Source organism: Methylobacterium cerastii (genome assembly GCF_022179125.1).
Taxonomy (GTDB): Bacteria; Pseudomonadota; Alphaproteobacteria; order Rhizobiales; family Beijerinckiaceae; genus Methylobacterium; species Methylobacterium cerastii.
In genome coordinates this window covers 1-53,071 of the sequence record NZ_BPQG01000054.1, presented here as the reverse complement: position 1 = coordinate 53,071, position 53,071 = coordinate 1, and the positions used below count along the sequence as shown (strand labels likewise).

General features: G+C 71.2%; 60 protein-coding genes and 2 pseudogenes (1 of these 62 cut by a window edge). 38 read left to right on the top strand and 24 right to left on the bottom strand.

What is annotated here, in order from left to right; genetic code table 11:
- Both MFF13_RS18345 and MFF13_RS18340 read right to left on the bottom strand, forming a co-directional pair.
- Positions 1–906 carry the 5' portion of an extracellular catalytic domain type 1 short-chain-length polyhydroxyalkanoate depolymerase gene (locus tag MFF13_RS18345; RefSeq protein WP_187273688.1) on the bottom strand. 408 nt of this gene lie to the left of the window's left edge, so 906 of the gene's 1,314 nt are visible here — the first part of the coding sequence; the start codon lies at positions 904–906; its stop codon lies off the left edge, out of view.
- Between the two features lie 47 nt (positions 907–953).
- The gene (locus MFF13_RS18340; protein ID WP_238272668.1) at positions 954–1,388 is read right to left on the bottom strand and encodes a ribbon-helix-helix domain-containing protein; all 435 of its coding nucleotides are present in this window, start codon (positions 1,386–1,388) and stop codon (positions 954–956) included.
- On the opposite strand from MFF13_RS18340, the gene MFF13_RS18335 reads away from it, so the two are divergent.
- Both MFF13_RS18335 and MFF13_RS18330 read left to right on the top strand, forming a co-directional pair.
- Positions 1,287–1,751, top strand: a complete 465-nt coding sequence (locus tag MFF13_RS18335) for a BrnT family toxin (protein WP_238272669.1) — start codon at positions 1,287–1,289, stop codon at positions 1,749–1,751. The genes MFF13_RS18340 and MFF13_RS18335 overlap by 102 nt on opposite strands.
- A complete protein-coding gene (locus MFF13_RS18330; RefSeq protein WP_238272662.1) occupies positions 1,748–2,113 on the top strand; it encodes a helix-turn-helix domain-containing protein in 366 nt (121 codons plus the stop codon). The genes MFF13_RS18335 and MFF13_RS18330 overlap by 4 nt, the downstream gene beginning before the upstream one ends.
- A 32-nt stretch (positions 2,114–2,145) precedes the next feature.
- Here the strand turns inward: MFF13_RS18330 and dnaQ are convergent, their stop codons facing one another.
- From dnaQ to MFF13_RS18310, 4 genes are all read right to left on the bottom strand, one after another.
- On the bottom strand, positions 2,146–2,874 hold the full coding sequence (dnaQ, locus tag MFF13_RS18325; RefSeq protein ID WP_147829932.1) for a DNA polymerase III subunit epsilon: 729 nt from the start codon (positions 2,872–2,874) through the stop codon (positions 2,146–2,148).
- Positions 2,875–2,941: 67 nt separating this feature from the next.
- Positions 2,942–3,628 carry a Smr/MutS family protein gene (locus MFF13_RS18320; RefSeq protein ID WP_147829934.1) on the bottom strand — a complete coding sequence of 229 codons (687 nt, stop codon included), beginning with the start codon at positions 3,626–3,628 and terminating at the stop codon, positions 2,942–2,944.
- 337 nt (positions 3,629–3,965) lie between these two features.
- Complete coding sequence (gene mltA, locus MFF13_RS18315) at positions 3,966–5,153, bottom strand: murein transglycosylase A (RefSeq protein WP_147829936.1); 1,188 nt, start codon at positions 5,151–5,153, stop codon at positions 3,966–3,968.
- A 31-nt stretch (positions 5,154–5,184) separates the two neighbouring features.
- The gene (locus MFF13_RS18310) at positions 5,185–5,901 is read right to left on the bottom strand and encodes a Tim44/TimA family putative adaptor protein (protein WP_147829938.1); all 717 of its coding nucleotides are present in this window, start codon (positions 5,899–5,901) and stop codon (positions 5,185–5,187) included.
- A gap of 456 nt (positions 5,902–6,357) precedes the next feature.
- On the opposite strand from MFF13_RS18310, the gene secB reads away from it, so the two are divergent.
- From secB to MFF13_RS18295, 3 genes are all read left to right on the top strand, one after another.
- Positions 6,358–6,858 (top strand): protein-export chaperone SecB, encoded by a 501-nt coding sequence (secB, locus tag MFF13_RS18305; RefSeq protein ID WP_147754730.1) that lies wholly within the window; start codon positions 6,358–6,360, stop codon positions 6,856–6,858.
- Between the two features lie 130 nt (positions 6,859–6,988).
- On the top strand, positions 6,989–7,231 hold the full coding sequence (locus MFF13_RS18300) for a DUF433 domain-containing protein (RefSeq protein ID WP_147829940.1): 243 nt from the start codon (positions 6,989–6,991) through the stop codon (positions 7,229–7,231).
- The gene (locus MFF13_RS18295) at positions 7,228–7,629 is read left to right on the top strand and encodes a hypothetical protein (RefSeq protein ID WP_147754732.1); all 402 of its coding nucleotides are present in this window, start codon (positions 7,228–7,230) and stop codon (positions 7,627–7,629) included. Before MFF13_RS18300 ends, MFF13_RS18295 begins: the two co-directional genes overlap by 4 nt.
- Before the next feature lie 4 nt (positions 7,630–7,633).
- Here MFF13_RS18295 and MFF13_RS18290 read toward each other — a convergent pair whose 3' ends face one another.
- Positions 7,634–8,494 (bottom strand): LysR family transcriptional regulator, encoded by an 861-nt coding sequence (locus tag MFF13_RS18290; protein WP_147829942.1) that lies wholly within the window; start codon positions 8,492–8,494, stop codon positions 7,634–7,636.
- Between the two features lie 95 nt (positions 8,495–8,589).
- Between MFF13_RS18290 and MFF13_RS18285 the strand changes: the two genes are divergently transcribed.
- On the top strand, positions 8,590–8,979 hold the full coding sequence (locus MFF13_RS18285; protein WP_147753979.1) for a tautomerase family protein: 390 nt from the start codon (positions 8,590–8,592) through the stop codon (positions 8,977–8,979).
- A gap of 108 nt (positions 8,980–9,087) precedes the next feature.
- Entirely contained in the window at positions 9,088–9,972 is an 885-nt protein-coding gene (locus MFF13_RS18280) for an SDR family oxidoreductase (RefSeq protein WP_147829944.1), read from the top strand.
- Between the two features lie 430 nt (positions 9,973–10,402).
- Here MFF13_RS18280 and MFF13_RS26635 read toward each other — a convergent pair.
- Positions 10,403–10,564, bottom strand: a pseudogene (locus MFF13_RS26635) (methyl-accepting chemotaxis protein); the annotation flags it as partial.
- A 106-nt stretch (positions 10,565–10,670) separates the two neighbouring features.
- Positions 10,671–11,381: pseudogene (locus MFF13_RS18270) on the bottom strand (MCP four helix bundle domain-containing protein); the annotation flags it as partial.
- 472 nt (positions 11,382–11,853) lie between these two features.
- On the opposite strand from MFF13_RS18270, the gene MFF13_RS18265 reads away from it, so the two are divergent.
- From MFF13_RS18265 to hisS, 3 genes are all read left to right on the top strand, one after another.
- Positions 11,854–13,116 carry an MFS transporter gene (locus tag MFF13_RS18265; protein WP_147829946.1) on the top strand — a complete coding sequence of 421 codons (1,263 nt, stop codon included), beginning with the start codon at positions 11,854–11,856 and terminating at the stop codon, positions 13,114–13,116.
- 157 nt (positions 13,117–13,273) lie between these two features.
- Positions 13,274–13,777 carry a DUF3429 domain-containing protein gene (locus tag MFF13_RS18260; RefSeq protein WP_147762173.1) on the top strand — a complete coding sequence of 168 codons (504 nt, stop codon included), beginning with the start codon at positions 13,274–13,276 and terminating at the stop codon, positions 13,775–13,777.
- Between the two features lie 336 nt (positions 13,778–14,113).
- Complete coding sequence (hisS, locus tag MFF13_RS18255; protein ID WP_147829948.1) at positions 14,114–15,649, top strand: histidine--tRNA ligase; 1,536 nt, start codon at positions 14,114–14,116, stop codon at positions 15,647–15,649.
- Positions 15,650–15,703: 54 nt separating this feature from the next.
- Here hisS and MFF13_RS18250 read toward each other — a convergent pair whose 3' ends face one another.
- Positions 15,704–15,976: a YARHG domain-containing protein gene (locus tag MFF13_RS18250; RefSeq protein WP_147829950.1), complete on the bottom strand. Its 273-nt coding sequence runs from the start codon at positions 15,974–15,976 to the stop codon at positions 15,704–15,706.
- Between the two features lie 179 nt (positions 15,977–16,155).
- Here MFF13_RS18250 and MFF13_RS18245 point away from each other — a divergent pair, with 179 nt between their 5' ends.
- A complete protein-coding gene (locus MFF13_RS18245) occupies positions 16,156–17,301 on the top strand; it encodes an ATP phosphoribosyltransferase regulatory subunit (protein ID WP_147829952.1) in 1,146 nt (381 codons plus the stop codon).
- Positions 17,298–18,290, top strand: coding sequence for an ATP phosphoribosyltransferase (hisG, locus tag MFF13_RS18240; RefSeq protein ID WP_238272660.1), 993 nt, complete (start codon positions 17,298–17,300; stop codon positions 18,288–18,290). The genes MFF13_RS18245 and hisG overlap by 4 nt, the downstream gene beginning before the upstream one ends.
- 31 nt (positions 18,291–18,321) lie before the next feature.
- Here hisG and MFF13_RS18235 read toward each other — a convergent pair whose 3' ends face one another.
- From MFF13_RS18235 to MFF13_RS18225, 3 genes are all read right to left on the bottom strand, one after another.
- On the bottom strand, positions 18,322–18,672 hold the full coding sequence (locus tag MFF13_RS18235; RefSeq protein WP_147829954.1) for a lysozyme inhibitor LprI family protein: 351 nt from the start codon (positions 18,670–18,672) through the stop codon (positions 18,322–18,324).
- A gap of 350 nt (positions 18,673–19,022) precedes the next feature.
- A complete protein-coding gene (gene hemJ, locus MFF13_RS18230) occupies positions 19,023–19,469 on the bottom strand; it encodes a protoporphyrinogen oxidase HemJ (RefSeq protein WP_147762178.1) in 447 nt (148 codons plus the stop codon).
- 292 nt (positions 19,470–19,761) lie between these two features.
- The gene (locus MFF13_RS18225; RefSeq protein WP_147829984.1) at positions 19,762–20,919 is read right to left on the bottom strand and encodes a uroporphyrinogen decarboxylase; all 1,158 of its coding nucleotides are present in this window, start codon (positions 20,917–20,919) and stop codon (positions 19,762–19,764) included.
- Positions 20,920–21,417: 498 nt separating this feature from the next.
- On the opposite strand from MFF13_RS18225, the gene MFF13_RS18220 reads away from it, so the two are divergent.
- The 10 genes from MFF13_RS18220 (at position 21,418) to MFF13_RS18175 (ending at position 27,704) form a co-directional block, all read left to right on the top strand.
- Positions 21,418–22,248: a pyruvate, water dikinase regulatory protein gene (locus tag MFF13_RS18220; protein WP_147753725.1), complete on the top strand. Its 831-nt coding sequence runs from the start codon at positions 21,418–21,420 to the stop codon at positions 22,246–22,248.
- A 49-nt stretch (positions 22,249–22,297) separates the two neighbouring features.
- Complete coding sequence (locus MFF13_RS18215) at positions 22,298–22,621, top strand: BrnT family toxin (protein WP_238272659.1); 324 nt, start codon at positions 22,298–22,300, stop codon at positions 22,619–22,621.
- A gap of 14 nt (positions 22,622–22,635) precedes the next feature.
- On the top strand, positions 22,636–23,055 hold the full coding sequence (locus tag MFF13_RS18210) for a helix-turn-helix domain-containing protein (RefSeq protein ID WP_238272658.1): 420 nt from the start codon (positions 22,636–22,638) through the stop codon (positions 23,053–23,055).
- A 216-nt stretch (positions 23,056–23,271) separates the two neighbouring features.
- On the top strand, positions 23,272–23,916 hold the full coding sequence (locus MFF13_RS18205) for a Maf family protein (RefSeq protein WP_147829958.1): 645 nt from the start codon (positions 23,272–23,274) through the stop codon (positions 23,914–23,916).
- Positions 23,917–23,925: 9 nt separating this feature from the next.
- Positions 23,926–24,909: a cation diffusion facilitator family transporter gene (locus MFF13_RS18200; RefSeq protein WP_147829960.1), complete on the top strand. Its 984-nt coding sequence runs from the start codon at positions 23,926–23,928 to the stop codon at positions 24,907–24,909.
- On the top strand, positions 24,906–25,739 hold the full coding sequence (locus MFF13_RS18195) for a shikimate dehydrogenase (protein WP_373322574.1): 834 nt from the start codon (positions 24,906–24,908) through the stop codon (positions 25,737–25,739). The genes MFF13_RS18200 and MFF13_RS18195 overlap by 4 nt, the downstream gene beginning before the upstream one ends.
- Positions 25,740–25,749: 10 nt before the next feature.
- Complete coding sequence (gene coaE / locus MFF13_RS18190; protein WP_147829964.1) at positions 25,750–26,439, top strand: dephospho-CoA kinase; 690 nt, start codon at positions 25,750–25,752, stop codon at positions 26,437–26,439.
- Positions 26,440–26,485: 46 nt separating this feature from the next.
- The gene (locus MFF13_RS18185) at positions 26,486–26,728 is read left to right on the top strand and encodes a type II toxin-antitoxin system HicA family toxin (RefSeq protein ID WP_147753719.1); all 243 of its coding nucleotides are present in this window, start codon (positions 26,486–26,488) and stop codon (positions 26,726–26,728) included.
- On the top strand, positions 26,725–26,952 hold the full coding sequence (locus MFF13_RS18180) for a type II toxin-antitoxin system HicB family antitoxin (protein ID WP_147762186.1): 228 nt from the start codon (positions 26,725–26,727) through the stop codon (positions 26,950–26,952). The genes MFF13_RS18185 and MFF13_RS18180 overlap by 4 nt, the downstream gene beginning before the upstream one ends.
- 209 nt (positions 26,953–27,161) lie before the next feature.
- Positions 27,162–27,704 (top strand): YciE/YciF ferroxidase family protein, encoded by a 543-nt coding sequence (locus MFF13_RS18175; protein WP_147829968.1) that lies wholly within the window; start codon positions 27,162–27,164, stop codon positions 27,702–27,704.
- Between the two features lie 97 nt (positions 27,705–27,801).
- Here MFF13_RS18175 and MFF13_RS18170 read toward each other — a convergent pair whose 3' ends face one another.
- Entirely contained in the window at positions 27,802–28,074 is a 273-nt protein-coding gene (locus tag MFF13_RS18170) for a hypothetical protein (protein ID WP_238272656.1), read from the bottom strand.
- Between the two features lie 242 nt (positions 28,075–28,316).
- On the opposite strand from MFF13_RS18170, the gene rho reads away from it, so the two are divergent.
- Positions 28,317–29,675 (top strand): transcription termination factor Rho, encoded by a 1,359-nt coding sequence (gene rho, locus MFF13_RS18165; RefSeq protein WP_187273690.1) that lies wholly within the window; start codon positions 28,317–28,319, stop codon positions 29,673–29,675.
- Positions 29,676–29,909: 234 nt separating this feature from the next.
- Here the strand turns inward: rho and MFF13_RS18160 are convergent, their stop codons facing one another.
- The 3 genes from MFF13_RS18160 to MFF13_RS18150 all read right to left on the bottom strand — a co-directional run bounded on the left by MFF13_RS18160 (position 29,910) and on the right by MFF13_RS18150 (position 31,850).
- Positions 29,910–30,134, bottom strand: a complete 225-nt coding sequence (locus MFF13_RS18160; protein ID WP_147762190.1) for an AbrB/MazE/SpoVT family DNA-binding domain-containing protein — start codon at positions 30,132–30,134, stop codon at positions 29,910–29,912.
- An 86-nt stretch (positions 30,135–30,220) separates the two neighbouring features.
- Positions 30,221–30,940: a TerC family protein gene (locus MFF13_RS18155; RefSeq protein ID WP_147829974.1), complete on the bottom strand. Its 720-nt coding sequence runs from the start codon at positions 30,938–30,940 to the stop codon at positions 30,221–30,223.
- Between the two features lie 13 nt (positions 30,941–30,953).
- Entirely contained in the window at positions 30,954–31,850 is an 897-nt protein-coding gene (locus MFF13_RS18150) for a lipid kinase (protein ID WP_238272667.1), read from the bottom strand.
- Between the two features lie 428 nt (positions 31,851–32,278).
- Between MFF13_RS18150 and MFF13_RS18145 the strand changes: the two genes are divergently transcribed.
- From MFF13_RS18145 to MFF13_RS18130, 4 genes are all read left to right on the top strand, one after another.
- Positions 32,279–33,163 carry a hypothetical protein gene (locus MFF13_RS18145; RefSeq protein ID WP_238272655.1) on the top strand — a complete coding sequence of 295 codons (885 nt, stop codon included), beginning with the start codon at positions 32,279–32,281 and terminating at the stop codon, positions 33,161–33,163.
- Positions 33,164–33,173: 10 nt separating this feature from the next.
- On the top strand, positions 33,174–34,460 hold the full coding sequence (locus MFF13_RS18140; protein ID WP_238272654.1) for a nuclease: 1,287 nt from the start codon (positions 33,174–33,176) through the stop codon (positions 34,458–34,460).
- 157 nt (positions 34,461–34,617) lie between these two features.
- The gene (locus tag MFF13_RS18135) at positions 34,618–35,601 is read left to right on the top strand and encodes an SPFH domain-containing protein (RefSeq protein WP_147829978.1); all 984 of its coding nucleotides are present in this window, start codon (positions 34,618–34,620) and stop codon (positions 35,599–35,601) included.
- A gap of 5 nt (positions 35,602–35,606) precedes the next feature.
- The gene (locus tag MFF13_RS18130) at positions 35,607–36,056 is read left to right on the top strand and encodes an NfeD family protein (RefSeq protein ID WP_147829990.1); all 450 of its coding nucleotides are present in this window, start codon (positions 35,607–35,609) and stop codon (positions 36,054–36,056) included.
- 126 nt (positions 36,057–36,182) lie between these two features.
- On the opposite strand, the gene MFF13_RS18125 is transcribed toward MFF13_RS18130, so the two are convergent.
- Positions 36,183–39,059: a phosphoenolpyruvate carboxylase gene (locus tag MFF13_RS18125; RefSeq protein ID WP_147829980.1), complete on the bottom strand. Its 2,877-nt coding sequence runs from the start codon at positions 39,057–39,059 to the stop codon at positions 36,183–36,185.
- Positions 39,060–39,257: 198 nt separating this feature from the next.
- Between MFF13_RS18125 and MFF13_RS18120 the strand changes: the two genes are divergently transcribed.
- The 3 genes from MFF13_RS18120 (at position 39,258) to MFF13_RS18110 (ending at position 40,753) form a co-directional block, all read left to right on the top strand.
- Complete coding sequence (locus tag MFF13_RS18120; protein WP_187273783.1) at positions 39,258–39,530, top strand: hypothetical protein; 273 nt, start codon at positions 39,258–39,260, stop codon at positions 39,528–39,530.
- The gene (locus tag MFF13_RS18115; protein ID WP_187273782.1) at positions 39,527–40,252 is read left to right on the top strand and encodes a hypothetical protein; all 726 of its coding nucleotides are present in this window, start codon (positions 39,527–39,529) and stop codon (positions 40,250–40,252) included. The genes MFF13_RS18120 and MFF13_RS18115 overlap by 4 nt, the downstream gene beginning before the upstream one ends.
- A gap of 66 nt (positions 40,253–40,318) precedes the next feature.
- On the top strand, positions 40,319–40,753 hold the full coding sequence (locus MFF13_RS18110; protein ID WP_147831942.1) for a cupin domain-containing protein: 435 nt from the start codon (positions 40,319–40,321) through the stop codon (positions 40,751–40,753).
- A gap of 99 nt (positions 40,754–40,852) precedes the next feature.
- Here the strand turns inward: MFF13_RS18110 and yddG are convergent, their stop codons facing one another.
- Both yddG and MFF13_RS18100 read right to left on the bottom strand, forming a co-directional pair.
- Positions 40,853–41,740: an aromatic amino acid exporter YddG gene (gene yddG / locus MFF13_RS18105; RefSeq protein WP_373322573.1), complete on the bottom strand. Its 888-nt coding sequence runs from the start codon at positions 41,738–41,740 to the stop codon at positions 40,853–40,855.
- 330 nt (positions 41,741–42,070) lie between these two features.
- Entirely contained in the window at positions 42,071–42,964 is an 894-nt protein-coding gene (locus tag MFF13_RS18100; RefSeq protein WP_147831940.1) for a LysR family transcriptional regulator, read from the bottom strand.
- A gap of 104 nt (positions 42,965–43,068) precedes the next feature.
- Here MFF13_RS18100 and MFF13_RS18095 point away from each other — a divergent pair, with 104 nt between their 5' ends.
- On the top strand, positions 43,069–43,926 hold the full coding sequence (locus MFF13_RS18095) for a DMT family transporter (RefSeq protein ID WP_147754195.1): 858 nt from the start codon (positions 43,069–43,071) through the stop codon (positions 43,924–43,926).
- Entirely contained in the window at positions 43,919–44,356 is a 438-nt protein-coding gene (locus tag MFF13_RS18090; protein WP_147831938.1) for a DMT family transporter, read from the top strand. Before MFF13_RS18095 ends, MFF13_RS18090 begins: the two co-directional genes overlap by 8 nt.
- Positions 44,357–44,381: 25 nt before the next feature.
- Here the strand turns inward: MFF13_RS18090 and MFF13_RS18085 are convergent, their stop codons facing one another.
- The 3 genes from MFF13_RS18085 to MFF13_RS18075 all read right to left on the bottom strand — a co-directional run bounded on the left by MFF13_RS18085 (position 44,382) and on the right by MFF13_RS18075 (position 47,813).
- Positions 44,382–45,464: an HD-GYP domain-containing protein gene (locus MFF13_RS18085; RefSeq protein ID WP_147754194.1), complete on the bottom strand. Its 1,083-nt coding sequence runs from the start codon at positions 45,462–45,464 to the stop codon at positions 44,382–44,384.
- A 250-nt stretch (positions 45,465–45,714) separates the two neighbouring features.
- A complete protein-coding gene (gene phbB, locus MFF13_RS18080) occupies positions 45,715–46,443 on the bottom strand; it encodes an acetoacetyl-CoA reductase (RefSeq protein WP_147831936.1) in 729 nt (242 codons plus the stop codon).
- Positions 46,444–46,631: 188 nt separating this feature from the next.
- Positions 46,632–47,813 carry an acetyl-CoA C-acetyltransferase gene (locus MFF13_RS18075; RefSeq protein ID WP_147754192.1) on the bottom strand — a complete coding sequence of 394 codons (1,182 nt, stop codon included), beginning with the start codon at positions 47,811–47,813 and terminating at the stop codon, positions 46,632–46,634.
- A gap of 315 nt (positions 47,814–48,128) precedes the next feature.
- Here MFF13_RS18075 and phaR point away from each other — a divergent pair, with 315 nt between their 5' ends.
- Together phaR and MFF13_RS18065 are read left to right on the top strand one after the other, a co-directional pair.
- Positions 48,129–48,749, top strand: a complete 621-nt coding sequence (phaR, locus tag MFF13_RS18070; protein WP_238272653.1) for a polyhydroxyalkanoate synthesis repressor PhaR — start codon at positions 48,129–48,131, stop codon at positions 48,747–48,749.
- Between the two features lie 367 nt (positions 48,750–49,116).
- On the top strand, positions 49,117–49,335 hold the full coding sequence (locus tag MFF13_RS18065) for a hypothetical protein (RefSeq protein ID WP_147831931.1): 219 nt from the start codon (positions 49,117–49,119) through the stop codon (positions 49,333–49,335).
- A gap of 13 nt (positions 49,336–49,348) precedes the next feature.
- On the opposite strand, the gene rpmF is transcribed toward MFF13_RS18065, so the two are convergent.
- Positions 49,349–49,537, bottom strand: coding sequence for a 50S ribosomal protein L32 (gene rpmF / locus MFF13_RS18060; RefSeq protein WP_147754699.1), 189 nt, complete (start codon positions 49,535–49,537; stop codon positions 49,349–49,351).
- Positions 49,538–50,042: 505 nt separating this feature from the next.
- On the opposite strand from rpmF, the gene MFF13_RS18055 reads away from it, so the two are divergent.
- The 4 genes from MFF13_RS18055 to MFF13_RS18040 form a co-directional block, all read left to right on the top strand.
- Entirely contained in the window at positions 50,043–51,164 is a 1,122-nt protein-coding gene (locus MFF13_RS18055) for a PAS domain-containing protein (protein ID WP_147831929.1), read from the top strand.
- Complete coding sequence (locus MFF13_RS18050) at positions 51,161–51,610, top strand: response regulator (protein ID WP_147754701.1); 450 nt, start codon at positions 51,161–51,163, stop codon at positions 51,608–51,610. Before MFF13_RS18055 ends, MFF13_RS18050 begins: the two co-directional genes overlap by 4 nt.
- 188 nt (positions 51,611–51,798) lie before the next feature.
- Positions 51,799–52,167 (top strand): ComEA family DNA-binding protein, encoded by a 369-nt coding sequence (locus MFF13_RS18045; RefSeq protein WP_238272651.1) that lies wholly within the window; start codon positions 51,799–51,801, stop codon positions 52,165–52,167.
- Positions 52,168–52,778: 611 nt separating this feature from the next.
- Positions 52,779–53,071, top strand: a 293-nt coding sequence (locus tag MFF13_RS18040; protein ID WP_505744299.1) for a 3'-5' exonuclease family protein, incomplete at its 3' end; no start/stop codon positions are given.

Here is a 53,071-nt window from a genome sequence, read left to right as displayed (position 1 = left end):
GCCGACCGCGGCGTAGAGGTCGGGGAAGGCTCGGGCGATGTTGGCCGCCGCCGCCCCGCCTGCCGAGAGCCCGGCGATGAAGACGCGGCTCGGGTCGATCGCATGACCGGCCATGACCGCGCGGGTGAGGCCGGCGATGATGGCGGCCTCGCCGGTCTCGCGGCCCTGGTCGCGCGGCTCGAACCAGTTCCAGCAGCGCTGCGCGTTGGCGCGGCCGGTCTGGACCGGGTAGGCGACGAACAGGCCGTCACGCTCCGCCAGCCGGTTCATGCCGGTGCCGACGGCGAAGTCGTCCGCGGTCTGGTTGCAGCCGTGCAGCATCACCACGAGGGCCGCCGGAACCTGCGGCCGGCTCGGGACGAACAGGCGATACTCGCGCGTCCCCGCCGGTCCGGCAAAGCTCTTGGTGACGACCGAACCTGCGCCCGCGGCGGTCTCGACCGACCGGTCAGGCGTCTGCGGCTTGGCGAAGCCGAAGCCCGGAGCCTGCGGGGCCAAGCCCTTGGGCGTCAGCCCCTTGGCCGCCAACCCCTTCAGCACCGGCGCCAGCCCGCGCACGACGCCGTCCACGGCGGCACGCAGCTTCTCGGGGATCGGGCCGGCGAGCCCGGCTTCGGTCTTCGTCGTAGTCTCGCTTTTCGGCGCGCTCTCGGTCCTGGTGGAGGCCTGGGGCTGCGCCGTCGCCTGCGTCCAGGACGCGGCACGGGGGGGGTCGTCGACGCGCTCGGCGGTCAGGTCGAGGGTCGGCGGCTCGATCGCCTTCGGGGCGTCCCGCGGCGTCGCGAGGCCGCCGAGGCTGCGCTGGATCAGGTCGGTCGCCTCGGCGAGGCGTCCCGCACCGGTGAGCCGGGTCGCCTCCATCATGTCGGCGAAGCGGTCGCGCATCTGCTCGGAAGGATCGGTCATGGGATGTCCTCGGATCGCCGGGGGCGGATCGGAAAGGGCGGGGCAGCTCAGCGCAGCCGGTCGGCCAGGGCGGCGCGGACGGCGGGGCTGGCCTGGAGGCTGCCGAGCACGTCGAGGGAGGCGATCGCCGCACGGGCGAGTTCGGGGGTCACGTCGGCGGCGATGGTGGCGAGGCCGAGCACGCGGATGTCGAGCATCCGCCCCTCGGCCCGTGCCGCCTCGAGGCTCGCCCGGTCGATGTGGCGCAGGCCGAGCTCGACGCTGCGCCGCGCCACCGACTGGCGCGTCACGTCGGCATGCCGCTCGATCTGGTTGCGGATCGCGGTGCGGATGAAGTCGCTGCGGTTCGAGAACAGCCCTTCCGCGACGAGGAGATCGACATGCCCGAGATCGACATGCCCGAGGTTGATCGTGATCTTCTCGCTGTCGGGCTGCCGGGCCGGCACCTTCGCGGTTCTGGGCCGCACCATCGCTTCCATCATCGCGACCATCCCGTCACCATCCGTGTGGATGGCATATGGGAAGCGGTTTTTGCATTGCAATACGATCTTGCGGCGGCGCAGCAAGACGTGATGCGGCGGATCGGTCATGGGGCGGAGGGCCAGCCCCGCAAGGAGCGAGCGCGCGGCTGCGGCTTCGCGGATGCGACCGGGATCTTCCTCGATCGGGTGGTCGCGTGGCAGGACACCCGGACGGACGACGGTGAGATCCGGATGGTCGCGGTCGGCGTCCGGGACGGCACGTTCTACATGGTGGTCTATGGCGACCGGACGACCGAAGCAGGCGCGCCGATCCGTTGGATCATCACCGCATGGCCGTCGCATCGGAAGGAGCGTGCCTTGTGACGAAGATCAGTCTGAGCGAACTCCGCACGCATGCGCCGACGGTCGATCGAGCCAAGCTGGACGCAACCACCGAGGCACAGATCGAGGCGTACCGAAGCGAAGACGGCTACGGCGACCTTCCCGTGCCGGATGTCGCCCGCGTGGTCGAGTCGCCCCAGGCGCTTCGCGTGCGTCTGGGGCTGACGCAGAAGGAAATCGCCGCGGCGTTGCGCATTCCCCTCGGCACCTGGCGCAACTGGGAACAGGGACGCGTCACCCTGGAACCGGCGGCGGCGGCTCTCCTCGTCGTCGTCTCGCGGATGCCCGAAGCCGCCATGGACGCTTTGGGCGGACAATCGGACAGGTCCACCGGGACCTCGTGATCCCCGCGGGCGTGTAAATCGATCGACCATCGTCAGACCGCAGAATCCTCGCCGATGTACTCGGCCCAGATCGCGTTGACGCCGAGGCTTGCGCGGAAGGCGGCGTGGCGCGCGCGCTCGGCGTCGGTGAGGCGGGCGCGGGTGGTGCGGGCAGTGCGGACGACGCTCTCGGCGCCGAAGTCGGCGACCGCTTCGGCCACAGCGCCGGCGCCGAGGTCGAACCCGGTCTGCTTGCCGCCCAGCAGCTCGATGTAGACCTCCGCCAGGATCTGCGCGTCGAGCAAGGCGCCATGCTTGGTGCGGCGGCTGGTATCGATGCCGTAGCGACTGCAGAGGGCGTCGAGGTTTGCCGGCGCGCCGGGATGCTTGCGGCGCGCCATTGGCAGGGTGTCGACCACGCTCTCGAGCACGATCGGCGGCGGCGCCTTCGCCCCGAGCCGGGCGTATTCCATGTTGAGGAAGCCGACGTCGAACGGCGCGTTGTGGATCACCAGGCGGGCGTCGCCGCAGAATGCGACGAGCGCGTCGGCGATCTCCGAGAACAGCGGCTTGTCGGATAGGAACGTGTCGGACAGGCCGTGCACCTTGAAGGCGCCCTCGGAGACCGCCCGTTGCGGGTTGCAGTACTTGTGGAAGGTCCGGCCGGTGGGAATGTGGTTCAGGAGCTCGACCGCGCCGACCTCGATCAGCCGGTCGCCGGTCTTGGGATCGATGCCGGTGGTCTCGGTGTCGAGGACGATCTCGCGTACGACGTCGTGCATGATGTCCGGTCCCGAACGCTTCCCCGCTTCGCCTACCCAATTAGCCTGCGCCGGTTAACCCGCGCCTTCAACGCCGCCGCAGGCGGACGTAGAGCGCGCCGGCGCCGCCGTGGTGGCGGGCGGCCTCCTCGAAGCCGAGCACGATCGGGCGCAGGTCCGCGCCGCGCAACCAGTGCGGCACCGAGCGGCGCAGCACGCCGCGCTCCGCGTAGGCGTCTTCGCCGCCTTTGCCGGTCACGACCAGCACCCGCGCGTGGCCGGCGGCCCGCGCCCGCATCAGGAAGCCGACCAACGCCGCATGGGCCTCGGCCTGGTAGAGCCCGTGCAGGTCGATCCGACCCTCGATCGCCAGCAGGCCGCGGCTGATCCGCTGCCGCTCGCGACGCTCCAGCCCGGGCGGGGCGGGGGCTGGGACGAAGGCCGGGCGGACCGGCGCGGCCGGGGCCGGCGGCGCGCCCGCGCCGAGCCGGACCACGCGCTTCACCGGCTTCGCCGGCGCGACCACGGCGACCGGGCCGGGGATGGCAACCGGCATCGCCGGCACGGGCTTCGGTGCAGGCGCCGGCTTCCTGGCGATGCCCTTAGCCGGCGAATTCTTCGCCGTGGCCTTCGCGGCGGGCGTGGCGTCCACGGCGGCTAGCTTGGGCTTGCGCAGCGTCACGCGGGCACGCAGCGGGGTGATCAGCTTGGCGATCTCCCCCCACAGATGCGCATCCTCGCGGGACAGCGCCCGCGGCCGACGCGGCGGTTTCATGCCGGAACTCTGCGAAGGAGTTGGGACATGCAGCCGCCGAGGAGCCTGCGCGATCCTGTCTCGCGAGGTCCCGTCGTCCAGGTCACCGTGATCGGAGCCGAAGGGGTCGATCCTGATCCAACCCCCTCCCCGTCATCCCGGGGCTGCGCAGCAGAGCCCGGGATCCAGAGCCGCCGACGTGCCAGGCTGGACAACGACCTGGGGTTCTGGATTCCGGGCTCGCCTTCGGCGCCCCGGAATGACGGGGAGGGGCCGAAAACCGGATTTGCGCGGTCGGTCAGCGGGAGCGGGCCGAGGCGCGCATCGGTGGGTGCCTGCGAACCATCGATAAGCCCGCTCATGGCGCGGCCGGCTTCGGCAGCAGCACGATGAATCCGGGCTTGGTGTGGAGGTCGCCTGCCGCGACGCCGGCGGCCGCGCCGGTGCCGACGTAGAGGTCGCCGCGGGCCGGGCCGAGGATGGCCGAGCCGGTGTCGGCCGCGATCACGAGGTGCCCGCTGCCTGGCTGTCCCGGCAGCTTGCCGTCCAGCCAGAACGGCAGCCCGTAGCGCCACAGGCCGCTGTCGACAGCCATGCTGCGGCCGGGGCTCAAGGGTGCGCCGGCCGCACCCGGCGGACCCAGGGCCGCATCGACGACGGGCTCGATGCGGAAGAAGATGTAGGAGGCGTTCATCCGCATCAGGCGGCGGGCGTGGTCCGGGTGCGTGCGCAGCCACGCGGTCCAGCGGGCGAGGCTGAGGTCGTTCAACGCCAAGTGCCCCTCCCCCACCAGCAGCTTGCCGATGGAGGTGTAGGGCCGGCCGTTCTTGCCGTCGTAGAGCACGCGGATCGCCGTGCCGTCGGGCAGGCGGACGCGGCCCGAGCCCTGCACCTGCAGCACGAACAGGTCGACGGCGTCGCGCAGCCACAGCAGCGGATGGGTGCGGGCGGCGATCGCCCCATCCTCGATCGCGGCGCGGTCGGGATAGGGCTCGAACCCGGCCTCCCCCTGCCGCCCGGCGCGAAGAGCCGGATCGAGGCCGGGACGGGTCTCGCCGGGGCCGAGGGTCACGAGGTCGTCGGGACGGGCGAGCACGGCTGCCGTGTAGCCGGGGCCGGGGGTCAGCGATCCGTCGAGCTGCGGCTCGAAGTAGCCGGTGAGGAACCCGGCCCTGCGCTCGGGCTCGGTGCCGTCTGCCGGGCGCACGACCCGGTAGGCGGAGAACCGCTCGCGGAAGAAGCCCTTCGCCTGATCCGGTGCGAGGGCGGCGGCGGCCGTGCAGGCGGCGGCGAGGTCGGCAGGATAGCCCGCGACGCCGGCGGCCTGCGGCGGGTTGGGGCCGGGCGCGGCGCAGGTCCGCCGGAAGGCCTCGAACGCGGCCCGCGTCTCGTCCGCCTGCCAGCCGGGCAGGGCGGCAAGCTCCACCGGCTCCAGCACGGCGTTGCCGACGCGCAGCGGCTCGGCGGTGGCCGGGGCGATCCCTGAAACGAGAGCGACCGCAGCGCGGAACGCTGCGGTCGGGCGGGGGAGGCGTCGGAGTGCCATAGGTCGGGAACGATCGGTTGCGTGGACGGCCTCAGGCGCCCGCCTCGGTGGCGACGAGCTGCCAGTTCGGGTCGCGGGTGCCGAGCGTGCGGGCGAAGGTCCAGACGTCGGGCACCTCGACCACTGCCTCGGCGCTGCCGTCCACCACGACGCCGTCGGCGTTGCGGGTGGCGGTGATGAGGTTCGAGAGGAACCGCACCGTCACCTGCGCGACGCGGTTCTTCACGTCGACGGCGACGATCTCGGCCTTGTCGATCGAGACGAAGGTGGTCTCCACCGTCTGGCGGTTCTTCTCGCGCTCGGCGATGGCGCGCTCGAACGCGTCGCCGACCTCGCGGGAGAGCAAGGACTTCAGGGTCTTCCGGTCGCCCTTGGCGAAGGCGATCATGATCGCCTCGTAGGCGCCCTTGGCCCCTTCGAGGAAGGCGCGCGGCTCGAAGCCGGGCTCGGCCTGGACGATCGCTTCCAGGCCGCGGGCCACCGCCGAGCCCGGCTCGGCGATGCCGCGCCAGTCGCGCGCCTGGGTCTCGGCGTTGCGCTCGGGGAGCGCCCGGTCGGCGCCCGGCAGGCGCACGACGTTGTCGCCCTCGCTGCGGCCGGGCTGGGGCTCGGTGCGGCTGCGGTCCACCGGCTTGAACGGTGCGCGCTCGGTGCCGGTCTTCTGCCCGAGGACCGAGCGCAGCCGCCAGATCACGAAGACGGCGAGCGCCAGGAAGATGATCGTCGTCACGTCGAAGCTGTCCTGCATCACCGATCCGATGGTGGCCGCCGTGGAGCCCGGACCGCGGCCGCAGCCTTGGCCCGTGCGCGCGGCTGACGGGAAATCCGAGAGGGGTCGCACGCGAGTCCGGTCATGCCGCACGAATCCGCCGCGGGCGTGGCCGGCCTCGCGGAGAACGCGCCGCGTCCCCCTTTGCATAGGGGGCAATGGGCATATGGGGCAATGCGCCGGCCGGTTCCAGGCGGCATCGCGGGGGATCGCACCGGCCGCGTCGTCGCGCCGGGCCGGGGCTCACCGGACGGCGACCGTCTACGGAGACCCCGCGCTGCATCCGCGGCTGCCGGCGCCTCGCTTGTCCACCGGGGGCGGGCATGTTAGCCGCCGGGCCTCTGCTGAACGACCGCGCGACCACACGGGCAAGGCGGTCACCCCTAGCCATCGGCCCGCGGCCGGTGTTCGATCTTTCGAGAAGGATGACCCGCCATGGCCGATTCCCCCGCACCGAACGGCAACGGTCAGGCCGACGAGGCCCCCGCGATCAACGCGCTCGCGCAGTACACCAAGGACCTGTCCTTCGAGAACCCGAACGCCCCGCGCTCGCTCCAGCCCCAGGACGGCCAGGGTCCGCAGATCAGCATCCAGGTCAACGTCAACGCGCAGCAGCTCGCCGAGGCCGACTTCGAGGTCGAGTTGACGCTGGAGGGCGACGCCAAGATCAACGGCGACGTGCTGTTCGCCTTCGACCTGAAGTATGCCGGCGTGTTCCGCATGCGCAACATCCCGCAGGACCAGGTCCACCCGGCGGTGATGATCGAGTGCCCGCGCCTGCTGTTCCCGTTCGCCCGCCAGATCGTGGCCGAGGCTGTGCGCAACGGCGGATTCCCGCCGCTCTACATCGATCCGATCGACTTCGTCGGCCTCTACCGCCAGAAGGCGATGGAAGCGCAGGGCGGCGCCGAGGCGACCGGCCCGCTCGCCTCCTGATTTCGATTCCACTCGGGGGCTTAAGCCCCCGCCCCGACGACAGCCCGGCCGTTCGCGCGGACGGGCTGTTTCGTTTTCACGGTAAACGCCGCATCCTGCGCCGACCGACAACCGAGCCGGACGACGATCGATGACGACCGAGTGCGAGGAACCGCTGTCGCTGGACGACCTGATCACCTCGGATCCCGGCATACTCGGTGGGCGCCGCGTCTTCCGGCGGACGCGCGTCCCCGTCGAGGTGGTGTTCGAGAACCTGGCGGACGGGTTGTCGATCGGAGACATCCTCGAGGACTATCCGACGCTCGACCGTGGCGACGTCGTGCAGGTCCTGCAGCTCGCATCGGCCGGTCTGGCGGCGCCGAAGGCCGCATGAAGGTCGTGCTGGACGAGGGCGTGCCGCGGAGCTTGGCCGGCGCGCTCCGTGCCCTCGGTCTCGACGCCGCCGCGTTCGATCCGACCTGGATCGGCCTGCGGAACGGCGTGCTCCTTCGCCGCGTGGAGGCGGCGGGCTATTCGGTGCTGCTCACCAACGACAAGAACATGGCCTTCCAACAGAGCCTGAAGGGCGCTGCCGTCGCCGTCGTCGCCCTGCCGTTGAACCGCAGAGGCGTCGTGCTGGCACGGGCCGCCGACATCGCCGAGACGATCCGCCGGGCCTCCCCGGGGCGGCACCTTCTGATGAACCTCGACGGCACGCGCACGGTGCGCGGCTTCGAAGGCGACACCCTCGTCGTGGCCGACCTGCCGCCGGTTCCGACCTTCAAGGGATGAGCCCTCAGCGCGCCGCGCCGCGATACGCCGCTGCCAGCGTCCGCAAGGCCGCGGCGGCGCGCGGGTCCGGCGCCCGGACGTGCAGCACGATCCGGGTGAGCGGCAGGGCCGGCAGCCCGAACGCGGCGCCGACGTCGCGGGCGCCGGCCGGCGCAACGCTCGGGGCTAGCGCCGCAACCGCGAGCCCGGCCCCGACCGCGGCGCCGACGGCGAGGACGCCGCCGCCGACGAAAGTCTCGCACCAGGGCAGGTCGGCCGCGTCGAGGGCGCGGAGCGCCGCCGCCCGGACGTTGCAGGGGCCGGCCAGCGTCGCCATCGGCAGGGGCGCGCCGGGCTCGAACCGGAAGCCGGGGGCGGCGAACCATGCGAGGTGCTCCTCGGCCAGCACCGTTCCGCCCGCATCGGTCGGGTCCTCGCTTCGGACGATCGCCGCGTCGAGCTCGCCCGCATCGAACAGGCGCATCAGGTCGCGCGAGGAGGCGATCCGCACCTCGACGACGAGGCCCGAACCGGCAAGCCCGAGCCGGTGCAGCAGCGCGGGCAGGTCCGGGCCGGCGACGTGGTCGCTGATCCCGAGGACCAGACGGGCAGGGGGCGCCGCGACGAGGTCGGCCATCGCCCGGTCGTGGGCGGCGAGCAGGCCGCGGGCCGCGGGCAGGAAGCACTCGCCTTGCGCCGAGGCCCGGACGTTGCGCGGCGTGCGATCGACGAGGCGGCAGCCGAGCCGGTCCTCCAGCCGCTTGAGCCGCAGGCTGATCCCGGCCTGCGAGGTCTCCAGCGCCTCGGCGGCGCGGGTGAAGCTCGCCAGGTCCACGGTGAGCACGAAGGCCTGAACGCTGTCTATGTCGAGCGGGCGGGGCGGCATCACAACGATCCGTTATGGCAGATATAGCAGAGCATATCTTTCCGTTATCACGACGCGACGCAATCCTGTCCTCGCTCCGAAACGAGGACCCTGCCATGCCCCTGACCCGCATCTCGATTCGCGCCGGCAAGAGCCCGGCCTTCCACGCGGCGCTCGCGGCCGGCCTCTATGCGGCGATGCGCGAGACCTTCGCGGTGCCCGAGGACGACCAGTTCACCGTGATCCATGAGCACGCCGCCTCGGCCTTCATCTACGATCCGAATTACCTCGGCATCGCGCGGGACGACGACCTCGTGATGATCCAGATCATCGCCAACGACACCCGCGACACCGCGCAGAAGCGGGCGCTCTACGCGGCCATCGCCCGCAACCTCGGGCGGGATCCGGGCGTGAAGCCCGGCAACGTGCTCGTGACCCTCGTCGAGGTCTCACGCGAAAACTGGTCGCTCGGCGACGGGCTGATGAGCTACGGCCCGCCGGCGTGACGATCCGGCGCGGCGACGCGGGGTGAGCCTGTGCGCGTCTCGGCGGGTTCACGAGGGGACGCCGCCCGCGCCCCGCCGACAGGTCGCGGCCCCACCGAAAGGACCACCATGCCCGACACGCCCTCGCCCAACGCTGCCTCCCAACGCCCCGAGCCGCCCTTCGAGGCCAAGCCGATCCCCTATCCCGGCCGCTCGTCCGAGATGCAGCCGCCGCCCGATCACGGCGAGCACAGCTACGTCGGCTCCGGTCAGCTCGCCGGCAAGGTCGCGCTGATCACCGGGGGCGATTCCGGCATCGGCCGCGCGGTGGCGATCGCCTACGCCCGCGAGGGCGCCGACGTGGCCTTGGCCTATCTCGACGAGCACGACGACGCCCAGGACACCGCCGCCTGGATCGAAAAGGCCGGCCGGCGCGCGCTGCTCCTGCCGGGCGACGTCTCGGATGCCGGCCACTGCGCGGCGCTGGTGGAGCGGACGGTCGCGGAATTCGGCAAGCTCGACGTGTTCGTCAACAACGCCGCGGTGCAGGTGCTGGCCGACGACATCGAGGGTATCGAGATCGCCGACTGGGACCGGCAATACGCCGTCAACGTCCACGCGATGTTCTACATCCTCAAGGCCGCCTCGCCGCACCTGAAGCCCGGCGCCTCGATCATCGCCACCGCGTCGGTGAACGCCAAGAACCCGGTCGAGCAGCAGCTCGCCTATTCCTCGACCAAGGCGGCGCTCTGCAACATGGTGGCGAACCTCGCCAAGATCCTGGGCAAGCGCGGCATCCGCGCCAACGCGGTGCTGCCCGGCCCGATCTGGACGCCGCTGATCCCGGCGACGATGTACACCAGCCAGGTCGAGAGCTTCGGCTCGATGACGCCGGCCGGGCGCCCCGGACAGCCGGCCGAGGTGGCGCCGCCCTACGTGATGCTGGCCTCGGACGCGGCCAGCTACATCAACGGCGCGATGATCGCGGTGACGGGCGGCATGGTCACCATCTGAGACCGTCTCCGAGCCGTCGCCGGGCGGCCGGTTTCGGCCTCGACCGAATGCCGGGCCGCTATCGGTCGGCCGCCTGCCCACGCGCTGCGGTATGCTCACATCTCATCTCGGCCTCGGACGACCTGCGGGTTCCCCCCTTTCCCCGCGGGCGGGGAGAGGCCCGCACGGACCTCGTCGTCCGTGCGAGGAGCGGAGGTGCAGCCGAAGCGGCGGTGAGGGGGTGCGAACGGATGAGCCTCCTTCGGATCAGCCCCCTCACCGTCGGCTGCCGCCTCGCTTTGCCGACGACGAGGTCGGCAAAGCCCTTTCCCCGCGCGCGGGGAAAGGGGATGCGCGTAGGGCGAACCGCCAGAAGCGGGGACGTGTGAATCCCGCAGCGCGATGCGGGGGGAGGGCGGCCGGCGCGGGCGTTCGGATCGTCAGGCGCGCCTCAGGCAGCCCGCACGGTGTCGAGGAAGCGCGCGACCTCGACGCCGAGGTGCTCGGATTGGCGCGACAGCTCGGAGGCGGCGCCCAGGACCTGCGTCGCCGCAGCCCCCGTCTCCTCGGAGGCCTGCGCCACGCCGGCGATGTTGCTGGTGACCTCCGCGCTTGATCTCGGCCTGCCCGGCGGTCTTCTGCGCCACCATCGCCTTGATGCCCTCCACCGCCTTGCCGACGGCACCGATCTCGTCGCCGTGACGCGCCTCGACGATCTCGGCCTCGGTATCGCCCTTGGCCATGCGCTGCAGCACGGCCACCAGGCTGCCCATCGGCCGCGTAAGGCCGAACACGACGATCAGGGAGGCCAGCGTCAGCGCGCCGAGCAGGCCGAAGGCGGCGGTGGCGACCAGCAGGGTGGAGGCTCGGGAGACGGCCTGCTCGGCGTCGTCGCGGGCTTGCCGGAGCTCGGCCGTCGGGCGATCGATGCGGGGCTGGGTGATTGCACGAACCTTCGCAAGGCCGACGGTCGCCTCGGTCAGGAGGATCTTGCTGGCGGTCTCGTTGTCGTTCTTCATGCCGTGCAGGTTCGCGCGATCCATGATCGCGAAGAACTCGGTCATGGTGTCCCGCAGCGTCTGGTTGACGGCCTTGCGCTCGGCGGTGTCGGACATTGCGATGAGCCGGTCGACGTTCTCGAAGGCGGACTTGATCGCCGCATCGTAGCGCGACTTGTACTGCGCCATCTCGGTCTCGCGCGTCTCGATCAGGATGTTGCGCGCCTGGATCGAGGCCTCGTTCACGTTGATCCGAACGTTGAGGACGCTTTCCAGCCGCGTCGCCTGCACGTCCACGATCTGCTGCGTCTGCGCGGCGAGGTCGCCTAGCGTCGCGCGCGAGTAGAGCCCGAGCCCAGCCGTGAGAATGGACAGGATCACAAGCGGAAGCGCGACCTTGAGGATGACTTTTGCGTTGCTGAGAAGTCGCATGATCGTAAGCCCGAAATCAGTCTTCCGTTTATAGCATACGAATATAAAATTCTTGTTCAGATATTAAAATAGGTCTTAAACCGATGGATTTGTATAAAATCTATATTCAAATTCGGCGTACCGTCTGCGGAGGGCCGCCCGATTGAGCGGGACAGCTTCGAATCCGGTCTCATTCGACAACCGAAGGGTGTATCCAGCACCCGTAAGATGTACTCGACGAAGCGTCAGCACGCGGACCTGCACGATGCGTGCGGATGGTCGCAGGAGGCCGACGAAGACGCCGACCGAGAGGCCGTCAAGGCGGTCGTCGCCCGGCCCGTTGTGCCGCCCGGAAGCGGAACGACGCGATTCCCTTCCGGCCGACCTCGCGACCGGCGTGAAGACCGGCCCCCCCGTCCGATCCGCCGCGGCTTGACCGCGGGACGGAGCCGGGCCACGCCCTGCGCCGCTCCCGCGGACACCCAAGGACGGCATGGCCCCGACCACCCACCTCGCCCTGATCAACGTCTTCATCGGCGACATCCAGGGCGGCCTGGGACCCTTCCTCGGCACCTGGCTCGCCGAGGCCGGATCGTGGAGCCCGGCCCGCGTCGGCCTCGTCACCACCCTTGTGGGGTTCGGCACGCTGCTGCTCTCCGGCCCGTTCGGCGCGCTGGTCGACCGGGTCGGGCGGCCGCGCTGGCTGATCGCCGCCGCCTGCGCCGCGATCCTCGCCGGAACCCTGCTGCTTCTGCCGGCCCGCGCCTTCGCCTTCGTGTTCACGGCGCAGCTGCTGGCGGCGGCCGGCGGCACCCTGCTGCTGCCGGCGGTGACGGCGCTGACCCTCGGGATCGTCGGCAAGGACCGGTTCCCGAGCCAGCAGGGTCGCAACCAGGCCTTCAACCACGTCGGCATCCTGATCGCCGCCGGCGCGATCACGCTCGGCACCGCGCGGTTCGGGCCGGCCATCGCCTTCTGGGTGCTCGGCCTGATGGCGGTGCTGGCGATCGCCGCCGCGCTGGCGACGCCGGCCTCCGCCTGGAGCCAGCGCCGGGCGGTCGGCTGGAAGGAGGACGAGGCGAAGGATGGGGCCAAGGATGGGAAGAAGGAGGAGGACGCGCCGCAGCGGGCCGGTATCCGCACCGTCCTCGGCGACCGCCGGCTCCTGGTGCTCGCCTGCGCGCTGACGCTGTTCAACCTCGGCAGCGGCGGCATGCTCTCGCTGCTCGGCCAGAAGCTCGTCGCCACCGCCGTCAGCGCGACGCACTGGACGGCGATCTACGTCATGGTGGCCCAGCTCACGATGGTGCCGGTGGCGTTGTTCGCCGGATCGCTCGCCGACCGGCGCGGCCGGCGCAAGCTCCTGCTCGCGGCCTTCGCGGTGCTGCCGGTGCGCGCCGCGCTCTCGGCCTTCGTCGACGACCCGACCTGGCTGATCCTGGCCGAGATCCTCGACGGGGTGGCGTCGGGCATCGTCGGCGTGGCGGTGCCGGTGGTGGTCGCCGACCTGACCTGGGGCTCGGGCCGGACGCAGACGGCGCTCGGCACCGTCAACGCGGTGCAGGGCGTCGGAGGCGCGCTCTCGGCCTGGTACGGCGGCCTCGCTTTCGGCCTGTTCGGCTGGGCCGGCGCGTTCCTGGCGCTCGGCGCGCCTGCGCTTGCGGCGCTCGCCCTGGTGATCTGGTTCGACGCGACGCCCGAGCCCGGCCGCCGGTCGCGGCGGCGCCAGGCCCGCACGGCACAGGCCGCGACATAATCCCGGCACCGCGGTGCCGGGCGCGGGTTCACGCTCGCGCGGCGGGGGCCAACACCTGTATGGCACGGATCATGACGTGCCGGCGCGCGGCGCGCCGTCCCCGCGCGCCGGCTTCGCCCGAACCTGCCCGAGACAACACGGAAACGGCCTGACCCCCATGCGCGACGACGCCACCGGACGCACCCTCACCGCCCACGAATCGCGCGAGACGCCCTGGCTCAGCGTGGTCCTCGGCTTCGGGCCGATGCTGCCGCTGGTGGCGGGCGCCGCCGCCGCCTGGTGGATGCGCGGCCAGCCCCTCGACTACCTCGTCGCCCTGGTGACGATCCTCTACGGCGCCGCGATCCTGCTGTTCCTGGCGGGCGTGCGCCGCGGCGTCAGCTTCCGCACCGAGGGCGGGCCGACGGTGGTGCAGATCGCGACGATGTTCGGGCTGTTCGCGCTTGGGCTCTCCGCCCTCGTGACGGTGGTGATGGGCAAGGCGATCCCGGCGCTCGCCCTCCTGATCGTCGGCTACGCCGCCATCGCCGTGCTCGACCCGATCGCCGCGCGCACCGGAGAGGCACCGCTGTTCTTCGCTCGCCTGCGCCCGCTGCAGATGCCGATCGCCGTGGTGAGCCTCGCCGCGCTGCTGTGGCTGAAGTGGATCTCGCCTTACTAGGCCGCCCCTCTTCCCTCCCCCCCGACGGATCTCGGGCTTGCGCGAGATCCGCACCCTGTGTGCCCAAGTCGGGCGAGCCCGACTTGGGTGCGGGGGAGGGTGGGCCTCGCGTGAGCGAGGGTCGGGAGAGGGGAGCGACCTCTCCGAACAACGCGCTCCCCTCTCCCGACCCGCTTCGCGGGCCACCCTCCCCCGCAGAGGGGGAGGGAAAATGCCCACCATCGTCTCGCCGCGAGAACCCGCCCGCCTTCGAAATCCAGCCCTGCTTGCCGCTGCCCCCGCCGCCGCGATACAGCCCGGCGCGACCCCCGTAGCGCGCGATCGAAACGAACCCTCATGTCCAAGGCCGATTCCAACAAGGCCGAGAAGGCCGAAAAATCCGGCCTGAAGGCCCGCCTGCCGCGCGGCTTCGTCGATCGCCGCGCCGCCGAGATCGCGGCGCAGGGGCGGATGCTGGAGACGATCCGGGCGACGTTCGAGCTCTACGGCTTCGAGGCGCTGGAGACCCCGTTCGTCGAGTACACCGAGGCGCTCGGCAAGTTCCTGCCCGACCTCGACCGCCCGAACGAGGGCGTGTTCTCGTTCCAGGACGACGACGAGGCGTGGCTCTCGCTCCGCTACGACCTGACCGCGCCGCTCGCCCGGCACGTGGCCGAGAACTTCGACGCGATCCCGAAACCCTATCGCAGCTTCCGCAACGGCTTCGTGTTCCGGAACGAGAAGCCGGGCCCGGGCCGCTTCCGCCAGTTCATGCAGTTCGACGCCGACATCGTCGGGGCGCCCGGCGTCGCCGCCGACGCCGAGGCCTGCATGCTGATGGCCGACACGCTGGATCGGCTGGGCTTGGCCGGGCAGTACGTGATCAAGGTCAACAACCGGAAGGTGCTCGACGGGGTGCTGGCGACGATCGGGCTCGGCGGCGACGCGCAGGCCGGCCAGCGGCTGACCGTGCTGCGCGCCATGGACAAGTTCGACAAGTTCGGCACGGAGGGCGTGCGCCTGCTGCTCGGCCCCGGCCGCAAGGACGAGTCGGGCGACTTCACCAAGGGCGCCGGACTCGACGGGGCCCAAGCCGACAAGGTGATCGCGCTGCTGCTCGCCGGCGGTTCGGAGGAAACGCCCGAACGCTTCGCCTTCGTCGACGCGTTGCTCACCGCCTTCGGCGAGAACGAGACCGCGCGGGCCGGCATCGAGGAGCTGCACACCATCGCCAAGCTGGTGGACGCCGCCGGCTACGGCGTGGACCGCATCCGCGTCGACCCCTCCGTGGTGCGCGGCCTCGAATACTATACCGGGCCGGTCTACGAGGCCGAGCTGACCTTCCCCGTCACCAACGAGGACGGGCAGACCGTGCGCTTCGGCTCGGTCGCCGGGGGTGGGCGCTACGACGGGCTCGTCGGGCGCTTCCGGTCCGAGCCGGTTCCGGCCACCGGCTTCTCCATCGGCGTGTCGCGGCTGTTCTCGGCGCTGCAGCTCACCGGCAGCCCGCTCGCCGAGGCCCCGGCCAAGCCCGGCCCGGTGGTGGTGCTGGTGCTCGACCGCGACGAGATCGCCGCCTACCAGCGGCTCGTCGCCACCCTGCGGGGGGCCGGCATCCGGGCAGAGCTCTATCTCGGCGGCGCCGGGATGAAGGCGCAGATGAAGTACGCCGACCGCCGCGGCAGCCCGGTGGCGATCATCCAGGGCTCGAACGAGCGCGAGGCCGGCGAAATCCAGGTCAAGGACCTCGTCGCCGGCGCCGAGGCCGCCCGCAACATCGCCAGCAACGCCGAGTGGAAGGCTGCCCGGCCGGCCCAGTTCTCCTGTCCCGAGGCCGAGATGGTCGAGCGCGTGCGCGCCGTGCTGGCGCAGCATTTTTCGGCCGACGCGTAAGGGTAGGGGCCGGCTCTCCCTCCCCCCTCTGCGGGGGGACGAGCAGCGGCAGCCTCAGCGCGGGCAGCCGGCGGCGCGTTCCTGACGCTGGATCTCGGCGACCTTGGCACGATCCCGAGCCGAAAGCGGCACGTCGGCGATGTCGTCGTAGCGGCAGTCGGCGTTGCCGAAGGCCTTGATCCCGCGCGGGGTGCGGAAGCAGTAGCCGGCCTCGCCGTAGACCGCGTTGCGCTCGCCCCAGAGTTCGTCGCACGGGAACTCCGCCCGCGCGGGCGTGCAGAGCGGCGGCAAGGCCGCCAGGACGGAAGCAAGGGCGAGGGCGCGCATCGGGTCGGCTCCGGTGGGGACGGGAGCCGCACGATAGCCGATGCGATCGCCGCCGCATGCGCCCGCGCGTCCCAAAGGTTTGACCCTGCGTGTTCATTCCCGCTCGCGAGGCCCGGCGGGGCGGTCGCCAAGACCGGCTCCGGTTGCTACAGAACCGCTCGACGACGACGGGCAGGATCATGACGCGACCGCAGGCAGGAGAGACGGAGGCGAGCGCGTCGGCACAGGCGCGGCTCTCGGCGCACCTCGCGCAAGGGGGCTACCGCTTCGTGACGCCGCCGGTGCTGCAGCCGGTCGAGCCGTTCCTCGAGCTCTCCGGCGAGGACATCCGCCGGCGCATCTTCGTCACGCAGGACTCCGACGGGGCCGAACTGTGCCTGCGACCGGAGCTGACGATCCCGGTCTGCCGCCTGCACCTGGCCGGCGGCGACGGCCGGGCGGCCGACTACAGCTATTGCGGCCCGGTGTTCCGGCTGGCGGCCGACGAGCCCGACGAGTTCCTCCAGGCCGGCATCGAATCGATCGGCCGCGCCGACACCCCGGCCGCCGACGCCGAAGTGCTCGGCATCGCCCTCGAAGGCCTCGCCCTGTTCGGGCACGCGGCCCCGGGCGTGCGACTGGGCGACATGGGGCTGACGGTGGCACTGCTGGAGGCCCTGAGCGTGCCGCCGGCCGCCAAGCGCCGGACGTTGCGGGCGCTGGCTGCCGGGCGCTCCCTCGACGCGGTCACCAACGCCGCGCTGCCCGAGGACCCGCATGCGGGCCTGCTCGCCGCGATCCAGGGCCAGGACCCGCGCGGGGTCCGCGCCTTCGTCGAGGACGTGCTGGCGATCGCCGGCATCTCGGCGGTGGGCGGGCGCAGCGCTGGCGAGATCGCCGAGCGCTTCCTGGCCAAGGCCGCGGCCCAGGCCAACGGCGGCGCCGGCCTGAACGCCGAGAACCGCGCGATCGTCGATCGCTACCGCGCGATCGGCGGCGACCCGGACGCCGCCGCCCGCGACCTGCGGACACTCGTCCGCGACGCGGGACTGAGCCACGATACACTCGAGGCGACCCTCGACCTGTTCGAGGAGCGCAACGGCTTCATCGCCGCCCGCGGCATGGGGCTCGACGGGTTTCGTTTCTCCGGCGCCTTCGCGCGCAACCTCGACTACTACACCGGCTTCATCTTCGAGGTGACGGCCGCGGGCGGCGACCGGCCCGGCCCCGTGCTGGTCGGCGGCGGCCGCTACGACGGGCTCCTCACCCATCTCGGCAGCGCCACCGCGCAGCCGGCCGTCGGCTGCACCTTCTGGGTCGACCGCGTCGCAGGAGCCGGCCGATGAGCGAGACCATGGACGCAGATGCACCCCTGGTGCTGGCCGTGCCCTCCAAGGGCCGCCTGCAGGAGAACGCCGCCGCCTTCTTCGGTCGCGCCGGCCTGCGCCTGGCGCAGGGGGCAGGCGCGCGCGACTACCGCGGCAAGCTCGTGGGCGTGGCCGGCGTCGAGGTGCGCTACCTCTCGGCCTCCGAGATCGCGAGCCAGCTCGCTTCGGGCGCGGCCCATCTCGGCATCACCGGCGAGGACCTGATCCGCGAGACGCTGCCCGACGTCCACGGCCAGGTCGAGCTGTTGACGCCGCTGGGCTTCGGCAACGCCACGGTGGTGGTGGCCGTGCCCCAGGCCTGGATCGACGTGCGCGCCATGGCCGACCTCGACGAGGTCGCCGCCGAGATGCGCGCCCGCCATGGCCGGCGCCTGCGCATCGCCACGAAATACGTCAACCTCACCCGCCGCTTCTTCGCGGAGAAGGGGGTGGTGGACTACCGCATCGTCGAAAGCCTGGGCGCCACCGAGGGCGCGCCGGCCGCCGGCTCGGCCGAGATCGTGGTCGACATCACCACCACCGGCGCGACGCTCGCCGCCAACGCCCTGAAGATCCTCGACGACGGGGTGATCCTGCGCTCGGAGGCCAACCTCGTCGCCTCCCTCAACGCGCCCTGGGGCGAGAGCCAGCGCGCGGCGCTCCGCGCCGTGCTCGGCCGGATCGCCGCCGAGGAGCGGGCGCGGACCACCCGCGAGGTCCGCGCGGCGATGCCGGAATCCGGTGCGATCGACCTCGCCAGCATCAGCGGCCTGCACGAGGCCGAGCTGCCCTACGGCGCCCCGCGCGGACCCGACGGGGAAATCGTGATGCGCTGCCCGGCCGACGCGGTCTTCGACCTCGCCGACAGCTTGGTGCGGGCGGGCGCCCAGGCCGTCACCGTCCGCCGGATCGACTACGCCTTCGCCGCCGAGAACCCCCTGGCGGAGCGGCTGCTGGCGCGGCTTTAGGACCGCCCGTCAGGGTTTGCCACCGAGCGACCTATTGCGGCCCCTGCTTGGCGAATTCAGACTGCACCGCGCGCAGCACCTTGAGGCGCGCGTCGTAGATCGCCTTGAGGCAGGCGGTGTCGGCGGCGCAGGCGCGGCGCTCGGTGAGCCAGCTCTCCTGGTCGTCGCGGAGCTTGGCGCGGCCGCCCATCGGCAGCACGTCCTTCAGGATCTCGAAGCGGGTCGCCATCTCGACGTCGCGGTCGTTGAGGGCGAGCGTCGTGCAGATCGCTCTCTCGTCGGCCGCCTTGGCCGCCTCGCAATCGAAGCTCGCCGCATGGGCGGGCGCGGTGGCGAGGAGAGCCGCGAGGACGGGCAGGACGAGGCTCGGCTTGGCGGTCATGGCGGTCCAATGGGGCGGTGCTCCGCTCTCCATCGCACGCCGGCCGGGGGAACCGAACGGATAAATCGTGCGCCGAAGCATTTTCGAGCGAGGTGGATGCCGGCTCGCAGGAAACCATGCGGCCCCGCAACAAGAGAGAGCATTTTCGGTGATCTCTGGATCACCGAAAATGCTCTAGCAGGCTGCTGAAAAAGTCGGGCGAGGTAGAACAATCATCTCCGAATCACACCATTTGTTAGAGAATGGGGCGGTTCTCGCGTCTCGACGGTTCTCGATCGTGGGGGCTCGGCCCGCGAGTGCCTGCGGCAGGAGAACGTCTTTCTCCATCTCGGGACTTTTTCAGCAGCCTGCTAGAGGCCGGGCTTCACGACCACCAGCACGACGATGACGATCATCAGCAGCGTCGGCACCTCGTTGAGCACGCGGTAGAACTTGTGGCCGCGGCTGTTCCGGTCGGCGGCGAAATCCTTGACCATCCGGGCGAGCCAGCCGTGGATGCCGGTCATCGCCAGCACCAGCGCGAACTTCGCCTGAAGCCACCCGGTGACGTAGGCGCCGCTCGTCCAGGCCAGGGTCAGGCCGAGGACCCAGGTGACGATCAGGGCCGGGTTCATGATCGCCTTGAGCAGGCGCCGCTCCATCACCTTGAACGTCGCCGCCTGCGCCGCCGAGCCCGGGCCGGGGGGCAGGGACGCGTGGTAGACGAACAAGCGGGGCAGGTAGAGCATCCCGGCCATCCACGCGATCACCGCGACGACGTGGAACGCCTTGATCCAGGGATAGAGGTTGTCGAGCACGGGTCAGGGTTCCGGGTGTGATGTTCGGGCAGGGCGCATGTTTCCGGAATTAGGCGGATAGGACGCGTTTCTCCCTCTCCCCGCTTGCGGGGAGAGGCCCACAGGCACCTCGTCGTGCCTGTGGGAAGCGGAGGCGAAGCCGCAGCGGCGGTGAGGGGGCGCGAACGAAGAGGCTCCTTCGGCGCAGGCCCCTCACCCTTGGCTGCCGCCTCGCCGCGACGACGACAAGGTCGTCGCGACCCTCTCCCCGCAGGCGGGGCGAGGGGAATGCGCGGCCTCTAGCAGGTGTCCCTCAAGACGACGGTGAACCGCGCCGCAGCCGCGCCAGCATCTGCTCCACGTGCGCCACCGGCGTCTGCGGGGTGATGCCGTGGCCGAGGTTGAAGATGTGGGGCAGGCCACGGGTGGCGTCGAGCACCGCGTCGACGGCGGCATCGAGCGCCGCGCCGCCCTCGATGAGGGTGTCGGGATGGACGTTGCCCTGCGTCACCGTCGTCGCCGGCACCCGGTCGCGCAGGGCCTTGAGGTCGATCGACCAGTCGACGCCGACCGCGTCGGCGCCGGTCTCGGGCACCACCCGGGCATGGCCCTCGAGCCCGGCGCCGCGACAGAACACGATGATCTTCGCATCGGGCACCGCCGCGCGGATGCCGGCGATTATCCGCGCGATCGGGGCGAACGACCAGCGGCTCAAGGCGTCCTGCTCGGTCTCCTCGGGGAGCGCGCTGTCGGACACGTCGCCCACCGGCTCGACCAGCGCCGTGCCGGCCGGCAGGGCGGGCGGAAGCGTGCCGGCATGCGACTCGAAGATCTGAACCGCGTCGGCGCCGGCCCGGAGCTGGCGCACCAGGTACTCGGTCTGCACGGTGACCAGGCGGTCGATCAATTCGTCGACCAGGCTCGTGTCGGCTTCGGCGAGGGCGCGGGCGGGCGCGAGGTCCGGGGTGCCCCGTCCCCCGATCATGTAGCTCGCCACCGTCCAGGGGGCCCCGCAGAAGCCCAGGAGCGTGGTGTCGGGCGGCAGCTCCGCCCGCAGGCGCCGCACCGTCTCGAACACCGGCTCGAGATGGGCGAAGATCGCCGGGTCGCCGGCCTGACGCAGGCGCTCGAACTCGGCCCGGCCTTCGAGGGGATCGAGGCGTGGCCCCTCGCCCTCGACGAAGCGCACGTCCTGCCCCAGCGCGTGCGGGATCACGAGGATGTCGGAGAACAGGATCGACGCCTCGAAGCCGAAGCGGCGGATCGGCTGCAACGTCACCTCGACGGCGAAGTCCGGGCTGTAGCAGAGGTCGAGGAACGAGCCGGCCTCCGCCCGCGTCGCCCGGTACTCGGGGAGGTAGCGCCCGGCCTGGCGCATCATCCAGGCGGGGGGCGGCGAGATCGCCTCGCCGGCGAGCACCCTGAGGACCTTCCGGTCGGGGCCGCCCTGCACCGTGCCCTGCGTGGCCATCGTGTCCCCCAATGCCGCCTCCCGTTCCGCCCTGTCGGGCTCAGGTCTTGTTGTCGAAGGCCCGTTCGTCCGGTCCCCGTCGAAGCGCGACGAAGGCCGTCCCCAGCCCGGTCCAATCTAAGAGAAGAGAGATTCTAGGACTCTGTTTTTTCTCTTGGAGGCATGAGTCATGGGAGTGCAAGCGTGTCCACAGGCTCTCCCGGGCCCAACGCCGTTAAGCAGGCTTTAACGGATTGCCGCTAATGTCTGCGATAGGCCAGTCCCGACAGCGCCTTGCGCGGGCTGACGGCGTTCGTTGCGCGCCTGCGTCCCGGATTCTCCCAGGCGCACGGATTCCGACACGCTCGATCGGACACCCTGTTGACGCGGGAGTCGATGGATTTCGCGGACTCCGGCTGGACCGGGCCGGCGGGCCATCCTATCCACACTTATCGACTCCCCTGACGGCCGGCGGTGGATAAGGGAGCCTCCCCCGCTTCCGCGACCGGAGGAGACCGGATGAGCCGCAGCTACTTCCACCTCCACCTCGTCTCGGATTCCACCGGCGAGACCCTGATCAACGTCGGCCGCGCGGCGGCCGCCCAGTACGAGGGCGTCTCGGCGATCGAGCACGTCTACCCGCTGGTGCGCTCCGGGCCGCAGCTCGAACGGGTGATCTCGGAGATCCAGGCGGCGCCGGGACTCGTGCTCTACACCCTCGTCGGCGGCGACCTCGGCGAGCGTCTGGAGACCGCGTGCCGGGAATCGAGCTCGCCCTGCCTCTCGGTGCTGCAGCCGGTGCACAACCTGCTGCAATCCTACCTCGGCACACAGAAGGCGGCCCGGCCCGGGGCGCAGCACACGCTGAACGCCGAGTATTTCAAGCGCATCGACGCGATGAACTTCACGCTCGCCCACGACGACGGCAACCTGCCCGACGACCTCGAGGAGGCCGACGTGATCCTGATCGGGGTCAGCCGCACCTCGAAGACGCCGACCGGGATCTACCTCGCCAACCGCGGCCTCAAGACCACCAACCTGCCGCTCGTGCCCGGCATGCCGCTGCCGCCGGCGCTGGAGCGGGTGCGCAAGGCCCTCGTCGTCGGGCTGATCGCGTCGCCGGAGCGCATCGTCCAGATCCGCCAGAACCGCCTGCTCAGCCTCAACGCCGACGATTCCTCGATGTACGTCGACAAGGACGCGGTCGCTGACGAGATCACCGCCTCGCGCCGCCTGTTCAGCAAGAACCGCTGGCCGACCATCGACGTCACCCGCCGTTCGATCGAGGAGACCGCCGCCGCGATCCTCGACCTGTACCGCGACCACCGGCTGAAGTTCATCGCCGCGTGAGGGGCGTTCTCGGGCAGGCTCGATGATGTCCGCTTCAAGCGGATAGTCCTTGATTATTCTGCGCCTGAGGCCGATCCTTGCCCTGGATTTCGCGTGGGACGATGCGAAACACGAGAAGATCCTGCGGGAGCGTGGGTTCGGTTTCGATTTCGCTGCCGGGATCTTCGACGGCGACACGGTTGAGGACGATCGCCGGGATTACGGAGAGACCCGTATCCGCGCGACCGGCGAGCGGGACGGCTTCGTTCTGACGGTGATCTATACCGATCGCGACGGCGTGCGCCGCATCATCTCGGCGCGGTTGTCCAATGCGAAGGAGCGCCGGCAATGGCTCGGGTCACGGCAGACGAGCTTCGGACCCACCGGCCCATGATCGATCGCGAAAAGATGGCGGCGACGACGGAGGCCGACATCCACCGCCACGGGATCGAGGATGGCGAACCGGCGGATGGCGATTTACCCGATGGCATGCTGGTAGTCCCCTCGGCTCGCCTGCGCCTGCATCTCGGCATGTCGCAGACCGTCTTCGCACAGGCGATCGGCGTGCCGCTCAAGACGGTGCAGAACTGGGAGCAGGGGCGGACGCCGCCCGATCCGGCAGCCCGCACCCTGCTCGCGCTCGTCGCAGCAGACCCGCGCCACGTCCTGGGCCTTCTCGGATGGGCGGAGCGGGACGACGTGCCCGACGACCAGGCGCTCGAAGCTGAGACCGGGACGCAGTCGGCGCGGAAGGATAAGCCGACCGGAAGATGGTTTCAGCGTGATGCAGACCTTCGGCGGGCGAAGATGGCTGCACGGCGTGCGTGACCGAGGCCGGCCCATGTCTGTCCCACAACCCGCACCCGTCGCCATCCGTCCCGTTGACCGGACGCTAACCCCGCCGCGGTAATCCTGCCTTCGGGGCCAGCGTCGCGTATCGGTCCCCTCAAGCCCCGTCGGCCGGCTCGTTCCGGACGGCGGGGTTTTGGGCGTGGTGCCGGCCGGCGCTTGCGGCGTTCCGCCGATCCATGACACTCCGGCGGGATGCCAACCTCGTCTTTCCCCTCGCCCTCGGTTTGGCGGGGCCCGAGCCCCCTCGTCCTCGCCTCCACCAGCTCGACGCGGCGGATGCTGCTCGAGAGTGCCGGCCTGGTCGTCGAGGCGCGGGCGCCGGGCGTCGACGAGCGCGCGGTCGAGGCCGATTGCACCGGCCAGGATCCCAAGAGTTCCCCCGAGGGGCTGGCCCTGCGGCTCGCAGAGGCGAAGGCCTTTGCCGTGGCGCAGACCTGTCCCGACCGCGTCGTCGTCGGCGCCGACCAGGTGCTCGATGCCGACGGCCGCGTGTTCCACAAGCCCACCAGCCTGGAGGAGGCCCGCGCGCAGATCGGCGAACTCGCCGGCCGCACCCACGCCCTGCATTCCGCCGTCGCGATCGTGCAGGGCGGCCGGGTCGAGAGCTTCGTCGAGACCGCCCGCCTCACCTTGCGCCCGCTCGATCCGGACGCGATCGCGGCCTATGTGGCTCTGGCCGGCGCGGATCGCGTGCGGGCCAGCGTCGGCGGCTACCAGCTCGAAGGGCTCGGCATCCACCTGTTCGACCGGGTCGAGGGCGACCACAGCACCATCCTGGGCCTGCCGCTGCTGCCGCTGCTCGCGCGGCTGCGGGCCTCCGGGCTCCTGACGTTTTAGGAACGCGACATGGCGGGACACGATCACCACGATCATGCCGGGCACGACCACGGTCACGACCATGGCGGCCATAGTCATGCCAGCCACAGCCACGGTGGGCTCGGCCACGTCCACGCCCCGGCGAGCTTCGGACGCGCCTTCGCGATCGGCATCGCGCTCAACACCGCCTTCGTGGTGATCGAAGCCGGCTACGGGTTGGCGGCCAACTCGATGTCGCTGGTGGCCGATGCCGGCCACAACCTCTCCGACGTGCTCGGGTTGGTGGCCGCCTGGGTCGCCTCGGTGCTGGTCAAACGCCGCTCCACCGCGCGCTTCACCTACGGCCTGCGCGGCTCCTCGATCCTGGCCGCCTTGTTCAACGCGGTGTTCCTGCTCGTCGCCACCGGCGCGATCCTGTGGGAGGCGGTCTCGCGCCTGATCCATCCCGAGCCCGTGGCCGGCACGACCGTGATGGTGGTGGCGGGCCTCGGCATCCTGGTGAACGGGGTCACCGCCTGGCTGTTCGCGTCCGGCGCCAAGGGCGACATCAACATCCGCGGCGCCTTCCTGCACATGGCCGCCGACACCGCGGTCTCGGCCGGCGTCGTGCTCGCGGGCCTCGCCATCCTGGCCACCGGCCTCGATTGGATCGACCCCGCCGTCAGCCTCGTCGTCGCCGGCCTGATCGTCTGGGCGACCTGGGGGCTCCTGCGCGACAGCGTGGCGATGTCCCTCGACGCGGTGCCCCCCGGCATCGACCCGGACGCGGTGCGCGCCTACCTCGACGCCCGCCCGGAAGTCTCGGGCCTGCACGACCTCCACATCTGGCCGATGAGCACCACCGAGATCGCGCTGACGGCGCATCTGGTGATGGCCGGCGGCCACCCGGGCAACGGCTTCCTCGTCGAGGTCGCCGAGACGCTGCGCGCCCGCTTCGGCATCGCCCACGCGACCCTGCAGATCGAGGAGGCCGGCGGCCCGCCCTGCCTCCTCGCGCGGGAGTGCGTGGCGTGAGGCGCGCCTTCGTCGTCGGCCATCCGATTGCGCATTCGCGCTCGCCGCTGATCCACGGGCACTGGCTGAGCGAACATGGGATCGCCGGCAGCTACGAGCGGATCGCCGTCGCGCCCGACGCCTTCGAGGCGTTCTTTCGCCGGCTTCCGGAATCCGGTTTCAGTGGCGGCAACGTCACGATCCCGCACAAGGAGGCGGCCTTTGCGCTCTGCGACGCGCTGAGCCCGCGGGCCCGCGCCATCGGGGCCGTGAACACCCTGGTGGTCGGCGCCGACGGTCGGATCTTCGGCGACAACACCGACGCACCGGGCTTCACCGCCCACCTCGACCAGAGCCTCGGCGCCGGCTGGCCCGAGCGGGCCGGCACCGCCCTGGTGCTCGGGGCGGGCGGGGCGGCCCGCGCCGTCGTCGTCGGCCTGGCCGAGCGCGGCCTCGCGCGCATCGTCGTCGCCAACCGCACCCGCGCGCGGGCGGAGACGGTCGCGGCGCTCGCCCCCGGCATCGCGACCGCGATCGAATGGGACGCGATCCCGGCGCTGATGCCCGAGGCCGGGCTTCTGGTGAACACCACCGCGCTCGGCATGGCCGGCAACCCGCCGCTCGACCTCGACCTCGCTCCGCTGCCGGCCAACGCGGCGGTGGCCGACATCGTCTACGTGCCGCTGGAGACGGGCCTCCTCGCCGCCGCCCGCGCCCGCGGGCTTCCGGCGATCGACGGGCTCGGCATGTTGCTGCACCAGGCGGTGCCGGGCTTCGAGGCCTGGTTCGGCGTGCGCCCGAGGGTGACGGAGGCCCTGCGCGCGGTCGTCGTCGCCGACCTGCCGCGATAGGTCCGCTCCGATGAGCGATACTGTGCGCAAAAAACCGTTCGTGCTGGGGCTCACCGGCTCGATCGGCATGGGGAAATCTGCCACCGCGGCGATGTTCTCGGCGCGTGGCGTGCCGGTGCACGACGCCGACGCGGCCGTGCACGCCCTCTACGGGCCGGGCGGCGCCGCGGCTGGGGCGATCGGCGCCGCGTTCCCCGGAACGCTCGCTCCGGACGGCGGCGTCGACCGCGCGCATTTGCGCGACGCGGTGCTCGGGCGCCCGGATGCGCTGGCCCGGCTGGAGGGGCTGGTCCACCCGCTGGTCCGGGCCATCGGCCACGCCTTCCTCGAACGCCATGCGGGCGCGCCGCTGGTGCTGCTCGATATCCCGCTGCTCTACGAGACCGGCGGCGAGGCCCGGTGCGACGCCGTCCTCGTGGTCACCGCGCCGCCCGAGGTGCAGCGCGCCCGCGTGCTGGCCCGCCCCGGCATGACCGAGGCCGCGTTCGCGGCAATCCTAGCCAAGCAGATGCCGGACGCCGAGAAGCGGGCGCGGGCCGACTACGTGCTCGACACGAGCCTCGGCTTTGCCGCCGCCGAGGCCGAGGTGGCGGGGATCGTCGCGCAACTAACCGACGAGGCAGGACATCACGGTGACCGCCCCAGATCGCAACCGAATTCTAACCCATTCGCGGTAGACGTCCGGTCCGAGGAAAATTAACTTATCACTCTGAAAAAATTGCCTTCGAGTCAGGAGGTGGTGCCGCATGTCGAAACGCCTGGAAGCGATGCGTGCCAAGCCGATGGCCGGCTGGACCGTTTCGGACATCATGGCGCTCTGCGCCGAGTTCGACGTCGTTTGCCATCCCCCACGCGGCGGCGGTTCGCATTATCGGATCGGCCACCGCTCCCAATTCGAAAAGTTGACGATCCCCGCTGCTCGGCCGATCAAGGGATGGTACATCCGCGAACTCGTCCGGTTCATCGACAAGGTCAGAGCCGCGCCATGAGCGAACTCACCTATCCCGTCGTCATTTCCCCGCTGACCCACGATGACGGCGGCGGCTTCGCTGCGACAGTGCCCGATCTCCCAGGCTGCATGTCCGACGGCGAGACCCCCGAGGAAGCTCTGGTGAACGTCCGCGACGCGATCGATGCTTGGATCGCGATGGCTCGCGAACTCGGGCATGCCGTGCCCGCCCCCTCGCGCACTTTGCAGCGCGCCGTCGGCTGAACGGCTCCCGCCGTCCGCGATCGGGGACCGCATCGCGACGCGCGTGATCGGTATGAGCCGCGAGCGATCGCCTGTCGGAGCCGTCCGGTTCCTCCACAGGGCGCGATATTTCATCGGGATCTCGTCGGGACCCGAGGCGGCGTCGCCGGGTTGGCAGCCCAGGGGCCGCCTGCCGTCGCGGCCGGCCCGCGAGAACCCGGAGACCTGCCATGGCCACCAAGCCGAAGACGCTGCACGATGCCTTCTACGAGACCTTGAAGGACGTCTACTACGCCGAGAAGCAGTCGGTGAAGGCGCTCAAGAAGTCGGCCAAGGCCGCCGAGCATGCCGAGCTGAAGCAGGCGTTCGAGACCCACGCCGAGGAGAGCGCCAACCAAGTCGAGCGCCTGACCCAGGTGTTCGAGATGATCGGCAAGCCGGCCCGCGCCAAGACCTGCGAGGCGATGCAGGGCATCACCTTGGAGATGGAGGAGGACCTGGAGGATTTCGGCGACAGCCCCGCCGCCGACGCGGTCCTGGCCGCCTGCGCCCAGGCCGTCGAGCACTACGAGATCGCCCGCTACGGCACCCTGAAGACCTGGGCCGCCCAGCTCGGCTACGCCGACGCGGCCAAGCTCCTCGACGAGACCCTGCAGGAGGAGAAGAAGACCGACGCGCTGCTCTCGGAGATCGCGGAGAGCCTCAACCTCGACGGCACCGAGCCGACGGAGGAGGAGCCTGCCACGAAGAAGTCCGGCCGCAAGGCGGCCTGAACTCGATCCGATGCGATGACGCCGGGCCGGTCTGATCATTCGGTCCGGCGTGTCGCGACGAGACCGTCCCCGGGGTCCGATGATCTTGGGAGCGGCCCTACGGCTTGGTGTTTGCCGGCTTCCGGCTCAGCCGCTTGTTGAGCGTCCGCAATTCGCTGTCATCACGCGTCCACAAATCATGGCTGAACGCCGCCTCAAGGTAGGCCGCCTCACTGCGCGTTGCCCACGCGGAAGACGCTGCATGCGCTGCGGGACTGTACGCCGCGAACCCCAGCACCAACCCAAGCGCCTTCCCCACACGCATGACCAACTCCCGGGGCGAGACGGTTTCGAGGCTTGAGCCGGAATCTTTAACGCTGGTATCGCGCATCTCCGCGGCGGATCGTTCGATCCGGGACGGGAGCGTGTACCCAGCCCTTGAGCCGGCACGAAAAACACGATATGCGTGATCTGCCCTCCCAAAAAGCGCCACCGCAGCATCCGTGAGCCCCCGGGGCTCCACCAAGACGATGCACGGGTCCGCCGCACCCTTCGCGGCCAGACATCCGGCGCCTTCTCCCGATTGCCAGGCTCCCCGCCTCAACCTTCGCTTTCGTCGGTTCAAGACATCCCATGAACGAACAGTCCGACGTCTCCGCCCTCGCGGACATCACCGGCTCGAACACGCCGACCGAGGGCGCGCTCGCGGCCTCCGACCTCGACGCCATGCGCGAGGTCAAGCTCCAGGACCTCAAGTCCAAGACGCCCACCGACCTGATCGCCTTCGCCGAGGAGGTCGAGGTCGAGAACGCCTCGACCATGCGCAAGGCCGAGCTAATGTTCTCGATCCTGAAGCAGCTCGCTGCCAAGGAGGTCGAGATCATCGGCGCCGGCACCTGTGAGGTGCTGCAGGACGGGTTCGGCTTCCTGCGCTCGTCGGAATCGAATTACCTGCCGGGGCCCGACGACATCTACATCTCGCCCACGCAAATCCGCCGCTTCGGCCTGCGCACCGGCGACACCGTCGAAGGCCCGATTCGGGGACCGAAGGACGGCGAGCGCTACTTCGCGCTGCTGAAGGTCAACACGATCAACTTCGAGAACCCGGAGAAGATCAAGCACAAGGTCCACTTCGACAACCTGACGCCGCTGTTCCCGACCCAGCGCTTCAAGCTGGAGCTCGACGCGCCGCCGAAGAAGGACTTCTCGCCGCGGATCATCGACATCGTCGCCCCGATCGGCAAGGGCCAGCGCGCCCTGATCGTCGCGCCGCCGCGCACCGGCAAGACCGTGCTGATGCAGAACATCGCGCAGTCGATCACCATCAACCACCCGGAGTGCTACCTCATCGTGTTGCTCATCGACGAGCGCCCGGAGGAGGTGACCGACATGATCCGCTCGGTGAAGGGCGAGGTCATCGCCTCGACCTTCGACGAGCCGGCCACCCGCCACGTGCAGGTCGCCGAGATGGTGATCGAGAAGGCCAAGCGCCTGGTCGAGCACGGACGCGACGTTGTCATCCTGCTGGATTCGATCACCCGTCTGGGCCGCGCCTACAACACCGTGGTGCCCTCGTCGGGCAAGGTACTCACCGGCGGCGTCGACGCCAACGCCCTGCAGCGCCCGAAGCGCTTTTTCGGCGCGGCCCGAAACATCGAGGAGGGCGGCTCGCTCTCGATCATCGCCACCGCGCTCATCGACACCGGATCGCGCATGGACGAGGTGATCTTCGAGGAGTTCAAAGGCACCGGCAACTCCGAGATCATCCTGGACCGCAAGGTCTCGGACAAGCGCATCTTCCCGGCGATCGACATCACCCGCTCCGGCACTCGCAAGGAAGAGCTGCTGGTTCCGCCGGACGCGCTCAAGAAGACCTACGTGCTGCGCCGCATCCTCAACCCGATGGGCGTCACCGACGCGATCGAGTTCCTCATGGACAAGCTGCGCCAGACCAAGAGCAACGGCGACTTCTTCGACTCGATGAACACCTGACGATTTTTAGGACTCGAACGAGAAAAAGGCCTCGATCGCAGGATCGGGGCCTTTCTCATGACAGCCCGACTGACCGTCGATCCTCCCCTCGCCCTCATCCTGAGGTGCGGACGCGAAGCGGGAGCCTCGAAGGAGCCCTCCAGCCGGCCGCGCGATGTCTGGAGACCTCCTTCGAGGCCCGCCGGCGCGGGCACCTCAGGATAAGGTCGCGGGGTGGAGGGCGGAGTGTCGCGGCTACTTCGCCAGTTCGCGGAGCGCGTCGCGGCGATCCTTCATGACGGCGCGGGCGACTGCCATCTGATCCGCGAAATCCGGTGTCTCGGGTGTCAGGTGGTAGCCGTCCGGCGTTTCTACGAGGAAGACCGTGTCTCCCGTCGACACGTTGAGCCGCGCCTGCACCTCCTTCGGAAGGACGACGCCGACGGCGTCGCCGATCTGCGTGAGCTTGAGCGCCACCATCGCGTCTTCCAAACGGGTTGCCGGGGATCGGTCCCTTCGAGAATGGGCGGGACCGTGCGGATGCGCAAGCGCGGGACGGGCGGCCGCTACGCCCGCCTCCGCCGCGCCAGCATGTTCAGCCCTTCAACGCCGGCCGAGAACGCCATCGCGGTGTAGATGTAGCCCTTGGGCACGTGCGCCCCGAAGCCTTCGGCGATCAGCGTCATGCCGATCATGATCAGGAAGCCGAGCGCCAGCATCACCACCGTCGGGTTCTTCGCGATGAAGGCCGAGAGCGGCTCGGCGGCCACCAGCATCACGACCACTGCCGTCACGACGGCGATCATCATCACCGGCACGTGCTCGGTCATGCCCACCGCCGTGATGATCGAGTCGATCGAGAAGACGAGGTCGAGGAGCAGGATCTGGCCGATCGCCGCGGCGAAGCCCAGCGTCGCGTCGCCCGTCGCCTTCTCCGGAGCTGGGTCGACGCTGTGATGGATCTCGGTGGTGGCCTTCCACAGCAGGAACAGGCCGCCGGCGAGCAGGATCAGGTCACGCCAGGAGAAGGCGTGGCCGAGCACCGAGAAGACGGGGCTCGTCAGCTGCACGATGAAGGCGACCGTGCCGAGCAGCCCCAGCCGCAGGACCAGGGCGAGCCCGATGCCGATGCGGCGGGCCTTCGCCTGGTGCTCGGGCCGCAGCTTGTTGGTGAGGATCGAGATGAAGATCAGGTTGTCGATCCCGAGCACCACCTCCATCACCACGAGGGTCGCCAGCGCCGCCCACACCGTCGGGTCGGCGGCGAGTTGAACGAGATGGTCCATCGGGCGCCTCGCGTCAGAGCGGCAGGAAGCGGGTGCCGCCGGCTCCCGGCCGGTCGGCCGCATCCGGGGCATAGATCTTCAGGATCTTCGGGAAGACCTTGAAGTGGGCCGGGGTGTGGGTGGTGAGCTCGCCGTCGGTGTTGACGGCCCGCGGCTTCCGCGTGCTCAGCACCACCTCGGTGGTCTGGAAGGCGCGCACGTCCTCGGCCCTGCCGTGGGTGCCGCGGCGGAGCGCCGGCAGCAGGGCGAGCAGGCGCCACCAGTGCTTCACCTCAAGGGAGTAGAAGTCGAGCTTGCCGTCGTCGACGGTCGCTGTCTCCTCCACCGTCATGCCGCCGCCGTAGTGGCGCCCGTTGCCGACCGAGGCCTGGATCGTGGTGACGCGCTCGCGCTTGCCGTCGTGCTCGATCGTCACCGTGAAGGGCCGCACCCGCCGCAGCACCCGGAAGGCGGCGATGGCGTAGCCGACCGTGCCCCACTTCTTCTTCGATTCCGCGGTGAGGCCGCCGGCGAGATCCGCCGAGAAGCCGATGCTGGCCACGTTGAAGAAGTAGTGCCCGTTGACCCAGCCGAGGTCGACCGGCTGCGGCGCGGCCTGCGTGATCAGCTCCGCGGCGGCCACCGGATCGAGCGGCAGTCCGAGGGAGCGGGCGAGGTCGTTGGCGGTGCCCAGCGGCAGGATGCCGAGCGGCAGGCCGGTCTCGACGAGGGCGGGCGCCGCCGCGTTCATGGTGCCGTCGCCGCCGCCGAGGATCACGAGGTCGACGTCCTGCGCGTGCCGCCGGATCACCGCGCAGCAATCGCGCTCGGGCTCCGGCTCGACCAGCGTGAGGCCGCCCGCGCGCAACGCCTCGCGCACGGCATCGATCGCCGCGCCGCCGTTGCGGGCCTTCGGGTTGCACAGGAGCAGCGCCCGGCGCGGACGCGACGCCCCCGACGACTCGGCCTCCGCGCTCGTCGGCGAACCTCCGGCGACGGACCGGCTCAACGGATCGGACAAGGGCGGTAACCTCTTCGGCGCGTTCGCCGCCACCCGCGAGGCGCGGGGGCGACGGCGTGGCAGAGATCCGACATCGCGGTCGACGCCTCGACCGCCAGAGGGGCCCGGACCCGGAATACGGCCTAGGTGGCGTACCGTTCCGGCGATCTCAACCCCGTTGCCCCCCAATTCCGAACTTGCCGGGACCGCAGATGCGGTTTCGCGTGTCCCGAGCGCTATCGGCCGGCTCCGATGCGCTTCGGAGCAGAGCCGCACGGAACCGGGCGCCCACCGGTTCGCGTTAACCTCGGCCGTCGTAGAACGCGTCGCCCCCCGCCCGGCCACCCTCCGGTGATCCCATGTGCCCTGATCCCTCACGCGTCGGCGGCCTGCGTTCCGCGCTCGCGCTCGGCTTGATCCTCGCCGCCGGGGCGGCCCGGGCCGAGCCGCGCCCGGGCTGGGTCGACCCGCCGGCGAAGGCCGCGCCCGGCACGCCGGCGGCCCCGCTCGCCCCGAAGGCCGAGGCTCCGCCTGCCCCAGTCGAGCCGGCCGCAACCGCGGCGCCGGTTCCGGCCGCCCCGGTGACACGGGAGGCGGCCAAGCCCGCCGGAAACGCGTCGAACCCGACGCCGGCCTTCGCCGAGACCGAGCGCGACGGCGCGGCCATGGGCGGCCCAAGCCGCCGGGCCGAGCGGCCGCGGCTTCGGCGGCGTGCCGCGCAGCGCCTCTCCGACACGCCGGCCGCCAACGCGCTGACCGTCGCGCCGCGGATTTCCGCCGCCCCGCGCGAGGCGGCTGCCGATCCACGCTTCTCCGGTTGGGCGGGACAGGCGCAGGGCCTGACCGAGGATTACCTCGCCGCCTTCTCGGGCTCGAACGGCGCCATGGTCTCGGGCGCGTCGCGCTTCTACGGTGAGCGCCTGCGCTTCCACGGGCGGATGACGACGCTCGCGGCCCTGCTCGCCGAGAAGCGCCGCTTCGCGCAGCGCTGGCCGGAGCGGCGCTACGAGCCGCGCGACACCCGCACCGCCTGCAACGCGGCGCTCCAGAGCTGCGTCGTGCGCACCCTCGTGGACTTCCAGGCCGGCAGCCCGGCCCGCGGCGCGCGCTCGCAAGGGGTGGCCGAGCTGGTGCTGGAGGTCAGCTTCGCCGGCGGCCGCCCGGTGATCGTGTCGGAATCGAGCCGCGTGCTGCGCCGCGGCGCCACGGTCGGCGCGCTTCCCGGAGCCGGCGCCAACGGCTAGACGAGACGCCATGACAACCCCGGATGCGGAAACCCTGGCCCCGACGGAGCGCCCAGTCCTCGGCGCCCCCGAGCGCGCGACTCTTCGCGGCGAGGTCCAGGCCGAGATCGCGCGCCGCAACCCGAAGCCGGTGGCCGTGCGCACGCTGCAGCTGCTGGCCGAGGCGGCGGTCGAGCCGTCGGCCGAGCCGGCGGGCTATCGCGTCGTCGATCGCCACGGCCGTCCGCGCCGCCACGCTGGGTCCGACGCGCCGCTGACGCTGGCCGAGCTCGTCGACGAGATCCAGGCCCGGCACCCGGCCCTGTTCCTGCCGGCGGTCGTGCCCCCCGCGATCGCGCCGGCCGAGCCCGAGGTGACGAGGGACGCCCCGCTGATCGCCGGCGCCGCCGAGATGCGGGCGGCCACCGCCCGCCTGGTCGAGACCGGCTCGGAGCGCGCCCGCGCCCTCGCCGAACGCTCCACCGAGCAGGGCAGGGCGCTCGCGGAATCCGCGGTCGACCGCGTCTCCGGCGTCCGGGCCGGAATGGCCGCCTGGCTCGCCGCGCGCCGGGCCGCGGCCGACAGAACCAGGTCCGACGCGACGACGCTCAACGCCACCACGTCTGGCGCCGCCACGCCCGGCACGGCCGCGCCAAACCCGGTCGCCCAGCCGGCCTGGCGCGATCGGGCCTCGCAGGTCGGCGCCTCGGCCCGCGACGGGATCGGCCGCGTGGCCGCCGGCTTGCGCGACTGGCAGGGCGAGGGCGAATCCGTGCGCCAGCACCGGCGCTGGCTGGCGGGCGGCACCGCGGCGGCCTTGCTCGCGGTGCTGGCGGCCGGGCTCGTCGTCGGAAACCGCGCGCCGGAGGGCGAGACCCCGACGAAGACCGCGACGCAAGCCGACGCATCCGTGCCCAATACCCCGTCGCCCGACCCAGTGACGCCGCCGCCGGAGACCGCCGACACGGTCGGCCTGCCCGAGCCGCCGCCCGCGCCGGCCGCCAACGCGATCAGCGGCAAGGCCGAGGTGATCGACACCGCGACCGTGCGCGTCGCCGGCAAGGTGTTGCACCTGTTCGGCGTCGAGTGGGTGCGGGGCGGGCAGGCCGACGAGCTTTCCAAGTACCTCGCCGGCCGTGCGGTCACCTGCACGCCGGTGCCGGGCAGCGAGAACGTCTCCTGCACCGTCGAGGGCCGCGACCTTTCCGAGGTGGTCCTGTTCAACGGCGGCGGCCGCGCCTCTCCGGAAGCCTCCCCCGAGCTGGTGGCGGCCGAGGACCACGCCCGCACCGAGCGCATCGGCGTGTGGAAGCGGTAAGCCGCGGATCCCACTCCCGTTCGGGAGCGGGGACCCGATCCTACCGGACGACGTGGAGAAACCCAGCCCCTGACCAGGAAGAGCGGCGCCCGATCGCGCAGTCGCCTCCGGCTGCGCTAGGATGCCGGCGCGCCGCGTCGGCGCCAGGGGGATGGCGATGAGTCTCTCGATCGGTCTGAGCACGTTCGCGGTCGTGGCGGCGATCCTGGTGATCGTGACGCTGGCCACCGGCATCAACATCGTACCGCAGGGCTACGTCTTCACCGTCGAGCGCTTCGGGCGCTACGCCCGCACCCTCGAATCCGGCCTCGGGCTGATCACGCCGTTCGTCGAGCGCATCGGGCGCCGCGTCAACGTGATGGAGCAGGTGATCGAGGTGGCGAGCCAGGAGGCGTTCACCCGCGACAACGCCGGCGTCACCATCGACGCGGTGGTGTTCTACCAGGTGCTCGACGCCGCCCGCGCCTCCTACGAGATCTCCAACCTCGACGTCGCCACCCGCACGCTGACGATGACCAACATCCGCACCGTGGTCGGCTCGATGGACCTCGACCAGCTGCTCTCGCACCGGGACGAGATCAACGAGCGGCTGCTGCGGGTGATGGACGCCGCCGCCTCGCCCTGGGGGGTGAAGATGACCCGCATCGAGATCAAGGACATCGTGCCCCCCGCCGACCTCGCCGGCGCCATGGCCCGGCAGATGAAGGCCGAGCGCGAGAAGCGCGCTTCGGTGCTGGAGGCGGAAGGCCACCGCCAAGCCGACATCCTGCGCGCCGAGGGGCGCAAGCAGTCGGCGATCCTGGAGGCGGAAGGCCGCAAGGAAGCCGCCTTCCGCGACGCCGAGGCGCGCGAGCGCTCGGCGGAAGCCGAGGCGAAGGCGACCGGCATGATCAGCGCCGCAATCGCCGCGGGCGACATCGCGGCGGCGAACTTCTTGGTGGCCGAGAAGTACGTGGACGCGATCAAGGCGCTCGCCACCGCGCCGAACCAGCGCGTGGTGGTGGTGCCGATCGAGGCGGCGGCGCTCGCCGGGACGCTGGGCGGCATCGCCGAGATCACGAAGTCGGTGTTCGGAGAGGGCGCGGCGCCCGCGCGCCCACGCTCCGGCGCGCCGCCCAGCGTCGGGGTTCCGCGGACGTGAGCGTCGTGACCTTGCGCGACACCGTCGCCGAGACCCTCGCGATCCTCGGTCCCGCTTGGGCCTGGATCCTCGCGGGCTTGGCGCTGGCCGGGCTGGAACTGGCCGCGCCCGGCGTCTTCCTGATCTGGCTCGGGCTCGCGGCGCTCGCCACCGGCCTCGTCGCAGCGCTGGCGCCCCTGCCGTGGCAGGCGCAGGTGCTGCTCTTCGCCGGCCTCGCCGTCGCCGCGGTGCTCCTCGCCCGCCGCCTCGGCCGCGGCCACGTCCCGACCCTCAACCGCGCCGACCGTGGCCTCCTCGGCCGCGAAGGGCTCCTCGCCGAGCCGATCCGCGACGGCGCCGGCCGTATCCGCTTCGACGACACCCTGTGGCGCATCACCGGCCCCGAGCTCCCCGCCGGCGCGCGGGTGCGGGTCACGGGGATCGACGGGACGGTGCTGCGGGTGACGGGGGTGTGAGGAGGCGGTTTCTCACGGGCCACGGCCGTCCCCGCTCCACCCCGTCATCCTGGGCTCGCCTGCGGCGCCCCGGAATGGCGGGGGCGGCGCACCCCTACCGGTCGGAACCACGTAAAAGCCGCCGCCTCACCCGAATGCCCCGACCTCGTGCTGGATCATCCCCGAGATCTCGCGCACCTGGGCGAACATCCGTTTGATCGGCTGGAACAGGCCCGAATGCTCGGCCTCGTAGGTGCCGACGTCGCGCGGACCCGCCGGCTCGCCGAAGTTGAGGCCGAGCGTCGGGTCGGGGGTGATCGGGAAGATCTCGTCGAGGAGCTTGAGGCAGCCGTCGATGTCGAGGCGCAGGAACCGCTCCAGCAGCTGGTCGCGGCTGACCCCGGCCTGGGGCCGGAAGCCGGGGATGTGGACGGCGGTGAACCAGATCCGGTGGATCAGCGCCAGGCGGATCGCGTGGAGCAGGGTGAGGCGCACCGACATCTTCTTGAGGTCGGGGGCGGTGCTCTGCAGGCTCAGCGCGTCGGTGGTCAGCCGCCCGAACAGGCGGCGCAGGTTCGGCGCGAGGTCGAGGCGGTCCAGCGCGCCCGCGATGACGACGAGTTCGTCGCGGCGGCCGTCCTTCCGGGTGCGGCGGGCGCGCTCCAGCCACACGGCGGGGTCGAGGGTGTCGATGTAGGCGCGCAGCACGTCGAGGTCGCCGACGGAGGCCGCGTGCTGGACCAGCCGGAAGGCGCGGGAGAACCGCACCGAGTCGCGGCGCATGTCGCGGAACAGGTCGGGCGCGCGGCCCGCCGCCCGGCCGATCCCGTGCAGCGAGTTCGCGAGGTATCCGAGCTGATGCAGGATCGCGTTGTTGGGGATCGCCCGCATCTGGCGCGGATGGGTGATCAGCGCCGGCCCGCCGGAATCCGACTGGCGCGCCACCGGGCGCGAGCCGGTGCGGTCGATCAGCCCCGGGCCGAAGGTGCCGAGCAGGGCCGCGTAGCCGGGGTCGTCGACCAGCGCCTCCATGTCCTGGCGCACGACCGTGAAGAACTCCAGGGCGAAGTCGGTCTCGGCGTAGACCGGGTCGTCGTCGGCGTCCGCGCCCTCGGCCGCGTCGGAGAGGGCGTAGTCGGGGAAGGCGTCGTCCTCGGCGACCTCGAGCGCGTAGACGTGCTCGGCCACCCGCGCGATCGAGGCTTCCGCGATCTCCTTCGACCCGAACAGCAGGTAGCCGTCGGTGCCCTGGAAGCTCGATTCGAGGCGGACCTTGATCCCGGCCTTCTGGTTGCGCGTGCGCGCGTCCTCCGGCGCGAGGTAGGCGAGGCGGTCGCGCAAGCTGGTCGGGTGCGCGCCGCGACCGATCGATTCGCCGTGCGTGTCGAAGATCGCGAGCTCGACGTCGGCGAGCCCGTTGGCCACCAGCATCTCGGTGATGCGCAGGCGCAGGCGCTCGATCCAGAAGGTGGCGGCGAGCTGGCCGACGTAGCGGCCGGAATCGGAATAGCCGAACTGCACGGTGAGCCGGCCGATGCGCTTGAGGTAGCGCCGCCAGTGCGGGTTGCGCAGGGCGTCGTCGAGCACGCGGATGCCCTGCTCCAGGGCGCTCGCGGTCTCGAACAACGGCGTGATCTCGAGCTTGTCGGCGATGCCGTAGTGCCGCGCGAGCCACAGCGCGGCCAGCAGCGTGTAGCCGGTCTCGGTCTCTGCGATGAGGAAGCGCACCGGGTGGGTGCCATCGACGTGCTTGAGGATCTGCGCGATCGTCATCATCAGGCGGGCGGCCGAGGCCCGCTCGGCGGCGAGCGCCCCGAAATCCACCGCCACCGGCTGCACGTCGTTGAGCAGGGTGTGGATCGCCGAGAGGTGCGAGCGGCGCTGCGCCGCATCGGTCGGCTCGCCCTCGAGGTCGATGACCCGGCGCACCGCGTTGTGGATCTGGCTGGCGTTGAGCCGGAAATGCGGCAGCGCGTTCGAAAGCCCATGCGTGGCGATGCCGGAGCGCAGGACCGCGAGGCTGCGCCGGTCGGCGTCGTCCTCGGCCCCCGCCACCGCCGCGGAGAGGCCGGCGAGCACGGCGGCGGAATCGGTTTGCGCCCGCTCGCGCTCGATGATCAGCGCCAGGGCGAAGCGGTGCACCGCCTCCAGCGACGGCTTGTCGCCGAGCCGCGGCGCCACCGCGAGCTGGCGGTTGACGGCGGCGAGCGCCGCCTCGGCGAGACCCCGCACCGCGCCCGCGGCGGGGATGGCGGGCAGGCGGCGCATCACCCGGTCGAGCTGCATGCGCTTGGATTCGAGGCGGTAGCGCAGGGTGTCCCACCAGCCGATGTCGGTGCGCCCGTCGGTGTCGCAGCCGACCCAGCTCGCGATGGCGAAGGGTTTCGGTACGAGTTCCGTCCAGCGGTCGGGCCAGCGCTTGCGCGCGGCGTCGAGGAGCGCGCCGTTGAAGGCGTCCACCGCCTCGCGGCCGTGGTTGGCTGCCACGCAGGCCTGCTCGAACTCGCCGTCCAGGGTGATCGGCGCGTCCGGCCGGGTCGAGAGCTGGGCGGCCTTCTCGATCAGGGGCGCGCGCGCCGCCGGGTCGTCGAGGCTCGCGGCCTCGGCGAGCAGCGCCGCCACGGCCTTCGGCATCCCGAAGGTCGGGTGCGCGGTGAACACCACGGCGAAGGCGGTGCGGCCGATCCCGTCGCGGAAGCGCTCGAACGCGTCCGACCGGTCCGGCACCGCGGCGACGAGGCGCGCCGGCATCGCGGCGTCGGCATCGGGATGGTGCTCGATCCCGACGTAGGCGCGCAACCGCGCCGCGCGGTCGGACAAAGCCTGCGCCCGCAAGCGCACGAACAGCGCGTCGAGGTCGGCCTCGCCGATCTCGTCCCGGTCGAAGCGGCGGGTGATCGCCAGCGTCACCGCCAGCACGGGGTTGCGGAACGGGTCCTCGCTCGCCTGCTCGCGCGAGGCCTCGATCAGCCCGACGAGGTGGCCTTCGAGCTCCTCCGGGTCGCGCTGGGCGTGCGTTCGCATCGGTCTGGCTCCGGGAGGACGGGGGCAGGGGCTTTTGGCGGGGACGCCCGGCGCGCGCAAGGCGCAGGCGGCCCGGGGACCGGAGAGGCAAGGACCGTTCCGCTTCGGGACCCCGGCCCGGCGCGTCGGGGCGGGCTTACCCTGGGGTGCATGCTCCGGGGTGCATGCGACGGCCGCTTGGGCTAACGCTGCCGGGCAATGGAAACGCTCCTGATCCTGGCGGCCGTCACGGCTTGCGCGGTCGCCGGCACCGTGGTGCTCCGGCTCCTCGCTCGCGGCCGGCGCGCGCCGCTGCACCTCGACAGCGAGCACGACGTCGAGGACGAGGCGCTGCTGCTCGCCGAGATCGGTCCGTCGCGCAGCCCGATCGACCGCTCCGGCGCGGTGCTCGACCTCGATCCGATCCGCGTCGAGGACCACGCGGTGCCGCGCCTGCCACGGCCCGACCACCGGGAGGACGACCCGCGATGAGAACGCTGCTGCTCGCGCTGCTCGCCGCCGGCCTCGCCGCCGCGCCGGCCCGCGCCCAGGATGCGCCGCCTCCGCTTCCCTCTCCCGCGCCAGCGCCCGAGCCGGCGACGCCCGCCGCGAACCTCGACGCGCTCCAGCCCTGCGGCGCGCGGGCCGCGCGCTACGAGGGCGCGAAGGGTTTTGACGTAGCGGTGACGCGGATCGGCCGCGCCAGCGTCGCCAACCCGCTGCGGCCGCTGACGCCCGAAATCAGCCAGGTGCTGCAGGTCGTGATCGCGGCCAAGCCCGCCACCGCCTACGGGCCGGACCTCGCCACCCTCCGCCGCGGCCCGGCCCCCGCCGCGCTCGAAACCCAGCTCGGCGCCCCGATCCGCTGGGAGGCCGCGCTGCCGGCCCTGCCCGATCCCCTGCCGATCGTCGCCGAGGACGGCACCCCCCTGGCCTCCCTCGCCTTCCGCACCTGCATCGACCCGCCGGCCGTCGCCGCGCCGCCTGTGGCTGCGCGCGGGACCAAGGGGAACGGCAAGAGGGACGCCAAAGGGAATCGCAAGGGCAACGCGACCGAGACCGCCCCGGCGGACGCCGCGGCGAACACGAACGAAGCCGGCAAAGAAGCGACGCCCGCGGCGGTGCGAAGGCCGGCGAAGCCCGCGCCGCGCAAGGATGCGGCCCCGAAGGCCCCACCCGGCTTCCACGTTCCCCAGGGTGCCATCGCCGAGTAGGCACCGGGCCTTTGGCGGATGTGCGAACACGGGTCCCACCAGCCCGATCGAAGGATGCGAACGACCATGGCGGACATGACGGCACCGGCGGTGATCGCGGCGCTCGGGCTGCAGCCGCACCCGGAGGGCGGGCACTACCGCGAGACCTTCCGCGATCCGCGCACGGTCGAGGGGCGCTCTGTCGGCAGCGCGATCTACTACCTGCTCGACGTCGGCGAGGTTTCGGCCTGGCATCGCGTCGACGCCGCCGAGATCTGGCACTGGCACGCGGGCGCGCCGCTGGTGCTCACGGTGAGCCCGAACGGCCACGACGCCGCCGCCCACCATCTCGGCCCCGACCTCCTCCGCGGGCAGCGGCCGCAGCTGGTCGTGCCGGAGGGCCACTGGCAGACGGCGACGAGCCTTGGCGCCTGGACGCTCGTCGGCTGCACGGTCTCCCCGGCCTTCGACTTTTCGGGTTTCGAGATGGCCCCACCGGACTGGCGCCCGACGCCGCGGTGAGCTCGGGTGCGCTCGGGTGAGCTCGGGTGAGCTCGGGTGAGCTCGGGTGAGCTCGGGTGCGCTTCCTTCCCTCTCTGCGAGGGAAGGAAGAGCCGGCGGCTACCCCACCCCGCGTGAGGCCCGCAGCGCGATCAGAGCGCCGGCGACGATGAGCGCGCAGGCGATGCCGAGGACCGGGGTCGCGGCGGCGTAGCCCGAGGCGACGAGGATCAGCGTCGAGAGCACCGGCGCGGCGTAGGCCGCGACGCCGAGCAGGCGAATGTCGCCGCGCTTGCAGCCAATGTCCCACAGGTAGAACGCGGCCCCGACCGGCCCGAGGCCTAGGGCGACGACGGCGGCCCATTGCAGGGCGCCCTCCGGCCAAGTCGTCGTCTCCCACACGCGATGGCAGGCGAGGCTCAAGGCGGCGGTGGCGAGGCAGAAGCCCGCGACCGCATCCGTCGGCACCGTGCCGACCCGGCGCGACAGCACCGAGTAGCCCGCCCAGACGAAGGCGGCGGCGAGCGAGGCCGCGTAGCCGGGCAGCGCCGCATCGTCGAAGCGAAACGCGCCGCGGCCGAGGAACAGCACGACGACGCCCGCGAGCCCGAGGAGCGCGCCGACGAGGTGGCCGGGCCGCAGTCCGCCTGCCCCGGGGAGCCGCGCCGAGAACAGAACGATCAGCAGCGGCCAGAGGTAGTTGATCAGCCCGGCCTCGGCCGGCGGTGCCAGGCGCAGGGCGGCGAAGTACAGGGCGTGGTAGCCGAACAGCCCGCCGACCCCCAGCGCCCAGACCGGCCAGGGCTGGCGAAGCGCCGCGAGCCCGGCCGCGACCCCGCCCCGGCGCGCGAGCCAGCTCGCGCAGCCGACGAGTCCGCCCAGCGCGAAGGTCATCGCTGCGAGCTGGAACGGCGGCACCGTGCCGGACGCGGCGGTGAACAGCGCCAGGAGCGACCACAGCAGGATCGCGCCGCAGCCGACGAGGGTGGCGGAGGAGGAAGCGATCACGCGACACCCGTGCTCAGGAAAGGGAGAACGCTTTCCCACGGACCCGCGAGCGAGGGCAACCCGGCCCGAGAGGAGGGGCGTGTCGATCCGCTTTCCCTAATAAAGCAGGCAGGGCGATGGCCGATGCCGACTTGCCCTTCGGAAACCCATTGGCGGCACCTTCGTCATCCCGGGGCCGCGCAGCGGAGCCCGGGATCCAGAAACGCTGGTCGAGCCGGACTTTGCACCGTCGGCGGTTCTGGATTCCCGGCTCGCCTGCGGCGCCCCGGAATGACGGTGCGGTACCATCTACAAACGCCCTGCCCGCAGCGAGGGGAGGGAGGTGGCGCCTCACCCCGCCGCAAAACCCTCCGCGTCGCGCGCCTCGCGCAGGAACCCGATCAGCCGCTCCGCCAGGATCGCCGGGGGGCGGGCCGGGCGGATCAGCAGGGTCGCGATCGGCAGGGATGGGCGGAACGGGCGCAGGACGATCGGCAGGGCGAGGCCGCGGGCGGCGACCGGGTCGACGACGGCGAACCCGAGCCCCTCGGCGACCAGGCCGCAGCGGGCGGCGGTGTACTGGGCGCTCATCCCAAAGCGCGGCGCGAGGCCGGCCGCGCGGAACGCCGCCTCCACCGCGTCCTGGAACGCGCCGGCCGCGCCGGCGATCAGCGCCGCCTCCGCGAGGTCGTGCACGGCGATCGCGCGCCGCGCCGCCAGCGGGTGGCCCCGGGGCAGGGCGCAGACCGCATCCACCGTCAGGAACGGCTCGGCGACCACCCCCGCATGGCCGGGGCGCGGGCGCACCAGCCCGAGGTCGCACTGGTCGGACGCCGCCCAGGACCAGATCGTGTCCGGCGCCGGCACGTGCACCGCGACCCGGGCGCCGGGATGGGCCGCATGAAGCCGGCCGATCGCGCGCGGCAGCAGGCGGGCCGCGAGCGACGGCTGGCAGGCGACGCGCAGCGGCCCGCTGCCGACCTCGCGGATGCGTCGGGCGGCCTCGCGCAGGTGGTCGAGCCCGGCATGGGTCCGCTCGACCTCGCGGGCGAAGGCCGCACCCTCCGGCGTCGGGGTCGCGCTGCCGTGCCCGCGCACGAACAGGGGGAAGCCGAGTTCGCGTTCGAGCTGCGCCACCGCCCGGCTCACGTGCGGCTGGCCGATGCCCAGCGCGTCGGCCGCCCGGGTCATGCCGCCGTGGCGCAGCACTGCCCCAAACAGGTCGAGATGGGCCGGATTCATCATGCCCGATCCGCATGGATGGCGAAAGATTGGGCATTTGACGGCATGGGCCTGCGATGGTTGTCAAGGCCGGCGGCGGCAAGCGGGCTGCCTCGGGGGGATGCGCGATGAGAGCCATGTCGGCGGGGTGGGGCAGCGGGTTCCTCGGCATCTTGATCTTCAGCGCCTCGCTGCCGGCGACCCGCGTGGCGGTGGCGGGCTTCTCGCCGCTGTTCCTCACTGCGGCGCGTGCCGCGATCGCCGGGCTCATCGGGGCGGGGCTGCTGCTGGCTTTCCGCGCGCCGCGGCCGCTGCGGCGCGACCTCGTCCCGCTGGCGATCGTCGGGCTCGGCGTGGTGATCGGGTTCCCGCTGCTCACTGCGCTGGCGCTCCGGCACGTCACCGCGGCCCATTCCATCGTCTTCCTCGGGCTGCTGCCGCTCGCGACCGCCCTGTTCGGCGTGCTCCGCGGCAACGAGCGGCCCAAGCCCGCCTTCTGGCTGTTCTCCGGTGTCGGCAGCCTCGCGGTCGCCGGCTTCGCCCTGGCGCAGGGCGGGGCCGGGTCGCCGGCCGGCGACGGCATGATGCTGGCGGCGATCCTGCTCTGCGGCCTCGGCTATGCGGAGGGCGCCGCGCTGTCGCGCCGGCTCGGCGGCTGGCAGGTGATCTCCTGGGCGCTGGTGCTGTCGCTGCCGGTCACCCTGGCGCTGGCGCTTGCGAGCCTGCCGGGCACCTGGGACGTCGGCTGGCCGGCCTGGGCGGCGCTGGCCTACGTCTCGGTGTTCAGCATGCTCGTCGGCTTCGTGTTCTGGTATCGCGGCCTAGCGCTCGGCGGCATCGCCGGCGTCGGTCAGCTCCAACTGCTGCAGCCGTTCCTCGGCCTGGCGCTGGCCGGCCTCCTCCTGCACGAGCCGGTGGCGCCGGGCATGCTGCTCGCCACCGCCGTGGTCGTCCTGTGCGTGGCGGGCGCCAAGCGTTATGCCTGACGCCCTCCTGATGCTGTCGGCGATGGCGGCCGGCGCAGCCGTAGTGGTGCAGCAGGGCCTGAACGCCCAACTCAGGGCCCTGCTCGGCTCGGCGGCGTGGTCCGGCGCCGTGAGCTACGCGGTCGGCCTCGCCGGCATGGTGCTGCTGGCCGCCTCCCTGCGCGATCCCCTTCCGTCGCCCGCGGTCCTGGCGCGAATTCCCTGGTGGGCGTGGAGCGGGGGCGCCTTCGGCGCGGTGTTCGTCGGGCTGGCAATCGTGTTGGTGCCGCGGCTCGGGGCCGCGCCGTTCATCGGATCGCTCATCGCCGGCCAGATGCTCGCCGCGGTCGCGATCGATCAGTTCGGCTGGCTCGGCCTGGCCCAACGACCCCTCGACGGATCACGCGCCCTCGGCCTCATCCTGATGGTCGGCGCCGTGATGCTGATCTGACGCTGATCCGGTCGAAGCCGTGACCTCAGGCTGCGCTGGCGCTGGCCATGGCGCTGCCGGCGGCCTCCGCGATCGGCTTGAAGGCGTTGACGAGGTCGGGGTCGACCTTGCCGGTCATGCCGCGGAGGATGTCGTAGGCCGCCTCGCCCGAGTGCGGGCGCTTGTAAGGCCGCCGCTCGATCAGCGCCCCGAAGATGTCGCAGACCGTGATCAGCCGCACGAGGTCGGGAATCTGCTTCGCGGTCAGCCCGTCCGGATAGCCCGAGCCGTCGAGCGCCTCGTGGTGGGAGCGCACCACGGCGAGCATCGCCGCCGGGTAGTCCTGGCCCTGCAGCATCGCGATGCCCAGCGCCGGGTGGGTCCGCATCACCGTCATCTCGTCCGCGTCGAGCCGGCCCGGCTTGTTGAGGATCGCCAGCGGGATGCGGGCCTTGCCGAGGTCGTGCAGCAGGGCGGCCTGGGTGAGGTCGCGGCAATCCTGCGCGCGCAGGCCGAGCTGCCGGGCGAAGGCCGCCGCCAGGCCGGCAACCAGCAGGCAGTGCTGGTGCGTCGCGTCGTCGAAGCGCCAGACCACGTCGAGCCAGCCGCGGATGTCGGCCTTGTTGAGGGCGCCGACCACGAGGTCCGCGCCCGCCGCCGCCACGGCCGGCGCCGGGCCGCTGCCGGCGCGGCCGAGGTCGAAGATCCGGGTGAGCGCCGTGTCGGCCTCGGCGATGGCGGCGCGCACCTCGGCCTGGCCCTCGCCCGGAACGAGGCTGCGCAGCGACGGCAGCAGGTCGCGCATCACCGCGTCGGCCCGGAGCGTGCGGGTCGCGCCGAGCGCCTGCGCCTGCAGGTGCGCGCGGGGCGAGTCCTCGTGCAGCACGCAGAGGAACGGAACCTGCGCCGGGCCGAGGCGGTGCATGTACTTGTGCAGGCCGGACACCTGCTGCGAATGCGCGAGCGAGGCGTCGCCGACCACGGCGACCACCTGCGTCAGGTCGGGCGCGTTGCGGGCCTGGTAGGGATCCAGCAGGTCGACCACCAGTGGCTCGCCCAGCGGTCGGAGCTGCCCGGCGAGCCTCTGCCCACGATCGGGCTGATCGGTGAGGATCAGGATGGTCTTCATCGTTGTGATTCGCCGCCCGCGCTTCGCCCCGGTTGAAGCATCATGGGCACGAAACCTCACCAACGATTAAAGCAATCGCAGATGGAGCGAGCAAAAATTAGACGCCGTGCATTGCTGAACAGGCGCGAAGAGGCGTCTTATAAGACTCAAGGCCTCTGCGTCCGGCCACCGCATCCGGGCGCCGCATCCGGCCGGGGCGACAGGTTCCGGGGCGGGGCGGGGGCGCCGGAGGGCACCCCCGCGCGGCCGCTCAGGCGATGTACTGGGCGCCGTTGATCGTCAGCGTCGAGCCGGTGATGAAGCCCGAATCCTCGGCCGCGAGGTACTCGACTGCGCGGGCGATCTCCTCGGCCTCGCCGAGGCGCCCGACGGGGATCGTCGAGATGATCTTGTTACGCACCTCCTCGGGCACCGCCATCACCATGTCGGTGGCGATGTAGCCCGGCGCGATCACGTTGACGGTGATGCCCTTGGCGGCGCTCTCCTGGGCCAGCGCCTTGGCGAAGCCGATCACGCCGGCCTTGGCGGCCGAGTAGTTGGCCTGGCCGATCTGGCCCTTCTGGCCGTTGATCGACGAGATCAGGATGATGCGCCCGAAGCCGCGGTTGCGCATGCCCTCGATCACCGGGCGGGTCACCGTGAAGGCCGAGTCGAGGTTGGTCTTGATGACCGCCTGCCACTTCTCGAAGCTCATCTTGTGGAACAGGCCGTCACGGGTGATGCCGGCGTTGTTCACCAGCACGTCGACCGGGCCGACCTCGGCCTCGACCGCCTTGATGCCGGCCTCGCAGGCGGAAAAGTCGCCGACGTCGAACTTGAACACCGGGATGCCGGTCTCGGCCTTGAAGGCCTGGGCCGCCTCGTCGTTGCCGCCGTAGTTGGCGGCGACCTTGTAGCCCTTGGCCGCAAGGCCCTTCGAGATCGCCGCACCGATGCCGCGGGTGCCGCCGGTGACGAGGGCGACGCGTTGCTGAGCCATGGTTTCCTCCGGTTTCTTGAACTGTTTTGTGGGCCGTGACCGGGTCGGCGCGACGGGGTCGCCGCCGGCCCGGGGATGATGCCCTCATGCCGCGTGCGGATGGCGTCCGCACGCGAAATGTTTTGCTTTGGGCCTAAAGACGGATTTTCGTCTCCGGGCTCAGGCCGCCCATGCGCGCGCGATTCTGCTTATGCGCGCTCGATGCACATGGCGACGCCCATGCCGCCGCCGATGCACAGGGTGGCGAGGCCCTTCTTGGCGTCGCGGCGCTTCATCTCGTGCAGCAGGGTGACGAGGACGCGGGCGCCGGATGCGCCGATCGGGTGGCCGATGGCGATGGCGCCGCCGTTCACGTTCACCTTGGCGTCGTCCCAGCCCATGTCCTTGTTCACGGCGAGCGCCTGGGCGGCGAAGGCCTCGTTGGCCTCGATCAGGTCGAGGTCGGCGGGCTTCCAGCCGGCCTTGTCGAGCGCCTTGCGCGAGGCCGGGATCGGGCCGGTGCCCATGATCTTGGGGTCGACGCCGGCGGTGGCCCAGGACTTGATCGTGGCGAGCGGGGTGATGCCGCGGCGCTCGGCCTCCGAGGCCGACATCAGCACGATCGCGGCCGCGCCGTCGTTGAGGCCCGACGCGTTGGCGGCCGTCACCGTGCCGTCCTTGGAGAAGGCGGGCTTCAGCTTGGCCATCGCCTCGACGGTGGCGCCGTCGCGGATGTACTCGTCGGTGTCGACCACCACGTCGCCCTTGCGGCCCGGGACGGTGACGGGGGCGATCTCCTCCTTGAAGCGCCCCTCCTTGCGGGCGGCCTCGGCCTTGTTCTGCGATGCCGTGGCGAACTGGTCCTGCTGCTCGCGGGTGAGCTGGAAGGCCTGGGCCACGTTCTCGGCGGTGGTGCCCATGTGGTAGCCGTTGAAGGCGTCCCAGAGCCCGTCCTTGATCATCGTGTCGACGAGCTTCACGTCGCCCATCTTCTGGCCGCCGCGCAGGTACTGCGCGTGGGGGCTGAGCGACATCGACTCCTGGCCGCCCGCGACGATGACCGTGGCGTCGCCGTTGGCGATCTGCTGCATGCCGATGGCGACGGTGCGCAGGCCCGAACCGCAGACCTGGTTGACGCCCCAGGCGGTGGCCTTCTCGGGGATGCCGGCGGCGATGGCGGCCTGGCGGGCCGGGTTCTGCCCGGCGCCGGCGGTCAGCACCTGGCCGAAGATCACCTCGTCCACGTCGTCGGGGGAGACGCCGGCGCGCTCGAGCGCGGCCTTGATCGCCACCTTGCCGAGCTCGTGCGCGGGCACCGTGTTGAACGCGCCGCCGAACGAACCAACCGCCGTGCGCGCCGCGCCGACGATGACGATGTCTTCGCTTGCCATCTGAAACGTTCTCCTCGTGGTCGGCCGGCGCGTCTTCAAGGTCGCGCGCTCGCAAAAGGCCGTTCCTCCGGATGAAGGGCCTCGCTCGGTCGAAGTCAAGAAGGCTGGAGGGTGGGGCGTATCGCTTGCGGGGCGACTGCTCCATCGCCGTCGACGCTGTGGCCGGGGCGAATTAGCATTATTCCGCGGGAAAAGGCGCCAGATGGCTATTTTCGTCGCCGGCTGAAAGCCTTAAGGTCCGAGCAGGCGCGTGGGCGGCTCCCGGCGGCGGGGGCCCGGCCGTGGTCGTCGCGCGATCGGGGAGAGGCCGCAAAGATGGCGGACAGCGTCAAGGCACAACAGACCGTCATCAAGAAGTACGCCAACCGGCGCCTCTACCACACCGGCACCTCGACCTACGACACCCTCGAGGACCTCTCGACGATGGTGCAGAACGGCGAGGACTTCGTCGTCTACGACGCGCGCACCAGCGACGACATCACCCGCTCGGTGCTGACGCAGATCATCTTCGAGCAGGAGAACAAGGCCGGCGCCGACAACCTGCTGCCGGTGGCGTTCCTGCGCCAGCTGATCCGCTTCTACGGCGACAGCATGCGCACGATGGTGCCGAGCTTCCTCGAATTCTCGATGGCCAACTTCGCGAAAGACCAGGACGGCCTGCGCGAAAAGTTCTCGACCGGCTTCAGCGGGGCGGGCTTCGGCTCCTCGGCGCTCCAGACCGCGATCGAGCAGCAGGTGCGGGCCAACATGGGCTTCTTCGGCGACGCCATGAAGATGTTCACCGGCTTCACCCCGCCCGGCGTGCCGAACGCCAACACCAATGCCGGCCAACCCAGCCCGCCCGTCCCCGTCCAGGCCGCCGGCACCGACCTCGACGACCTCAAGCGCCAGATGCTGGCGATGCAGGAACGCCTCGAGGCGCTGGCGAAGAAGTAGGGCCAAAGAACTCCACGCCCGTTTTCCCTCCCCCCTCTGCGGGGGAGGGTGGGCCTCGCGTCAGGGAGGGTCGGGAGAGGAGAGCGCTATGTCGGGAGAGGTCGCTCCCCTCTCTCGACCCGCTTCGTGGGCCACCCTCCCCCGCAGAAGGGGAGGGAAGTCGTGGCGCCTGCCCCGATAAAAGGTTGACGAACCGTTAACGTCGGCCCCACCCTTGCAGCGCCGGTCCGGGTTGGGCCGGGGGATGCGGGCGATGATGCAGATCGGGACAATCGAGCGTGTCGGCACGGTACGGGCGACCGTGGGGCCGCAGGCGCCGGGGTCCGAGTCGCAATCTTCCGAACCGCAAGAAGCCTCCGGATCGAAAGTGTCCGCGCCCACCCGCGCCCTGGTGGCGATCGCCGGGGGCCGGGACGAGGCAGCCCAGGACGTGCCAACGCCAAGAGCCCGCGGCGGCACGCGGCCGCTCGCAGGCTTTCTGACTCAGGTGATCGTGGCGTCCGATCCGACCCTGCGGCCGTCGCGGCTTGAGCGCACCGGGATCGCGGCCGCGCGCTACGCCGAGACGGCGCGGCTCACGGCCTGATTCCCAAGGCTACTCAGGCTTCGGTCGACTTGACCGTGAGCACCTGGCGGCCGCGATACATGCCGGTCTTCAGGTCGATGTGGTGGGGGCGGCGCAGCTCGCCCGAATCCTTGTCCGTCACGTAGGTCGGCGCCTTGAGGGCGTCGGCCGAGCGGCGCATGCCGCGACGGGAGGGGGAGGTTTTGCGCTTCGGAACGGCCATGACGGGAAATCCTTGCGGTCTGGCGCCAAAGCGGCGCCCGGGCGTCTCCCGGCCGGGATCGCCTCGCGCACCGCTCGATACGGAGATTCGAAGGCGCGCTTATAGCGGGGGCGCCGGGGCGTGGCTAGGGGGCGCGTGCGACCAAGCTGCCGGACACGCTCGATCTTGGACTTTGGTCCAAGATCGCGGCCGAGCGAGACCGTGGCAGGCGCCGACGGCACCGGGCGCGTGCTAGCCGAGACTTGACAGTTCTGCCGTGATGGCCTGCGGTGGGGGGGGGGTGACATGGCGACGGCCCGAAGGCGTCGCCGCGACGGGAAAGTCCGCCGCGTCCAGAATTCTTTGAACCTTTTTTCCTCCACGACCCGTTAAGCTTGCGGCCCACCCGCCCGCTCGCCTCCAAGCACGACGGTTCGCCTTCTGGACTTCCTAAAAAGGTGCCCTCGCGGCACCGGCCGACGCCGCACGGTGGATGCGGTCCGCGCCCTGAGAGAGATCACGATCGATGGAATCGTCCGATGCGTGGCGCCAGACCGGCGGCCTCGACACCGAGCAGGGCAAGGGCGACCCGTTCGCTGCCGCCGTCCGCGCCACGCGGATGGCGATGATCATCACCGATCCGCGCCTGCCCGACAACCCGATCGTCTTCGCCAACGACGCGTTCCTGCGGATGACGGGCTACGAGCGCGGCGAGGTCATGGGCCGCAACTGCCGCTTCCTGCAGGGCGCCAACACCGATCGCGGCGCGGTCGCGCTCATCCGCGAGGCGGTGACGGCGGGGCGCGACATCGCCATCGACATCCTGAACTACCGCAAGGACGGCGCCCCGTTCTGGAACGCGCTGTACCTCAGCCCGGTGACGAACGAGGGCGGCGAGGTGCCCTACTTCTTCGCCTCGCAGCTCGACGTGACCGACCGCGTCGACGCCCACCTGAAGGTCGAGCAGGAGAAGGCCCATTTCGAGGCCGAGGTGGCCAAGCGCACCCAGGACCTGAGCCAGTCCCTGGCGACGCAGACCATGTTGGTCCACGAGGTCGACCACCGGGTCAAGAACAACCTCCAGATGATCGCCGCCCTGCTCGCCATGCAGACCAAGGCCATCACCGACCCGTCGGCGCGCGCGGCGATGGAGATGATGCTGACGCGGGTCGAGGCGCTGGGCATCGTGCATCGGCGGCTCTACCAGTCGAACGACGTCGAGCGCTTCGACGTCGCCGAGTTCGCCCGCGACCTCTCCACCGACCTGGTGCGGGGCTCGGGCCGCGACGGCATCCGCCTGCACCTCGACCTCGAGGCGGTGGAGGTGCCGGTCTCGAAGGCGCCGCCGGTGGCGCTGATGATGAACGAGCTCATCACCAACGCGCTCAAGCACGCCTTCCCCGGCGATCGCCCCGGCCGGCTCTCGGTGACGGTCGCACCGGACGGGAAGTACTTCGCCATCAGAATCGCCGACGACGGCGTCGGCATGCCCGTGGAGGTGATGGAGAAACGCTCCTTCGGCAAGCGCCTGATCGGCACCCTGTGCCGCCAGCTCAACGCCAGCATCGCGTGGCAATCCAACGAGCCGGGGACCACGGTCAACATTCGCCTGCCGCGCGAGATGGCAGACAGTTCGGAGACGCCGTGAGCGACCCGCTGCGGATCCTGGTCGTGGAGGATGAGGCCCTCATCCTGATGCAGATCGAGATGATGCTCGAGGAGGCCGGGCACAGCGTGGTCGGCACCGCGATGACGGCCGCCGAGGCCATCGCCCAGATCGAGGCCTGTCGGCCCGAGCTGGTGCTGATCGACCTGCGCCTTGCAGACGGCTCTTCCGGCCTCGAGGTGGCGCAGGCGATCCGTGAGCGCGACGGCATCACCGCCGCCTTCATGACCGCCAACGCGCGCCAGCTCTCCGAGGAGATGGAGGGCGCGACCGCGGTGATCGCAAAACCCTTCAGCGAGGCGGTGCTGGAAGACGCGCTCGCCTACCTCAAGGCCTGCGTGCGCCGTCCGCCGCCAAGCGAGCCGGTACCGAACGGCATGCGGATCTCGGCCGAATGCCTCGCGCGCTTCGACGCCATGCGGCACTGAGCGTCCGACCCGGATCGAGAACCGAACCGGGAACGGAGTGCGCGCGACCGGACTTGGAATTCAATCGGATTTGGAACCAGCGACTGGGGCGGCGTGCCGCAGCGTTAAGCCGCGGTTCAACCGCTCCGGCTCACACCACGCTCCGTCGGCGCCAGGTACCGGGCCGCCGTCCCTTCGGGAGGACCACCATGGCCACGTCGTTCCTGCGCACCTTCGCACTCCTGTCCTGCCTGGCCGCCGCGCCGGCGCTGGCGCAGAGCCCCGCCCCCGCGACCCCGACCAAGCCCGGAGCGATGGCGCCCGCCGCCCCGACCGCCCCGGTCAAGCCCTCGGCCCCCGTCGCCGGCTCGCCGAACGCCGCCAAGGGCGCCCTCCTCGACCTCAACAGCGCCTCCGCCGCCGAGCTCGACGCGCTCCCCGGCATCGGCGCCGCCCGCTCGGCCGCGATCGTCAAGGGCCGCCCCTACAAGGGCAAGGACGACCTCGTGCAGAAGAAGATCCTCTCGCAGTCGGTCTACGACGGCATCAAGGACAAGGTCATCGCCAAGCAGAAGTGATTTTTTGGCAGGTTTGACCGGCGCGCTGTGTTTGAGCCGCGCGCCGGGAATAGGGTGGCGTTCGACACCCCTCGAAAGCGGCCGTCCGCCGACATCGCCTCGGACTTGGCCCCAGGGTGACGATCGGACCCCGGCCGTGAGATGCGCATCGCGGATTTTTGTCGTACCGGTTTTGCGAGGAACCTTACAACATCTCCAGGCCGATGAAAGCGCACGCCAGCCCTGTGCAGATCGCCTTCGCCGACCTGATCGCGAAGGCATTCGATGCGGATTTCGACGCCGCATATCCGGAGAACGGGCGCTTCGCCAAGAGCGACCGCCGCGGCCAGGAATACTGGTATTACCTCGGCTACGCGCGTGACCCGGACGGCGCCAAGAAGGGGAAGGAAACTCAGAAGTACGTGGGGCCGGTTTCGGACCACGAGATCACACGGCGCGTCGAGCGCTTCCAGAACATCCGTGTGAGCTATCGCGAGCGTCGCGAGATCGCCAGCAGTCGTTCAAACCCATCGAAACAGCGCTGTCGCGCCCCAACCTTGTCCCCCACCAGCCAGGGTGATACCCGCCAAAAATTCTCCCACCGTCAAGATCCAAGAACAAGATCCAAGAACATGCCGAGCCACACGATCCGTCTGCATCGCGGCGACTTGCCGGCCGGGTACGATCCGGGGGCGGCGATCGCCGTCGACACCGAGACGCTGGGGCTCAACCCGCATCGCGACCGGCTCTGCGTCGTGCAGGTCTCGAAGGGGGACGGCTCGGCCGACGTGGTGCAGATTTTTCGCGATGGGCCGGTGCCGGAGGTTCTGAAATCCGTCCTCGCCGACGCAGGCGTCCAGAAGATCTTCCACTATGCGCGGTTCGACCTGGCGGTGTTGTACCGGGCGCTCGGGGTGATGCCGGC

Bases quoted from the DNA above. Each gene is read 5' to 3' on its own strand.
- MFF13_RS18335 (WP_238272669.1), top strand. From the start codon at position 1,287: ATGCCCGAGATCGACATGCCCGAGGTTGATCGTGATCTTCTCGCTGTC.
- MFF13_RS18340 (WP_238272668.1), bottom strand. From the start codon at position 1,388: ATGATGGAAGCGATGGTGCGGCCCAGAACCGCGAAGGTGCCGGCCCGG.
- dnaQ (WP_147829932.1), bottom strand. From the start codon at position 2,874: ATGCACGACGTCGTACGCGAGATCGTCCTCGACACCGAGACCACCGGC.
- MFF13_RS18320 (WP_147829934.1), bottom strand. From the start codon at position 3,628: ATGAAACCGCCGCGTCGGCCGCGGGCGCTGTCCCGCGAGGATGCGCAT.
- mltA (WP_147829936.1), bottom strand. From the start codon at position 5,153: ATGGCACTCCGACGCCTCCCCCGCCCGACCGCAGCGTTCCGCGCTGCG.
- MFF13_RS18310 (WP_147829938.1), bottom strand. From the start codon at position 5,901: ATGCAGGACAGCTTCGACGTGACGACGATCATCTTCCTGGCGCTCGCC.
- secB (WP_147754730.1), top strand. From the start codon at position 6,358: ATGGCCGATTCCCCCGCACCGAACGGCAACGGTCAGGCCGACGAGGCC.
- MFF13_RS18300 (WP_147829940.1), top strand. From the start codon at position 6,989: ATGACGACCGAGTGCGAGGAACCGCTGTCGCTGGACGACCTGATCACC.
- MFF13_RS18295 (WP_147754732.1), top strand. From the start codon at position 7,228: ATGAAGGTCGTGCTGGACGAGGGCGTGCCGCGGAGCTTGGCCGGCGCG.
- MFF13_RS18290 (WP_147829942.1), bottom strand. From the start codon at position 8,494: ATGCCGCCCCGCCCGCTCGACATAGACAGCGTTCAGGCCTTCGTGCTC.
- MFF13_RS18285 (WP_147753979.1), top strand. From the start codon at position 8,590: ATGCCCCTGACCCGCATCTCGATTCGCGCCGGCAAGAGCCCGGCCTTC.
- MFF13_RS18280 (WP_147829944.1), top strand. From the start codon at position 9,088: ATGCCCGACACGCCCTCGCCCAACGCTGCCTCCCAACGCCCCGAGCCG.
- MFF13_RS18265 (WP_147829946.1), top strand. From the start codon at position 11,854: ATGGCCCCGACCACCCACCTCGCCCTGATCAACGTCTTCATCGGCGAC.
- MFF13_RS18260 (WP_147762173.1), top strand. From the start codon at position 13,274: ATGCGCGACGACGCCACCGGACGCACCCTCACCGCCCACGAATCGCGC.
- hisS (WP_147829948.1), top strand. From the start codon at position 14,114: ATGTCCAAGGCCGATTCCAACAAGGCCGAGAAGGCCGAAAAATCCGGC.
- MFF13_RS18250 (WP_147829950.1), bottom strand. From the start codon at position 15,976: ATGCGCGCCCTCGCCCTTGCTTCCGTCCTGGCGGCCTTGCCGCCGCTC.
- MFF13_RS18245 (WP_147829952.1), top strand. From the start codon at position 16,156: ATGACGCGACCGCAGGCAGGAGAGACGGAGGCGAGCGCGTCGGCACAG.
- hisG (WP_238272660.1), top strand. From the start codon at position 17,298: ATGAGCGAGACCATGGACGCAGATGCACCCCTGGTGCTGGCCGTGCCC.
- MFF13_RS18235 (WP_147829954.1), bottom strand. From the start codon at position 18,672: ATGACCGCCAAGCCGAGCCTCGTCCTGCCCGTCCTCGCGGCTCTCCTC.
- MFF13_RS18225 (WP_147829984.1), bottom strand. From the start codon at position 20,919: ATGGCCACGCAGGGCACGGTGCAGGGCGGCCCCGACCGGAAGGTCCTC.
- MFF13_RS18220 (WP_147753725.1), top strand. From the start codon at position 21,418: ATGAGCCGCAGCTACTTCCACCTCCACCTCGTCTCGGATTCCACCGGC.
- MFF13_RS18210 (WP_238272658.1), top strand. From the start codon at position 22,636: ATGGCGGCGACGACGGAGGCCGACATCCACCGCCACGGGATCGAGGAT.
- MFF13_RS18205 (WP_147829958.1), top strand. From the start codon at position 23,272: ATGCCAACCTCGTCTTTCCCCTCGCCCTCGGTTTGGCGGGGCCCGAGC.
- MFF13_RS18200 (WP_147829960.1), top strand. From the start codon at position 23,926: ATGGCGGGACACGATCACCACGATCATGCCGGGCACGACCACGGTCAC.
- coaE (WP_147829964.1), top strand. From the start codon at position 25,750: ATGAGCGATACTGTGCGCAAAAAACCGTTCGTGCTGGGGCTCACCGGC.
- MFF13_RS18185 (WP_147753719.1), top strand. From the start codon at position 26,486: ATGTCGAAACGCCTGGAAGCGATGCGTGCCAAGCCGATGGCCGGCTGG.
- MFF13_RS18180 (WP_147762186.1), top strand. From the start codon at position 26,725: ATGAGCGAACTCACCTATCCCGTCGTCATTTCCCCGCTGACCCACGAT.
- MFF13_RS18175 (WP_147829968.1), top strand. From the start codon at position 27,162: ATGGCCACCAAGCCGAAGACGCTGCACGATGCCTTCTACGAGACCTTG.
- MFF13_RS18170 (WP_238272656.1), bottom strand. From the start codon at position 28,074: ATGCGCGATACCAGCGTTAAAGATTCCGGCTCAAGCCTCGAAACCGTC.
- rho (WP_187273690.1), top strand. From the start codon at position 28,317: ATGAACGAACAGTCCGACGTCTCCGCCCTCGCGGACATCACCGGCTCG.
- MFF13_RS18160 (WP_147762190.1), bottom strand. From the start codon at position 30,134: ATGGTGGCGCTCAAGCTCACGCAGATCGGCGACGCCGTCGGCGTCGTC.
- MFF13_RS18155 (WP_147829974.1), bottom strand. From the start codon at position 30,940: ATGGACCATCTCGTTCAACTCGCCGCCGACCCGACGGTGTGGGCGGCG.
- MFF13_RS18145 (WP_238272655.1), top strand. From the start codon at position 32,279: ATGTGCCCTGATCCCTCACGCGTCGGCGGCCTGCGTTCCGCGCTCGCG.
- MFF13_RS18140 (WP_238272654.1), top strand. From the start codon at position 33,174: ATGACAACCCCGGATGCGGAAACCCTGGCCCCGACGGAGCGCCCAGTC.
- MFF13_RS18135 (WP_147829978.1), top strand. From the start codon at position 34,618: ATGAGTCTCTCGATCGGTCTGAGCACGTTCGCGGTCGTGGCGGCGATC.
- MFF13_RS18125 (WP_147829980.1), bottom strand. From the start codon at position 39,059: ATGCGAACGCACGCCCAGCGCGACCCGGAGGAGCTCGAAGGCCACCTC.
- MFF13_RS18120 (WP_187273783.1), top strand. From the start codon at position 39,258: ATGGAAACGCTCCTGATCCTGGCGGCCGTCACGGCTTGCGCGGTCGCC.
- MFF13_RS18115 (WP_187273782.1), top strand. From the start codon at position 39,527: ATGAGAACGCTGCTGCTCGCGCTGCTCGCCGCCGGCCTCGCCGCCGCG.
- MFF13_RS18110 (WP_147831942.1), top strand. From the start codon at position 40,319: ATGGCGGACATGACGGCACCGGCGGTGATCGCGGCGCTCGGGCTGCAG.
- MFF13_RS18100 (WP_147831940.1), bottom strand. From the start codon at position 42,964: ATGATGAATCCGGCCCATCTCGACCTGTTTGGGGCAGTGCTGCGCCAC.
- MFF13_RS18095 (WP_147754195.1), top strand. From the start codon at position 43,069: ATGAGAGCCATGTCGGCGGGGTGGGGCAGCGGGTTCCTCGGCATCTTG.
- MFF13_RS18090 (WP_147831938.1), top strand. From the start codon at position 43,919: ATGCCTGACGCCCTCCTGATGCTGTCGGCGATGGCGGCCGGCGCAGCC.
- MFF13_RS18085 (WP_147754194.1), bottom strand. From the start codon at position 45,464: ATGAAGACCATCCTGATCCTCACCGATCAGCCCGATCGTGGGCAGAGG.
- phbB (WP_147831936.1), bottom strand. From the start codon at position 46,443: ATGGCTCAGCAACGCGTCGCCCTCGTCACCGGCGGCACCCGCGGCATC.
- MFF13_RS18075 (WP_147754192.1), bottom strand. From the start codon at position 47,813: ATGGCAAGCGAAGACATCGTCATCGTCGGCGCGGCGCGCACGGCGGTT.
- phaR (WP_238272653.1), top strand. From the start codon at position 48,129: ATGGCGGACAGCGTCAAGGCACAACAGACCGTCATCAAGAAGTACGCC.
- rpmF (WP_147754699.1), bottom strand. From the start codon at position 49,537: ATGGCCGTTCCGAAGCGCAAAACCTCCCCCTCCCGTCGCGGCATGCGC.
- MFF13_RS18055 (WP_147831929.1), top strand. From the start codon at position 50,043: ATGGAATCGTCCGATGCGTGGCGCCAGACCGGCGGCCTCGACACCGAG.
- MFF13_RS18045 (WP_238272651.1), top strand. From the start codon at position 51,799: ATGGCCACGTCGTTCCTGCGCACCTTCGCACTCCTGTCCTGCCTGGCC.